Raw genomic sequence first — 40,546 nt, forward strand, 5'->3', positions numbered from 1 at the left:
GCGGAGAGCGCGCCGAGGGTCTTGCCGTGGAAGGAGTCCTCGGCGGAGACGACAAGGAGGCGCCCGGTCGCCGCGCGCACCACCTTGATCGCCGCCTCGACGGACTCGGCGCCGCTGTTGGTGAAGAACGCGTGCGGCAGCCCGGTCCGGGCCGCCAGCCGGTCGGCCAGCTCGCGCGCCGCGACCGGGAGCGACGGCTGGGTCAGGCTCGGTTCGCCCGCCCGCCGCATGCCGTCCAGGGCTGTCCACACGACCTCGGGGTCGTGCCCGAACGGGAGCGCCCCGTAGGCGCCGGCGAAGTCCAGGTAGGCGCGGCCGTCGGCGTCGTGGAGCCGGGTGCCCCGGCCCCGGACGTAGGCGACGTCCAGGCCGAGCCCGGTCAGCAGCCGTTCGACGTGCGGGTTCATGCCGCACCCGCCCGCAGCCGGCCGGCGATCTCCCGCAGGCTGGCCCCGTCGATCAGGTCCGTGATCGGTATGACCACGCCGCACTCCTCCTCGATCCGTGCTTTCAGGTCCACGAAGGCCACCGAGTCCAGGTCCAGCTCCCGGGCAGGCACATCCAGGTCCAGGTCCTGTGCCGTGACGCCGAGCAGCTCGGCCACCCGTTCGGCCAGCAGGCCGAGGGCCCGGGCGGGCTCGGCGGCCGCTGCTGCGGCCCGCGCCCGCTCTCCGGTGTGCCGGGGCGGCTGCTCGATCCAGTGGGTCCGCCGGTGCCACGGGTGGCCGGGGACGGCCGCGGTGGGCTTGGCACCCGGGTACACCGCGCGCCAGTCGACCTCGGCTCCGGCGCACCAGAGCCGGGCCAGCACCGCGGCCCGGGCGGCGGGCTCGGTGGCGTCGAGCCCGTTCGCGCCGGCCGGCCCGGGGCCGAGGTCGACGACCAGGCCCGGCGGGGCCGCCGGCACCACCGACGGGCCGTCCTGCTCCGCGACGGCTTCGGCCCTGCTGAGCCGACCGCCTGCCCAGGCCGCGGTACGGGCACCGGAGCCGCTGCCGGTGCAGGCGTCCGGGCGCACCCCGAGGGCCCGCCAGGCGGCGGTGGCGGCGGCCTGCCAGACCAGGAGTTCGGTGGCCGGTCCCTCCTCGGCCGGGTGCGCGGCCCAGCAGGCGGCCTCGGCCCGCGCCGCCTCGGCTGCCACCGGCCCCAGCCCGGCGGCCGGGTCCGGCAGCCGCGGCGGCAGCGTGGCGCCGTACCGGAAGACCACCGGCTGGGGCTCGTGGCCCGGCGGCGCAGCGGCCAGGGCGCGGCGCAGCGCGTCGGCGGTGGGGCCGGTCACGCAGTGCCGGTGGCGGTGCGCCGGGCGGCAGCGGGCCGCGGCGGCCACCAGCTCCGGCACGTCCTCGGGTCGTACCTGCGCGAGCAGGTCCGCGTACCGGGCGGCGAGGTCCGCCAGCGCCTGCGGGGAGCGGGCCGACAGCGGCAGGATCAGCGGGAGGCCGGTCTCCGGCCGGGGTGCCCGCGACACCGGGGCCGCCGCCTCGACCAGCACGTGGACGTTGGTGCCGCCGAACCCGAACGAGCTGACACCGGCGACCCGACGGCGGCCTGCCGGCCAAGGGATGCGCCGGTCGGTGACGGCGAACCGGGTGCCGTCCAGCGCCAGGTGCGGGTTCAACTCGCGCAGCTGCGGCTGGGGCGGTACCTCGCCCCGGCGCACGCACTCCACGGCCTTGATGAACGAGGCGATGCCCGCAGCGGCCTCCAGGTGGCCGATCGCGGCCTTCGCCGAGGAGAGCAGGCACGGGTCGGGCGCGTCACCGTAGGCCTCGGCGATCGCGGCGAACTCGATCGGGTCGCCGAGCGCGGTGCCGGTGGCGTGCATCTCGACCAGGGCCACGTCGGCCGGGGTCAGACCGGAGCGGGTGAGCGCGTCGGTCAGCAGTCGGCGCTGCGCCACCGGGTTGGGGGCGGTCAGCCCGTTGCTCGCGCCGTCGGAGTTGCAGGCCGTGGCGTGGACGACCGCGAGCACCTCGTCGCCGTCGGCCTGCGCGTCCCGGAGGCGTTTGAGCACCACGAGGCCGGCGCCCTCGCCGCGGACCATGCCGTCCGCGCCGGCCCCGAGTGCCTTGAGCACCCCGTCGGGTGCCAGCGGCAGGGTGGCGCCGGTGACCTCGGTGCTGATCCCGGCGAGGATCAGGCTCACCCCGCCGGCCAGCGCCACGTCGCACTCCCCGGTCCGCAGGCTCTGCGCCGCCAGGTGGAGCGCGGCCAGCGAGGACGAGCAGGCGGTGTCGACGGCGATGCTCGGTCCGGTCAGGCCGAGGGTGTGTGAGACCCGGTTGGCGATGATCGACCTGGCGTTGCCCAGCCCGAGGTAGGCACTGAGCGGGATGCCGGCGGCGAGGGCGGTGAACAGGTAGTCCTGGTGCGCGACGCCGAGGAAGACGCCGGTCCGGCCGGGCCGTTCCAGCCCGGCCCGCTCCAGCGCCTCCCACGCGCATTCGAGCACCAGCCGCTGCTGCGGGTCCATCAGCCGCGCCTCGGGTTCGGGGATGCCGAAGAAGGCCGCGTCGAACTCGGCGACCCCGTCGACCGTCCCCGCCCAAGCCGCTCCCCCGGCGGGCAGCTCGCCCTTCCACCGGTCCACCGGCAGCGGGCGGATCGCATCGCCGCCCGCCGCCAGGAACTCCCAGTACTTCTCCGGGGTGTCGCAGCCGCCGGGGAAGCGGCAGGCCATGCCGACCACCGCGAGCGGCTCCGGGCCGCCCGCGCCCGCCTCCAGCGCCTTCACCCTGGCCCGCAGCGCGCGGATCTCGGCGGCTGCCGAGCGCAGCGCCTGCGCGGTCTCGTCGTTCACTTCCCCGCCTCCGCTCGATCTCCCAGGACCGCGAGCAGTTCCGCCAGCGGATCGTCCGGTTCGGCGCACAGCTCCGCCGCCAGGGCCGCGGCCAGCCGCTCCGCCGTCGGGTGCGCCCAGAACAGGGCAACCGGCACCCGGGTGCCGAGCTCGTGCTCCAGCCGGTTGCGCACCGCGACGGCGCGCAGCGAGTCGAGCCCGAGGTCGGCGAAGACGGCGTCGGGGGCCGGCACCTCGGGGAGCACCTCGGCGAGCAGCCGGACGAGCTCGCCGACGAGCACCCCGGTGGCCTCCGCCCCGGTCCGCCCGGCGAGCAGCTCCCGCAGCCGCTCCGCGCCGGGTTCCGGCTCCGGTGCCGGCACGGTCTCCGGCTCCTGCGCCGGCCGGTCGGCCGCGATGCCCGGTGTGGGCACGGGCCGGCGGTCGAACGCGCTGACCGGCAGCCGCGCCGCCAGCCGCCGGGCGCCAGCCGGCAGCGGGAACGCGGGCACCACGCCCGCCTCGTAGAGGTCGGCGAGGATGTCCGGCACCTCGCGGTCCAGCCCCCGGCGCAGGGTGGCCACCGCCCTCGCGCCGCACTCGGCGAGCGCGTTCGACAGCACGGGGTGCGCCCCGATCTCCAGCACATGGGTGACCCCGTCGGCGAGCAGTGCCGCCACGGTGTCCGCGAAGCGCACGGGCGAGCGCAGGTTGGCCGCCCAGTACCGCGCGTCGAGTGGGGCCCGGGTCGCGTCCCCGGCGAGCACGGTCGAGAAGAACTCGCGGTGCGGGGCGCCCTGCGGGACGTCGCCCAGCGCGGCCGCGAGCCGGGCCGCGGGTCCGGCCATGGCCGGGCCGTGCGAGGGGTAGTCCACGTCGAGCGGCCGCACGTGGTGGCCGGCCCCGGTCAGGCGGCCGATCGCCTGCGCCAGGGCCTGGGTGTCCCCCGAGACCACCACCGACCGCGGGCTGTTGACCGCCGCGACGCCCACCCCTTCGGGCAGCAGCGCGGCGACCTCCTCCGCCACGCCGTCCACCGCGGCCATCGAGCCGCCGCCGAGCGCCCCGGCGACGGCGTCGTTGCGGGCGCGCAGCACCCGCAGGCCGGTGGCGAGGTCGAGCTTGCCCGCAGCGACCGCCGCGCTGACCTCCCCGACGCTGTGCCCGGCGACGACGTCCGGGACGATGCCCGCCGCGCCCAGCGCCGCGGTGAGCGCCAACTGGGTCGCCACGATCAGCCCCTGGGCGACCGCCAGGTCGCCGGTGTCCGGCGCGGCGTCGCCGGCCAGCGCCGCGTCCAGCGGGACGCCCAGGATGGACGCGCACCGGGCGGCCTCGGCCGCGAAGACCGGATCGGCCGCCATCAGTCGGCGGGCGGTGGTCTCGGCCTGCGTCCCGTGGCCCGAGTACACGAAGGCCAGCCGCACCGCCCGGCGGTCGGCGGCCGCCGGCCGCACCTGCCCGCGGGCGACCGCGTCGAGGCGCTCGGCCAGCTGCCCGGGGTCGTCCGCGACCACGGCGGTGCGCCGCCGGGCGTGCGTCCGGAGCGCCGCCGCCGCGGCGGCGGTCGCCCGCAGCTCCGCCCAGCCGCTGCTCCGGGCAAGCCGCGCGTAGTGCTCGGCGGCCCGGGCCACGCCCTCGTCGTGCCCGGCCGAGAGCGGCAGCACCAGCCGGCCGCCCTCCTCGGCACTCCCCGGAACGGCCGGCGGACCGAGCAGCACCACGTGGGCGCTGGTGCCGCCGAAGCCGAAGGAACTGACCCCGGCGGCCCGGCCCGACAAGTCGAGCGGCTCGGTCGGGGCCTGCAGGCCGAGGGCCGCCAGGTCGATCCGGGGGTTGGGCGTGCGGAAGTGGACCAGCGGCGTGATGCGCCGGTGAGTGAGCGTCAGGACGGCCTTGATCAGACCGACGATGCCGGCCGCCGCCTCAAGGTGCCCCAGGTTGGCCTTCACCGAGCCGATCGGCAGCGGCGCGGGGCGCCCGCCGAGCGCGGCGGCCAGCGCCCGGGCCTCGATCGGGTCGCCGAGCCTGGTGCCGGTGCCGTGGGTCTCGACGTAGCCGAGGTCGGCGCCGGTCAGCCCGGCGTCGGCCAGGGCCGCCGTGATCACCTCGCGCTGGCCGCGGCCGCTGGGTGCGGTGAGGCCGTTGGTCCGGCCGTCCTGGCCGACCGCGGTGCCCGCGACCACGGCGTGGATCGGGTCGCCGTCGGCCAGTGCCTCGCTCAGCCGCTTCAGGACGACCGCCCCGGCGCCCTCCGCGCGCACGTAGCCGGAGGCGGCCGCGTCGAACGGCCGGCAGCGCCCGTCGGGGGCCAGCGCGGTGAGGCCGAGGGCGCCCAGCTGCGGTCCGGGGGCCAGCAGGACGTTGACCCCGCCGGCCAGGGCGAGGTCGCAGTCACCCGCCCGCAGGGCCCGGACGGCCAGGTGGACCGCCACCAGGGAGGCCGAGCAGGCAGTGTCCACGGACATGCTCGGCCCCCGCAGGTCCCACAGGTAGGACAGGCGGTTGGCGGTGACGGCGTGACACATCCCGGTGTTGCGGAACGGATCGGCCTCACCGGTGCCCGAGAGGATCGCGAAGTCGTGCGCGGTCTGCCCCACGTAGACGCCGGTACGGCTGCCGGCCAGCTGCGGCGCCGGCCGCCCGGCGTGTTCCAGAGCCCGCCAGGCGACCTCCAGGAACAGCCGCTGCTGCGGGTCCATGGCCGCCGCCTCGCGCTGGGACAGGCCGAAGAACTCGGCGTCGAAGCCGGCCACATCGGCCAGGAAGCCACCCCAGGCAGGGGTCTGCCCCAGGCCGGCCCGGAGTGCGGTCCGCTCCGCGGGGATCTCGGTGACCGCGTCCCGGCCGGCCATGACCAGCTCCCAGAGCTCGTCCGGCGACTCCGCGCCCGGCACCCGGCAGGACAGGCCGATGACCGCGACCTTCTCCTCAGCCATGCCTGGCCAGCCACGCGGCGAGCCGACGCGGCGTCGGGTGGTCGAACAGCAGCTCCTGCGGCACCTCGATGCCGAGGCCCTCCTCCAACTGCCCGGCGACGACGACCAGTCCGGCGGAGTCGAGACCGAGGTCGGTGAAGACCTCGTCGGGGTCGAGCGGCCCGGCCACCTCAAGCTCGGTGGCCAGGGCGTCGAGGAGGATGCGGAGGATCTCCCGCTCGGAGACAGCGGGCACGGTCATCACTTGCTCCCTGAGGTCTTGGTCCAGCTGGCGATCGGCTTCAGCTCCCCGCTGAGCCAGCGGTCCGCGCACCGGCGGCGCTGGACCTTGCCGCTGGTGGTACGGGGGACGGCGCCGCGCCGCACGAGTGCCACGGCGCCGAGCGCGAGGCCGTGTTCCTCGGCGATCGCGGCCCGGATCCGGCCCAGCAGGGCCTGCGGGTCCGCGGGGGGCCGGGCGACCTCGTGGACGAGCACGACCAGGGGCGGCCCGTCCTCGCCGCCGGGGACGGCGAAGGCCGCGGCGGAGCCGTCGCCGAGCGAGGGCGTGCAGTCGAGCGCGGTCTGTTCGAGGTCGTGCAGATGGAGGGTCACCCCCTTGTGCTTGACGGTGTCCTTGAGACGGCCGACCACGCAGAGCGCGCCGTCGGCCAGCACCCCGAGGTCGCCGGTGCGCAGCCAGGTGCCGGGTTCGCCGTCCGGGCCCGGCCGGAAGGCCTGCGCGGTCTCCTCGGGTCGGCGCCAGTATCCGAGCGTGACGCTCGACCCGGTCACCCAGATCTCGCCGGTCTCGCCGGGCGGGCACCGACGCAGCGTCCCGGGGTCGACGATGGCCAGGGTGTTGCCGACCACGGGCTCGCTGCCGCAGGGGACGACCTGCCGCCCGGTCTCCGGGAGCGTCACCAGCAGCGGTTCGGCGCTCGGGTCCGCCCAGGAGACGCTCAGGGTGTTCTCGGCCAGGCCGTAGCCGGGGGTGACCGCCTCGGGGCGCAGGCCGGCCGGGGCGAACACGCTCCGGAAGGCCTCCACCGTCCGGGCGCGGATCGGCTCCGCCGCGGTGACCGCGTGGCGCAGGCCCGACAGGTCGAGCGCGGCCGCCTCCTCGGGCCGCACCCGGCGCGCGGCCAGCGCGTAGGCGAAGTCCGGCGCCATGGTCATCGCGGAGCGGGACCGGGAGATCGTCTCCAGCCAGCTCAGCGGTCGGCGCAGGAAGGCCGAGGGCGGCATGAGGTGGACGGCCATCCCGGCCCAGACCGGGTGCGCGAGCATCCCGATGAGGCCCATGTCGTGGAAGAGCGGCAGCCAGGACGTCGCCGCCTCCCCCGGCTCGGAGCCGAGCGTGGCGGCGATGCCGCTGACGTTGGCGGCCAGGTTGGCCTGACTGACCATCACCCCCTTGGGGGCGGCGGTCGATCCCGAGGTGTACTGCAGCAGCGCGAGCGCGTCGGGTGCCACGTCGGCGGGGCTCGTCCGGCCGGGCTCGGGCGGGACCGTCCCGTCGACCAGCAGTCGGCCGTCCGCCGTCGGCAGCCCGGCCAGGATGTCCGGGGTGCCGACGATCGCGGACGGGTCGCAGTCGGCGAGGATGTCGCGCAGCCGCCTCTCGTAGGCGGCCGCCGCGCGGGTCGTGACCAGCCCCGGCGGGAAGAACGGCACCGCCGTCACCCCGGCGAGCAGGCAGGCGTAGAAGGCGGTGGCGTACCCGGTGCCGGAGGGCAGGGCGATCAGCACGAACCGCCCGCCGTGCCGGCCCTCGCGTAGCGGGCGGAACCGTTCGGCGAGCCCGGCCGCGGCCGCGTACAGCTCGCCGGCCGTCAGCTCGGTCCAGGTGCCGGTGCCGGTCAGGGCACGCAGCGCGAGCCCGTCGGGCCGCTCCTGCGCCCGGGCCGCCAGCGCGTGGGAGAGCGCGGGCGGCTCAGCGTGCGGCCATGACATCGTGGTCCTCCTTGTCGAGCCAGTCGGCGACGGCACGGATCGACGTCACCAGGTCTCCGGTGGGCAGGGCGAGTTCGCGGCGGGCCTTGGCCGGGTCGTAGTAGATCCGCCGGACGGCCAGCGCGGCGTTCTCCGGGACGAGCAGCGGCGAGCAGAACGGGTCCCGGACAAGCCCCCCGTACAGCCCGCCGACTCGGGCCGCCGCGCGAAGCATCGCGCCGGGCACGGCCACCCGCGGCCGCCGGGCCCCGATCGTGTCGCAGACCAGGGAGAACAGCTCCCGGTAGCCGAGGTTGGCGGTGGACAGGATGTAGCGCTCGCCCGGGCGGCCGTGCCGCATGGCGCCGAGCTGCCCGGCTACCAGGTCGTCGGCCGTGCAGACGGCGGCCCCGCCGGGGAACCAGCCGAGGAGGCGGCCGCGCCGGGCACTGTCGACCAACGCCGCCCAGCCGAACTTCCGGTCGCTGTAGGGCGCGATGACGCCCGCGGGGTTGACCACCACGACCGGCAGCCCGGTCGTCCGGCCGACCGCGAGCACGGCGTCCTCACCTGCCCGCTTGGTGACCAGGTAGGCGTTCCGGGTGGCGGTGCGCGCGATGTCGAAGGTCTCGTCCGCGATCTCGCCGTTCGGGGGGTAGCCGATCGCCGACACCGAGGACGTGTGGACGAAGCGGCGCACGCCCGCCTCGGCGGCGGCGTGCGCCATCGCCTCGGCGCCCCGGGCGTTCAGCGCCCACATCCGGCGGTGCAGTCGGTTCAGCAGGGTGGGCTCCCCCGCCACGTGGTACACCTCGTCGATCCCGTGGACGGCCCGGGCCAGGCTCGCGGCGTCCCGCAGGTCGCCCTGGACGACGCGGAACGCGCCCCGGCGTTCGTTCAGCCCGCCCAGGCCGGTGCCCTGCTCGACGAGGACGGTGACGTCGGCACCGTCGTCGAGGAGCCGGCGGGCGAGCGCCGAACCCAGGCTGCCGGTGCCGCCGGTGACGAGGACTCGGCCGGTCACAGGGGGCCCCTCGGGCCTCGGGCCGGTCCCGGGACCGGCCCGAGCTCCTTCTCCAGCACCACGTACCGGCGGCGCGGGCGGGCGCCGGTGCGGCCGACGAGGGCGCGGCTCTGCCAGTTCTCCTCGTGGATCCAGGTCGTGTGCACCTGCCGGTAGCCGCCGACCCGGCCGAGCGCGACCTTGGCCAGCTCGGCGGCGAGGATTCGCCCGATCCCCTCGCCCTCCAGCTCCGGGCGGGCGCCGATCATCAGCACGACGGTGCCGGTGATCTGCCGGAGGAGTTTGCGGTAGCGCAGCAGGAAGCCCGGGCTCAGCCTGCCGTTGGCGGCGGCGAGCACCTCGTTCGGGTCGGCCAGCAACATGGTGAAGGCAACCGGGGTTCCGTCGCGCTCCACGATCCGGACCAGCCGCGGGTCGAGGAAGTCCTTGAGCTCGGAGGCGTTGTAGTCGAACACCGGCCTGCTCATCGGGATGACCTCGTGGTTGCCCGCGAACGACGCGCGGAACAGCTCGTAGAGCAGGTCGAGTTCGGCGTCCCACCGGCGGCTGTCGAGGTCGCGCACCCGGAAGCCACCGGAGCGCAGCACCCGCTCACCGCGGGCGACGACCCGCTCCATCATGGCCCGGTCGTCGTCCGGGCCCCAGCTGAAGGTGTCGGTGCGGTAGGCCTCGGTGTACCCGGCGCCCTCGACGAGTCCGGCGTAGTACGGCGGATTGTGCGGCTGGAACGCGGCCGGCACCGTGTCGAAGCCGTCCACCAGGAGCCCGAACTCCTGGGTGCTGCAGTAGGAGTAGGGTCCGGCGACCTTCGTCAGCCCGCGTTCGCGCGCCCAGTCCTCGGCGGTCTCCAGCAGCGCGGTGGCGACCTCCTGGTCGTCGGTGCTCTCGAACCAGCCGAAGAAGCCGACGTCGCCGTAGCGCTCGACGTACCCCGGGTCCCGGGTGGTGGAGATCCGGCCGAGTACCCGGCCGCGGTCCACCGCCAGGAAGTGCTCGGTCTCCGCTTCTCGGTGGTACGGGTTGTGCCGGGGGGACATGAAGCGGCGGGCCGCGAGGGTCAGGGGCGGCACCCAGCGCGGGTCGTCCCGGTAGAGGGGGCCGGCCATGGCGAGGAACTCGCGGACCATGCGGCGCCCGCGGACCGGCTGAACTGTGAGCACGTGTTTCCTCCCGTTACCGGCTGGCCAGGGCCAGATGCCGGGCCAGGCCGGGATTGCCGGCCGGCTTCCACAGGCGCCCGTCGAGGTAGAAGTGGTGCAGGACGATGGTGAACGGGATGACGCCGCCCAGGACGAACTCGCCCTGCGAGAGCGCGCCGCCGACGCCCGCGAGGGCCAGGCCCAGCGGCCACACGGACTTCGGGCAGGTCAGCCGGGCGAGCAGCAGCCGGCTGCCGGTGCCGGCGAACCGGCCACGATTCCTGGCCCACGAGATGACGTGGTACTGGAAGCCGTGGAAGGTGGTCGCGATCAGGATCAGCGCGTACGGGTCGCTGACCAGCACGTAGGAGAGGTTGTAGAAGGTGAGCGCGACACCGATGGTGGCCAGCGCGATCCCCGGCAGCCGCTCGGCGCTGCGGACCTCGTCGACGACGAAGCGGACCAGGGCCACCCCGAACAGCGCGTAGCCGAGCACGACCACCGCGACCGGAACCGGCGGCAACAGGACCTCCGCGTCGGAGAACGGCAACGGCCGGCCGGCGATGACGTAGTGGCCCAGGTGCAGCCCCTCCGACAGCCGGTAGAGCACCGGAGCCGAACAGCCCGCGATCAGCAGGTACTTGGCGGGGCGCCGGTCGCGCCGGGACTGCGCCCGGGCCGCGTAGACCGACACCATGCCGATGTGCTGCTTGACGACGTGCAGCACCTGCCAGCCGACGAACACCGTCAGCACCACATCGAACCGCCCGGCCACGGTCAGCCCGCCGACCGCCGCGAGGATGACGGCCAGGCTCACCAGGTAGTGCCGGCCGTTCCGTTCGCGCTCGTCCGGGTCGAGCAGCACCCGCAGCGACGTCCAGAGCACGTGCGGGAAATCGACGAGCACCGCGAACACCGCGGCCACCACCAGGAACCCGTCACCCGCGCGCCAGCAGAGGTAGAGCACCAGCGAGAAAAGGCCGCCGAGGCCGAATACGAACCAGGCGTCCGCGCGGGGACCGATAAGCCAGGGCCGGTCCGCCGTCCGACACTCCGCCACTACCCCTCCTCTGATCGACGCTATTCACCCTTCCGGCCGACCATAGATGCCGGGGGTTCGGTCGATCTGCTCAATGTTGAGCGGCCCGAATATTTGCCGGAACCTAGCGTCAATTCCTATTGCGCCAAGCCATTCTCGATTCAATTCGTCTGGCCCATTAAGGAGGACACCCCGTGCCCACTCTCCTGCACGACTTGCTGGACGGACAAAGCGCCCGCAGCCCGGACGCGGCTGCCATCCGCCGCCGGGAGACCGTCTGGACCTTCGCCGAGCTGCGACAGCGCAGCCTTCGGTACGCCGCCGCCCTGGCCGCGGCGGGCGTCGGGCGCGGCGACCGGGTCGTGATCGTCGCCCCGCACGCCCCGGAGACCGCCGCGGCCGTGTTCGCCGTCTCACGGCTGGGCGCCATCTACGTGGTCGCCAGCGACCGGACGCCCCGGGCGCAGCTGGTCCAGGTGCTCCTCGACTGCACGCCCAAGGTCCTGGTCAGCCCCGAGGTCACCCCGGAGCTCGCCTTCGAGGACGTCACCAACCTGGCCTTCGACACCCTCGAAGCCGGCCCGGCCGAGCCGCTGCCGCCGGCCGGCACCCTCTCGGTGGACCCGGTCGGTCTGCTCTACACCTCGGGCAGCACGGCCCTGCCCAAGGGCGTCATCTCCACCCACGCCCAGGTCCTGTTCGCCGCCGAAGCGATCCAGAGCAGGCTCGGCTACCGGAGCACCGACGTGGTCTTCTGCTGCCTGCCGCTGTCCTTCGACTACGGCCTCTACCAGGTCTACCTGAGCATGCTCGCCGGCTCCTGCCTGGTCCTGTCGGACGAGAGCGAGGCCGGCCCGGCGCTGGTCCGGATGCTCGACCACTACGAGGCGACCGTGCTGCCACTGGTCGCTCCGCTGGCGACCACCCTGGCGCTGCTGGTCGCCCGCCAGGGCCGGATGCCGCTCGCGCTGCGGATGGTCACCAACACGGGTGCCCGGCTGCACGACTCGCTCGCCGAGCAGCTCCGCCGGCTCATCCCGGGCCTCGACGTGGTGTCGATGTTCGGTCTCACCGAGTGCAAACGGGTGACCATCGCCGATCCCAACGACGACCTGCTGCACCCGGGGACCTGCGGCCGGGCGCTGCCGGACACCGAGATCTTCGTGGTCGACAGCAATGGCGACCGGCTCCCGCCCGGCGAGGTGGGCGAGCTCGTGGTGCGCGGCCCGCACGTGATGGCCGGGTACTGGGGCGAGGAGTCGCGGACGTCGATCCGGTTCCGTACCGACAACTACGGCCGGCGGGCGCTGTACACCGGCGACCAGTGCCGGATCGACGCCGAGGGCAACCTCTACTTCGTGGGCCGCCGCGACGAGGTCTACAAGCAGAGCGGGTTCCGGGTGAGCGCGGCCGAGGTGGAGGCCGCCGCGCAGAGCGTTCCGGGGGTGCGACTGGCCGCGGTGCTGCCGCCGACCAGCGACCGGGGGGCCGTCCTGGTGGTCACCGGCGACGTGGCACCGCACGAAGTGCTGGCCGAACTCACCGACCGGCTCGAACGGCACAAGGTGCCGAGCGAGTGCCATGTGATCGAGCAGTTCGAGCTCAACTCCAACGGCAAGATCAACAAGCGGCTGCTGCTGGCAGCGCTGTCACCCTCCGCCCCCAGCCGGACCGCGGTATGACCACCGAGCTCCTCGCCCCGTCCGGAGCCGCCGCGCTGGCGGAGCGGTTCGGCACGCCCGCGTACGTCTACGACCTGGCCGAGGTCCGGACGGCCGCCGCCGATCTGCGGACCGTGCTCCCGGAGGGGAGCGAGCTGTACTTCTCGGTCAAGTCGAACCCGCACCCGCTGGTCGGCGCCCAGCTCGCGGAGCTCGGACTACGGGCCGAGGTGAGCTCGACCGGCGAGATCGCCGCGGCGCTCGCCGCCGGGTTCGCGCCGTCGGCGATCCTGATGAACGGCCCGGGCAAGAGCCCCGAGGCCGTCGAGCAGGCGCTGCGGCAGGGCGTCCGGCGGTTCTCGGTGGACTCCCCGACCGACCTGGCCCGGGTCGCCGAGCACGCCACCGGGCTCGGTGTCGAGGTGGAGTACCTGCTACGGGTCAACGCCGACGAGCCGATCGCCGGGATGGGCCTCACCATGACCGGGACGGCCTCGGCCTTCGGCGCCGACGCGTCCTGGGTGTGCGAGCGGCCCGAGCTGTTCCGTAGCCGCCCGGGTGCCCGGTTCACCGGCCTGCACCTCTACATGGGCACGAACATCGAGGACGTCGCGGTGCTCGCCCGCCAGTTCGCCGCGAGCATCGAGGTCGCGGCCAGGGTGGTGGCGGCGCTCGGCGAACCCCTCGCGGAGCTGGACCTCGGCGGCGGCTTCGCCATGCCCTACGCCCGGGCGGGCGCCCGCCCGGACTTCCCCGGCCTGCGCGGGACCGTCACCGGCCTGCTGGACGCCGCCCTGCCGGGGTGGCGGGCCGGCTCGCCCCGGGTCTCCTTCGAGTCCGGCCGGTACCTCACCGGCGCAGCGGGCCGGCTCCTGTGCCGGGTGCTGGATGTCAAGGAGTCCAAGGGGCAGCGGTTCGTCGTCCTGGACACCGGCATCCACCACCTCGGCGGCATGTCCGGCCTGCTGCGCGTGCCCCGCATCGTGCCCGACCTGCTGCCGGTGGCGCCCCGCGAGAGCGTCGTGGACGGCTGCACCGTGGCGGGCCCGCTCTGCACCCCGCTGGACACCTGGTCGCGCGGGGTCTCGCTGCCCGAACTGCAGCCGGGCGACCTGCTCCAGGTTCCCAACGTCGGCGCCTACGGGCTCAGTGCGAGCCTGCTCGCCTTCCTCGGCCACCCGGCCCCGGCCGAGGTCGTGGTCGACGGGGGCCGGTTCGTTTCCGCCTCCCGGCTGACCCTGCACCGGGAACCTCTCCACCAACCGTTCAAGGAGTGACCATGACCCCGTCCTTCATCGACCTGCTCCGTCCGCATCTGTGCCTGCTCGGACCCGGCCAGGAGCTCGCCCCGGACGCCTCCCTGGGGGAGCTCGGCCTGGACTCCATGGCCTCGGTGGCGCTGGTCCTCGAACTGGAGCAGCACTTCGGGCGGCGGCTGCCCGACGCGCTGCTGGCCGCCGGGACCTTCGCCACGGCGGCCAGCCTCTGGGCGGCCTTCCAGCCCGAGCAGGAGCTCAGCCCGTCCAGCTGAGACCGTCCGCGCGGTCCGCGCACGCCGCCGGATCGCGCACGAAGTCACCGACGACCGCGGCGACCAGCTCGGCGCGGTCGTACATCAGGTAGTGGCTGCCGCCGCGGACCTCGGCCCGCAGCGCGTCGGGGAAGAGGCCCGCGGCGGCCCGTACCGCCTCGGGCAGCACGACCGTGTCGCGGTCGCCCTGCAGGAACAGCACCGGGCACCGGACGTCCTCGGACCACCGCAGCTCGTCGTGTGCCCAGAAGTCCACCATCTGAGCGGCGTACGCGGCGAACGCGGAGCCGGAGGAGAACGGCCGCCGGATCTCCTGGGCGAGGCCGGCCGGACCGTCCGAACCCACGGTGTCGAACAGCCCCGCCATCCGCTCCGCCAGCTGCGGGCGGTCGGCCAGAGTCCGGCAGACCCGTTCGAGGTTGCGGTCGTAGGGCGTCTCCAGACCGGGATCCCGGCCGTCGTGCTTGAAGTCCGCGCCCAGCATCGTGATCGACGCCACCGCGTCCGGGGCGCGACGGGCGTGGCCGGTGGCGATCTTCACCCCGGTGCACCAGGCGATCAGGTGCGCGCGCTGCGCCCCCTCGGCCGCGAGGATGTCCGCCAGGTCCGCGAGCTGAGACTCCAGCGGCCCATCCGTGCGCTGGTCCCAGAGCAGGACGCGGGACGTGCGGGCGAGCTCCGCGGCGAGCCGCCACCAGTAGCCGGTGCCCTGACCGAGGGCGTTGACGACCACGAACGGCACGTCTCCCGCCCCGATCGCACGGTAGGGCGTGCCGCCCGCCGTGGTCCGGCGCTCGGCCAGCCGCTCGGCGGCCGCGGCGCGCGCCCGGCGTCCGGCCGCGATACGGGCGGCCGATTCAGCCGCCGCACAAGCCTGTGCGCTCACGGCGTCCGGCACTACTATCCCGGGTGTGTCGTCGCTCTCACCGGCCAGCATCCGCCCGAAACCGCTCATATCCTCCTGTGCGAGCTCGCCGGGGAGGGCGGGTTCGGCGTCGAGGCGCAGCGCGTCGGCGAGGATCCGGCAGAGCCCGGCCACGGTGAACACCGAGGCCCGCACCTCGGCCCCGGCCAGCAGGTCGGCGGCCGCGGCCTCCGCCGTGGTGAGCGCCAGCGCCTCGCCGCGCGGGGCCGGCAGCCGCACCCGGTCGCTCCGCGCGGCGGCCTCGGCCACCGCGCCGAGGAAGCAGTCCCACTCGCCACCCGCCGCGTCCACCACGGTCGGCAGCCGGACCACCCGCTCGCCGAGGTCCCGCGCCACGGGGACGTGCGGGGGCAGTGCCTGGACGACCGGTCCGGGGCGGGCGTCGGCAAGCAGCGCCCGGTCCGCCGCCTCGGCGTGCAGGGCCCGGCGGCGCACCGGGCCGGCGACACCGGCCGGCAGCCACCAGACGCGGTCCGCGCCGCCCCGCACGGCGTCGGCGAGCGGCAGGTAGGAGATCCGCGGGAACGCTCCCGGGAGCTCGGCCGCGATGAGCTCGGTGCAGGCCTCGCGGGCAGCGCCGGGCGGGGTCAGGGCGACGATCACCTCGGCCCCCTGACGCAGCTCGCCGAGCGCGAGCCGGGCGCCCAGGGCGAGGTGGGAACCGGCGATCAGAACCGATAGGGCCATCTTTGCGTCCTTGTCAGAGAACCTTGGGGGGGTGATATAGCCGCAGAAAGTCGTTTCACTTGTCGCGACTTCGACAAGTTGTCGCGGTCCGAACACTTCGCATTCGATCGAGCGCCGACAGGCCGGGGTCTCCACACGTTTCCGCACCTCACCGGGGGTACCGGAGCCTGCTCACACCACACTGGCAAGACCGACCCGCGCATAGTGCTCAATTTTGAGCCGACCATCAAGATTCGGTAAAGTACGCTCGCATCCCAATCGCGCGGCGGCCCCGGGATTACCGGGTACCCGACCAGACGGCAGCACGAGAAAGCGCCGGCGCGGTCGAGACATCACAGCCCACGGGGGGCTTTGTGACGGAAATAACTTCTGAGCCTTTCCAGTTGCGGAGAGGCCGTCACCAGGTGGGGGTTGAAATGTTTTCCATCGACTTCTTCGGCAGCATGCTCGACGAGCGACTGCATGCTTCCGGGCGGCACTCGACCAGGGTCGAGCTGCGCAGGAAAGAGAACCTCTACGTCTGCGGAGACAGCGACGAGTCCGTCTACCTGATCACCAGCGGCCACATCAAGGCCGTCACGGTGACGCCCGGAGGGAAGGGCTGTCTGCTCGCCTTCTATTCCAGATACGACCTCCTCGGGGAGTCCTGTCTGCTCTCACCCGTACGTCAGGAAACCGCGACCGCCATGACGCCCGTGGTCGCCCGGAAGATCCCGCGCAGCTGGTTCCTTGAGGCGCTCTCCACGCACGGGCTCTTCGAGGAGTACCTCCAGTACCTCACGACCCGTCTGTTCGAGCAGCAGGAGCACATCACCCACCTGGTGACCTGCGACAGCGAGCAGCGGCTCGCCGCGACGCTGCTGCGGATGGCCAGACGTCAGGTCGCCACCGAGTCCGACTGGGTGATGTTCGATCAGAAGATCACCCACGAGGAACTGGCGGCCATGGTCGGCACCACCCGGTCAAGGATCGGGTTCTTCCTCAAGCGCTTCCGCGAGCTCTCCGCGGTGGAGACCACGCCGAAGAACCGGCTGATGGTCCACCCGGAGCGGCTCGAGCACTACATGGACGAGTGCTCGCTGGCCTGACCCGGCCTCACCGAACCCGGCATCACCGGGCGAACGGGCTTCACCGAGAATCGGGCGGAACACCCTCAAGGGTTCCGCCCGATCGCTATTCCTGCACCCTGGCGGCTTCCCGCACCGTGATGGCGACGACCGGGCACACCTCCACCGCCTCGCGCACCGCCGGCCACAGCTCGACGGGCGGCTGCGGATCGAGCACCACCACCTGGCCGTCCGCCTCGGACTGGTCGAACACCGCGGGCGCGAGCAGGACGCAGTTGCCGGAGGCGCAACACAGGTCCCGGTCCGCGCTGACGGTCAGCCTCACCACGCGATCGGCAAGGCCGCCACGCCGGACAGGCCGAGCGTGTGGGGGCGGAACGCCAGCTCCTCCTCCGGCACCGCGAGCCGCAGGTCCGGGAAGCGGGCCAGCAGCCGCTCGAACGCCACCGCCAGTTCGAGCCGGGCCAGCGACTGCCCGACGCAGTTGTGCGGGCCGTGGCTGAACGCGACGTGCCGGCGCGCGTAACGCCCGATGTCGAAGCGCTCCGGTTCCGGGAATGCGGCCGGGTCCCAGTTGGCCGAGGCCAGGTCGAGGATGACACCGTCGCCCGCGGGGATGCGCACTCCACCCACCTCCAAGTCCTCCGTCGCCACTCGGAAGGTGCCGACCTGGGCCACCGTCAGATACCGCATCAGCTCCTCGACGGCACTGGGCATCAGCTCGGGCTCCGCCCGCAGCCGGGCCAGCTGCTCCGGGTGCCGGAGCAGGACGAGCGTGCCCAGCGAGATCATCGACGCGGTGGTCTCGTGCGCCCCCGCGAGCAGCAGCATGGAGATGGAGACCAGCTCCGCGGCCTCCAGGTGGCCCGGTTCGACCTGCTCCGCCAGGAAGCGGCTGACCAGGTCGTCCGCCGGCTGCTCGGCGCGCTGGGCGACCAGCTTGCCCAGGTAGCCGTACAGCTCCATGGCCGCGGTGCGGACGGCGTCCGGGGTGCTGGTGGTGTTGATCATCGTCCGGGTGCGCACCTGGAAGAACTCGTGGTCCTCGTAGGGCACGCCGAGCACCTGGCACGCCACCGTCGAGGGCACCGGGAAGGCGTACTCCTCGACCAGGTCGACCCCGTGGCCCGCGGCCTCCATGGCGTCCAGGCGGGCGTCCACGATCTGCTCGATCATCGGGCGCATCGACTCGGCCCGCCGGACGGTGAACTCGCGGTTGAGCATCCGCCTGATCCGCATGTGGGCCTCGCCGTCGGAGCGCATGAACGTGCCCTTGAGCGGCGACTCGACGGCCTGTGCCCGCAGCACGGGGAAGTTCTCGTGCTTCAGGTCGGCGCTCAGCCGCGAGTCCTCCAACAGCTTGCGCACGGCCTCGTGCCCGGCCACCAGCCAGGCGTGCTTGCCGCTGGGCAGCGCCACCGGGAACACCCCGTGCTTGGCGCGGAGTTCGCGGTGCACCTCCGGCGGCTGGAACGGGCAGGTGCGGGGGGCGGGGAACTCGGCCAGGGTGGCCGGCGGTTCGACGGTCATCGCTTGCTTCCCTTCGGGTGGGTACCCGACGGATGCTAGGCAATTCCGGATTCCGTGCTAGCTCATGATTGAGCATCTCCGCAGATCTGGCCGTGTTTTGCTGACCGCTCACCACCGAAGGAACTGCGGAGGCCCTGCATGAGCAAGGACCAGGAACCGGTCTGCCCTTATCCGTTCGCCGAACCCCAGGGACTGGAGATCGACCCCGCGTACCGCGAGCTGATGGAGCTTGAGGGCATGCGGTGCGTCCAGCCCCCCTACGGGGGCACCACCTACCTGGCGGTCCGTCACGCCGATGTCCGCGCCGTCCTGAACGACCCCCGGTTCAGCCGGGCCGAGTCGGTCGGCGAGGACGAGCCGCGGCTGCACCCGTTCGTGCCCCGGCCCGACTCGCTGACCGCGATGGACCCGCCCGGCCACACCCGCCTGCGCAAGGCACTCACCGCGGCGTTCACCGCGCGCCGGATGGAGGCCTTCGCCCCCACCGTCCGGGAGATCGTGGAGGCCCGGCTCGACGCCCTGGAGGCCGCCGGCTCGCCGGCCGACCTGGTCGACCTGTTCGCGCTGCCCGTCCCGATCCTGGTCATCTGCCAGTTGCTGGGCGTGCCCTACGAGGACCGCGACAAGTTCGTCGGCTGGGCGGGGGCGACGCTGGCCACCGCCGACTCCGGGCTCTCCCCGGAGGAGATCAACGCCGCCCGGATGCAGATGTTCGGCTACCTGTCCGAGCTGGTCGCCCTGCGCCGCAACCAGGAGGAGCCCGGCACGGACCTGCTGAGCGTCCTGGTCGAGGCGCACGACGAGGGCGGCTCGCTGACCGAGGGCGAGATGCTCGGCCTGGCCTCGTCGGTCCTGGTCGCCGGCCACGAGACGACCGCCAACCAGATCGCCGGCTTCGTCTACACGCTGCTGAGCAACCGGGAGCGCTGGGAGGAGCTGGTCGCCGACCCCACCCTGGTCCCGCGCGCGGTCGAGGAGTTGCTGCGGGTCGTCCCGGTCACCGCCACGGCCGGCTTCTCCCGGATGGCCACCGAGGACGTCCGGATCGGCGAGCAGCTGGTCAGGCAGGGCGAGCGGGTCATGCCGACCCTGTTCACCGCCAACACCGACCCCGAGGTGTTCGAGAACCCGCAGGACATCGACTTCCACCGGCCCAACGGCAGCAGCCACGTGGCCTTCAGCTACGGCGCGCACCACTGCCCCGGCAACCAGCTCGCCCGGCTGGAGCTGCAGGTGGCCCTGGAGGCGCTGCTGCGCCGTTTCCCCGAGCTGGCCCTCGCCGGGGACGACGCGGTCACCTGGAAGAAGAGCCTGATGTCGCGTGGTCCGCTCAAGCTCACCGTGACCTGGTGAGGCGGTCCCGATGACGACGATGTACGAGAGGATCGGCGGTGAGCCGGTCGTGCGCGAGCTGTGTGAGCTGTTCCACGCCCTGGTCGTCGCCGACGACCTGATCGGCCCGATGTTCGCGGGCTCGGGCGAGTCCCACGTCCGGAACCTCGCCAAGTTCATGGGCGAGATGTTCGGCGGCCCGGCGCGGTACACCGAGGACCGCGGCGGCGTCGGCGGGCTCTACGACGCGCACCTGCGGCTGGGCATCACCGAGGCGCAGCGGGAGCGGTTCGTCGAACTGCTGCTGGTGGCCGCGCGGGAGGCCGGCCTGCCGGACGACGCGGGCTTCCGCGAGCGGTTCGCCCGGCACATCGAGGCCGGCTCGCGGTTCTCGGCGAAGTTCTCCCAGCCGGAGGTGGCCGAGGCACCCCGGCCGGCGTTCCCGCCGATGGCCCCCTGGACCTGGGGCGAGGACGACTCCTGACGGCACCGTCCGACGGCAGCCGACATGGTGGAGGGGACCCGGAAGACCGGGTCCCCTCCACCATTGTCGGCCGTCCGTCAGGGGTAGATCTTCTTACCCTCGGCCAGCATCGCGACGAACTTCTCGATCCGCGCCCGGCGCGTCTCGGGCTTCTTGGCGTCACCCACCCGGTACAGCACCGCGTAGCGGTTCTTGCTGTCGAGGGTGGCGAAGAACTCGGCCGCCGCCGGCACCGCGTCCAGCGCGGCCTGGAGGTCCTCCGGGACGGCGGCGGTCTTCTGCGGCGCGTACGCGGCGTCCCAGCGGCCGTCGGCCTTGGCCGCCTCGATCTGGGCCAGACCCGCCGGACGCATGACGCCTGCCGTGATGAGCTCCTCGGCCCGGCCGCAGTTCACCTTCGACCACTTGCTCCTGGCCTTGCGCGGGGTGAACCGCTGCAGCCAGAACTCGTCGTCGAACTTGTCCTTCTGCCCGTCGATCCAGCCGAAACACAGCGCCGCGTCGAGGGCTTCGGCGTAGGAGACCGTGGGGATGCCGGACTCCTTCTTGGCGATCTTCAGCCAGAGCCCCACCGACCCCTCGGGCTCGGCCTCCAGCCACTTCTCGAACGCGGCCTGGTCGGGGAAGGCGATGACGGGCAGGTCCTGCTTTGCGGTCACGGCGTCAGTGCTCCTCTTCGGGTGGGTCAGCGTCGCGGGGTCAGCGCGAGGTCCCGCACGCTGCCCTGCACCAGCATTTTGTCCCAGGAGCCGCCGCCCTTGTCCATGGAGATCCAGTCCTGCAGGTACGAGGCCCGGGGCGCGTTCTCGTCGGTCCGGGCGTCCAGGCCCATCAGCGCGTAGTAGACGTCCATCGACTTCATGTGGATGTACCAGTGCACGCGGTCCATCGGCCCGAAGTCCTCCTCGTAGAGGAACACCGAGGCGTGCCCGGCCATGCAGAGGTTCACGTTCTCCGCGATGGTGCGGGCGAAGACTCGGGCCTCGTCGCGGTAGGAGTAGTTGAACTCCGCGGTGCGGCGCATCAGAATGCCGCAGTTGCCCGAGTGCACGATGTCTCCGGGCTCCTGCGCGGTCTGCGCCTCGGCGGGGGTGACCACGAACGTCGGGCCGTGCGGGCCGTCGACGTTGGGGTTGACCGACGGGTCGGCGGCCATCGCCTCGGTCAGGGTGCCGTGGATTCCCCACCGGTGCGGATGGGCGACGGTGTCCTGGACGGTGCCCTCGACGAACAGGCGGTCCCAGTCGGTCAGCTTCGGATTGCCGAAGACGCCGCCGCAGATGTCACCCTCTGCCTGGGTGAGCGTCTCGTAGTCGCTGAGCGAGCGCAGGTACATGAACAGGTGGAGCTTGTCCCGGACGCCGAAGGTCTCCTCGAACATCTGGACGGTGGCGATTCCGGCGTGCTTCGCGTTGAGGTACTCCACCGCGTCACGCGCGGCCTGCCGGGCCGGTCCGGCCAGCCCGCCACGGAGCTGGCCGGTCCGGTGCACGATCACTCCGGCATTCGCCGAATGCAGTTCCTCGGACATGTGCTGAATTCCCTTCGGAAATCTCGGTGTCCTGGAACCCAATCAGCTGCCGACCGGGCGGTCTGCCTACTTCTGAGCATCTCCGAGATACCGGGCGGCACCGTTCATCAGCAGCTCGGCGACCTTCTCGACGTTCCGCTCCCGCCAGTCGGCGAGCGGCGTTCCGGCGACGACCCGGTTGAACGCTCCCATCGCCGGACCGCACTGGATCTGGAAGTTGGCGCGCTCGGACGCCCGACCCTGCGCGGCGAGCGCGATCGACCGGGCGAAGTACCAGCGGAACACCATCGCCATCCGGTGCCGGGGGTCGCGGGCCGCGCGTTCGAGCTCCGCCTCGCCCCCGGTCCGGCGGTGGTACGCCTGGGTCTCCTGCCAGACCTCTGCGATCGGACGGCGGAAGAAGTACTCCTCCAGCGTCGTCCGGACTCCCGGCGGGATCGCCTCCAGGCTCTCGTACGTGCGGTAGAGCTCGTAGAGTTTGTTGGCCCGGGCGGCGAACAAGGTGCCCTTGCGGACCACTTGGACCCGGGCGCCCAGTTCGAACATGTCGCCGGCCGGCGCGTAGGCGGTGTCCTGCACGTCGACTCCCGCGAGCAGTTCCTTGACCGCCTCGGACGTCCCCGCCTCCGGGGTGCACTGGTTCACCGAACCGGTCACCACGAAGTCGGCGCCCAGCAGGAACATGGCCGCGACGGCCTCCGGCGCACCGAGCCCACCGGCCGCGCCCAACCTGATCCGCCGGGGGTAGCGGTGCGCGGCGGCCACCTCGTCGCGCAGCCTGGCCAGTGCGGGGAAGAGCGTGAGCGCCACCCCGCCGTCGGTGTGGCCGCCGGAGTCCGCCTCGACGCAGACGTCCTCGCTCATCGGCAGCAGGGCGGCGATCTCGGCCTCCGCGGCGGTCAGTTCGCCGCGCCGTACCAGATCGGCGACCAGCGCCGGCGGCGCGGGTGCGAAGAAGGCCGCGGCCACCTCGGGCCGCGACACCTTGGCGACGATCCGGCAGCCCGCGACCGGCCCCTCGGCGCTGCGGTGCGCCCCGCTGAACCGCAGCCGCACCAGCGGCCCGGTGATCCGCGTGTAGGCGGACGCCTCGACGAAGCGCACCCGGTGCCGCAGGTAGAGCTCCACGGTGGCCGCTTCGAGCTCCGGTTCGTCCATCGGGCACAGCAGGTTCATGCCCCACGGCCCCGGGCCCTCCTTCAGGTCGAGGATCGCCTTCTCGATCTCCGCCGGTGACAGCCCGCCGGAGCCGAAGAAGCCGAGCAGCCCGTGGTCCCCGAGCCGGCGGACCAGCTCGACGGAGGCCACACCGCGGAACATCGCGCCGGCCAGGTAGGCCAGCCGCACCCCGAAATCCCGCCGGAAGTCCGCGCTGCCCAGGCGCTCGCCCGGAAGCTCGGCGGGCACGGAGCGCTGCTCGCGGGCGGACACCGGCGCGGGCACCTGCTCCCGCCCGGGCGTCGGCACAGCGGCCGGAGCCGTACCGGAGCCGACCGGGACCGGCGCTGTGCCGGAGCCGGCCCCGGCCGCCGCCTCGCGCCAGAGGCCGCTGAGCACCCGGCCGGGCCCCAGCTCCGTCAACTCGGTGACGCCCTGCGCCATGAGGAACTCCATGCAGGACTGCCAGCGCACCGCGCTGTCGACCTGCCGGGCGAGCGTCCCGGCCACCGTGTCCGCCAGGTGGGGGAAGCCGGTGACGTTCGCCAGGACCGGAATCCTCGGCGGCCCGATCGGAAGTCCGGCGAGGAAGGCCGCGAACTCGGCGGCGGCCGGAGCCATGGCCCGCGAGTGGAAGGCCGCACTCACGTTGAGCCCCACGCACCGCACTCCGGGCATCGCCCGGAGCACGGCGCTGATCTCGGCGAGCGGTCCCGGGGGTCCGGCCAGGACGGTCTGCGTGGGCGAGTTGTGGTTGGCCAGGTCGACCTCGACGGCGCCGTGCGCGGCGATGACCTCGGCAACCCGGGCGGCTGGAAGGCCGATCACCGCGACCATCTGGCCGCCCGAGGCGGCCGCCATGAGCTCGCCACGGCGCTTGACGATGCGCAGCCCCGTCTCGAAGTCGAAGCAGCCGGCCGCGTACAACGCGTTGAGCTCGCCCAGACTGTGACCGGCCAGGTAGTCGGGCTCCGGATCGGTCTCGCGGTGTGCCAGGTAGGTGAGGGCGTTGACGACGAACAGGGCCGGCTGGGCGTGGTCGGTGCGGCGCAGCAGGCCTGCGGAGTCGTTCAGGCACAGGTCGGCGATCGAGTAGCCGAGCACCCGGTCCGCCACGGCGGTCTCCCGGGGGAAGCGGGCGAACAGCTCCCGGCCCATGCCCTTGCGCTGGCTCCCCTGACCGGGGAAGGCCCAGACTCGCATGCGTGAAGCTCCTAACGCTGTCGGTTCCAGGGGAACTCGGCGTGTGCCGCGAACCCGGCGATGGCCTGCCGTACGTGCTCGGTGCCGAGCAGGCGCCCGAGCTCGCCGACCGCGAGGGCCTCGTGCTCCGTGGAGATGCCGTGGAGGGCGCCGAAGTAGCGCTTCGCGTCCCGGACGGTGGTCTCGGTCAGTCGCGACGCCCGGAAGGCCAGCCGTCGGATCACCTGCGCGGGGTCGGCCGTCAGCTCGTCGACCAGATGGAACTCGCGCGCCTGGGCGGCGGTGACCGTCTGGGTGGACAGCGTCATGGCGTAGGCCTTCTGGAAGCCCACCCGGCGGATCAGGAACGGCAGGACGCAGCAGGGCAGCAGCCCCCAGAGGGCCTCGGGCAGGCTGAAGACCGACCGCTCGGTGGCCACCACGAAGTCGGAGGCGGCGGCGAAGCCGACACCGCCTCCGGAGACCCGGCCATCGACCTCGGCGATCACGATCCTCGGCGTCGTGGTGAGGCGTTTCATCAGGCCGAAGAACCGGCGGGCCGAGTCGCTGTCCGCGCTCTCCCCGCCTGCGGTGTCCGGGCCTGCGGTGTCCGGGCCTGCGGTGTCCGGGCCCGCGCTCCCCTGGCCCGCGGTCTCCACCAGGTCCATTCCGGTACAGAAGACGCCGGACTCGCCCCGGAGCACGACGATCCGGCAGTCCGGCGCCGACTCGGCAGCGTCCAGCGCCCGGTGCAGGTCGTCCAGCATCGCGTCCGAGATGGCGTTGCCCGCCTCGGGCCGGTCGAGGCGCACGGTGACCATCGGGCCCCGGAACTCGACGTTCAGCGTGCGGTACGTCGGGGTGTGCATCAGGACCACCGGTACTTCCGGTGGTAGGCGTCGATCCGGTCGAGGACGAGGAGGCCCCGGCCGTCGAGCGCCCGCGCGTAGACGTCCGCGTACTCGGCCGTCGAGTCCGCCCAGTCCTTCACCCCGCCCATCCGGCGCACGCTGAGGTCGCTGACCAGCTCGTACTCGGGGATGGTGAGCGGAACCCGCGCGGCGATCGCGTCGCGCACGCCGAACGTCCGGTCGCCGGCGCCGGCGGGGACGACCCCGCTGTAGAACTCCGAGGCGCAGCCCGATCCGTACGAGAACAGGCCGATCCGCTGCGCGGAGCGGAAGTCGCCGTGCTCCAGCAGGGAGCACAACCCGAGGTAGAGGGCGGCCGAGTAGGTGTTGCCGACCGTGCTGCAGAAGCGGAGGGAGTCCGCCAGCCGGCGCTCGAAGTCGGCGGTGATCTCGTCCTCCGGCAACCGTGCGAGCCGGCGCAGCAGCGTGCGGTGCGCGCCCTTGACCATCCCGGCGAACGGGCTGTGGAAGACGAGGTGGGCGAAGGTCGTCCGGATGTCCGCGCCCTCGACCCGGTCCGCGTACATCGCCCAGCTCTTCTGCAGTGCCTCCAGGTAGGACATCAGCGACAGGTCCGAGTCGCCCGCCTCGAAGGACGCCTCGGGACGGTAGGTGTCCATCACCTCGGCGGTGTGCAGACCGTAGGCGCCCTGGTCGGGAACGAAGACGCCCGGCCCCGCTCCGACGAGCATCGCGACCGCGCCGGCTCCTTGGGAGGGCTCCCAGTAGGTGTTGCGGTCGACCACGCCCGCGGCATCCGCGGCGATGACCAGGGCACGCCGGCCCGGGTGGCCGGCAGTGCCGATGATGCCGAGCGCGGTCCGCAGGGCGGCGGTTCCGCCGTAGCAGGCGTGCTTGACCTCGAAGGACCGGCACCGGGGGCTCAGGCCGAGGTACTCGTGGACGTAGGTGCTGATCGGCTTGGCGTAGTCGACACCCGACTCGGTGCCGACCACCAGAAGCTCGATCTGCTCCCGCTCCTCCGGCCCCAGTGCGTCGACCAGCGGCTTGGCGGCGTTCACCGCGTTGCTGATCGCGTCCTCGCAGGGAAGGTTCACCGATTTCTCGGCCATCAGGAGGTTTCCGAAACGCCCCATGTCCAGATCTCTGGTCCGGAACAGCAGGCCGACGTCCAAAGACGTGCGGCCGACGTAGGCGTTGATGGCCTGGATGCCCGTGGTCATATGCCCTCGCAGTCGAACGGTTACGGAGCGAGGGGCCGGAAGAGACGAGGGTGCGTCAGACCAGAGCGGTGATGCAGAACGGGTGGCCGTCGAGGTCGAGCAGGACGCGCCAGCGGTCACCACCCGGCTGCTCGGCCGCGAGGGTCGCGCCCAGCTCGATGAACCTGGCCTCGGCAGTCGGGACGTCGGAGACGCTCAGGTCCAGGTGGAACTGCTGCGGCACGTCCTGGGTCGGCCACTCCGGGCGCTTGTACTCGGCGACCTTCTGGAAGCCGAGGCGTACGCCGCCACCCGACAGGTAGACGACGTTGTCGTCGGCCCAGATCTCCTCCCAGCCCAGCGCCTGCTGGTAGAAGGCGGCGAGGGTCTTGGGGTCGGGGGTGTCCAGCGAGATCGCGGCCAGCGTGGCCAGCGGGGTGGTGGTGACGTCAGACATACGTGTCTTCCTCTCTCACTCTCAACGGATCGGATGGGTGCTCAGCGTACAGTCGCGGCTTCCGGCGCCTCGTACAAAGCGTCAGATATCCGTCCACGCGATACAGCTCAGAGTTGAGCATCCGGGCACCCGATCGGAGCCCGCCGACCGTGCGGGCCTGCGGAATGCGCAAAGGTGAGCGGTGGGCGATCAAGATTCGCCCTGTACTGACTCGAAGGAGAACCGTTTCACCATAGCCGGAAGGGACTCACCGCCATGACCACGGGCAGCCGACGAACCGTCACGCACGCCGTCATGCACGCTTCGGACGGGACGGAGATCCCGTACCACCTCGACGGCGACGGGCCCGAGACGGTCGTCCTGCTGCACGGCGGCTACGGCTCGCCCGAGGACTGGTCGGACCACGCCTCCCGCCTGGCCGCGGAGGGCTTCCGGGTCGTCCGGCCGTACCTGCGCGGGCACCACGGCAGCCGGCTCGCCCCGGGCACCGAGGTGACGGTGGAGCGAACCTCTCAGGACATGGTCGAACTCCTGAACCTGTTGGCCGTCGAGCGCGCCCACTTCGCCGGCTGGTCCTACGGCGGCGCCGTCGTACTGGACACGGCCCGGGTGGCCGGGGACAGAATCCGCTCCCTCGCCCTGCTCAACACCTTCGCCGCGTTCCGCTCACAGTCGCCGGTCCGCGACCTGGGCCTGCGCCTCGCCTCGACCATGGCGGGCCAGATCTTCCGGCTGCCCCGGAAGCTCCAGGCCCGCGTCGTCCAGCGCAACATGCGGACGATGGTCGTCAACCCGGCCCGCAAGACCCGGCCCCAACTCGCCGAGGCCTTCGCCGAGTCGGTCCGGCACAACTCCCTCTCCCCCGACATCTCGGCCCTGATGAAGGCCGCCTACCACTTCGACGCCCGCCCCTGGCTGGCCACCATCCGCGTCCCCGCCCTCGTCGTCACCGGCACCAAGGACTACATCCCGGCGGTGCTCCACCGCGAACTGGCCGCCGCCCTCCCCGAGGGCCACCTTGACGTTCTCCCCGGCGGCCGCCACACCCTGTTGTGGGACCACGCCGACTGGCTCGCCGACCACTACCTCGGCTTTCTGCGCACCGGCGCCGACCCCACCCCGGCATGACCGAACCGGCGCGGCGTACTTCCCCGGATCGCTGCGCCGACCCTGGTGATCGGCTGTGAGGGGTGTGGCGCGGACGAATCCCGGTTCGTCCGCGCCGCATTCCTTTTCCGGAATCGCGTGCACCGGAGGTCAAGAATGCGTGCGCGGGACGGCTCACCGATATCCGGGCCGCCGGTAATTTCAGGGGAGCTGAAAGGAACCATCATGCAGCTCCCCCTTGAGAAGACGATCAGCGCGAAACTGATGACAGCGGAGTACGAATGGCATGAGCTGACCGTGCGCATGAGGCATTCGCCGGACGATGCGCTGGCGGTTCGGATGGACCTCTTCGCAGCCGAGGCGGATCCGCCGGCCGCGACGTGGGTGTTCGGCCGGGATCTGCTCGCCACCGGACTCATCCTTCCGACCGGCGAGGGCGATGTACGCGTTCGGCCCCACGGTGAGGACGAGACGGACGTCGAACTCATCTCGGGGCCGTCCTGGTGTGTCGTCAGGATGGCTTCGACCCATGTGCGCGACATGGTGGCCAGGACGCGGTCCGCCCAGGAGTGCTGGAACGACAAGGCGCAAGCCGAGCTCGACAGGGTTCTGACGGAGATCCTCTCAAGCGGCATCAGGAATGCGGATTCCTAGTCTTCAAGGACCGCCCGGGCCCGCGCCGAAACGCCGACCAGTCGGCCGGCACCCGACACCGGCACTGCCCGGACGGACCAGAGCCGGTGCGTGCAGAGGAAAGCCGCCACCTCGCGGGTCCCTAGATTCGTCCGTACCGAGTCCCCATCATGCCGGCGGCCAACACCGGTAGGACCACACCTGCACGGAGTGCACCCATGCCTTTCATCCCCGTCGACGAGGAGAACTCCAGCGTCATCAACCTGTACTACGAGGACCACGGCACCGGCCGGCCGGTCGTGCTCATCCACGGCTGGCCGCTCAACGGTGCGTCCTGGGAGAAGCAGGAGGCCGCGCTGCTGGCCGCCGGCCACCGCGTGATCACGTACGACCGCCGCGGCTTCGGCGCCTCCGGCAAGCCGTCCTTCGGCTACGACTTCGACACCTTCGCGGCCGACCTCGATGCCGTGCTCACCCACCTCGACCTGCGCGACGTGGTGCTCGTCGGCTTCTCCATGGGCAGCGGTGAGGTCACCCGCTACCTCGGCACCTACGGCTCGGCGCGCGTCTCCAAGGCCGTGCTGCTCGGCGTGGTGCCGCCGTTCCTGCTGAAGACCGAGGACAACCCGGTCGGCGTCGACGGCATCGTCTTCAAGGAGATCCAGGGCGCCATCCGCGCCGACCGTCCCGCCTTCATCGCCGGCTTCCTCGCCGACTTCTACAACGTGGACGTGCTCGGCGGCGATCGGGTGAGCGACCAGGTCGTCCAGTACAGCTGGAACGTCGGCGTTTCGGCCTCCGCCAGGGCGACCGTGGACTGCGTCCCGACCTGGCTCACCGACTTCCGCGCCGACCTGCCGAGGATCGACGTCCCCGTCCTGATCATCCACGGCGACGCCGACCGCACCCTGCCCCTGCGCTCGACCGCCGTCCCGCTCTCGAAGGCCATCGTGGGCGCCCGCCTGGTCGTGCTCGAAGGCGCCCCGCACGGTCTCATCTGGACGCACGCCGCCGAGGTCAACAGGGAACTGCTCGCCTTCATCGGCGAGTGATCGACCGCTCCCCCGGTCCCCCCACTCTCCACTCCCTGCTTCCGTACCCGCCGCGCGATCCCGCCTAGTTGAATGATAAACTAAATTCCGTCACAGGCCACCCCTGCGACCCGACCCACGGAGGCTCCGATGACGACCACTGTGACCGACAACCCCGACAAGTCCCGGTTCGAGATCACCGAGGACGGCGTCCCCGCCGGATTCGCCGAGTACCACCGCCACCAGAACGAGATCGCGTTCATCCACACCGAGATCGACCCCGCCTTCGGCGGCCGAGGCCTCGGCGGCACCCTGGCCCGCGCCGCCCTCGACAACGCCCGGGAGCAGGGCCTCGCCGTCCTCCCGTACTGCCCGTTCATCCGGGGCTGGCTCGGCAAGCACCCCGACTACGTCGACCTCGTGCCGCAGTCCCAGCGCGCCCGGTTCGGCCTGTGAGCGCGGGCCCGCTGCTGCCCGTCACCCCGCTCAAGGCGCGCGGCCGGGTGCACCGAACCCGCTGAACGCACGAAGGGCGGGGAGGGACGAACACCGTCACTCCCCGCCCTTCTCGCGCCCGGCAGGCGAATCAGCAGACCGCCTGGACCACCTGGACCGCCTGGAGCCCGTACGCGCAGTCACCGTGCGGGGATCCACATGACCGGGGGGTCCGCCCGTCATTTGGCAGGAGCGACAGCGTCACCCGATCGGCGAGGCTGGGCCGGAGCAGCACCAGCACAGCCGACAGCGAAGGGAGCCCTGTGCCCACGACGATTTCCACCGAGCCGCTCTCACCTGCCGAGCGTGCGGAGTTCTGGCACGACGCCGTCGCGCGGACGTTCATCCCGTTGGAGACCAGGCTCCTCGAACCGGAACCCCGCGCCGGCCGCCTCAGCAGCGACCGGTTGGGCGCCGTCCAGATCACCCGGGCGACCGCCGGACCGCAGGTGAACAGCCGCACCCGGCGGACGATCGCGGCCGGCGGCGAGGGCTGGATCACCGTCGCCCTCCACCATCAGGGCCGCGGCAAGCTCACCCAGGACGGCAAGGAGGTCGTGGTCGGCCCCGGCGAGTTCACCTTGTCCGACTCCAGCCGCCCCTTCACCAAGGAACTGCCGGAGCCCTTCGACTTGACGACGTACCACCTGCCGCGCGACGCCCTGCACGTGCAGGACGACGATCTCCGGGCCGCTGTCGCCACTCCGTTCACCGTCGAGTCCGGCTCTGTCGCTCTGGTCGCCTCGTACCTGCGGAAGCTGGCCCGCGGCGCCGCCGGACTCGACCCGTACACGGGCAGCCGACTCGCCGACACCGCCGTCGACCTGCTCGCCCTCCTCATCCAGGAGCGCAGCGGCAGCCTGCGCCCGGCCGCACCGGAGGCCGCCCGCGCGATAGTCGCGCGGATCAAGGACTACGCCATCCGGCACCTCGGCGACCCGGCGCTCTCCCCCGAGCAGATCGCGGCTGCCAGCCATGTGTCGGTGCGCTACCTGCACAAGCTCTTCCAGAACGAGGAGACCACCGTCGCCAAATGGATCCAGCGACGGCGGCTGGAAATGTGCGCACGGGAGCTCGCCCGCCGGCCGGCCGCCGCCGCGACCGTGTCCTCGGTGGCACAGCGGTGGGGATTCGTCAGCCCCGCGCATTTCAGCCGGGTCTTCCGCGCCGCCTACGGGGTCAGTCCGCGCGACTGGCGGGTTGCCCGACAGGGTGCCGCCGGGCTCGCGGAGGCCGCCTGACCAGCGCAAATCCTTCTCCATCGGCCACCGCTTCTGACCGTCAGTCAGAAGTCACTGGCCCTCCCCTACGCTTCCCGAGCAAGCGAGAAAGCGGGAGGTGGCCGTGCGAACAATCGCGGACGAGAACCAGGTGTGGAAGACCATCGACGGGCTCCTGGAGTCGGCCCGGACGGCAGGCGGGGCCCTGACCGTCACCGGCGACCCGGGTTCCGGGATCAGCACCGTACTGCGCGAGGCGGCGGCCTCGGCCCGGCGGCGCGGGTTCCTGGTGATCGAGACCACCGCACTCGCGACCGACGCGGACAGCTCCGGCGCGATGGTGCGGGCGCTGCGCGACCGGCTGCTCCGAACCGTCCATCCGGCCTTCACACCCGCTTTCGCCTTTCCCGCCGCCTCCGCCGTGTCCGCCGCCGAGCTGTCCCGGCTGATCGGCGGCAGCCCTCAGCCGGTCCTGGTGACCGTCGACGACGCGCGGTATCTCGACGGGCCGTCCCGGTGTGCGCTGTCCGCCCTCGCCCGCGAGCTGCCGGCCGTACCCGCGGTGCTGCTGGTCGGCGGGCAGGCCCTGGACGGAGCCGCCGAGCTGGTTCTGCCGCCCGTGGACGAGGCCCAGGCCGAACGGCTGCTCCGGCAGGCGGGCGTCCACGACGCCGACCTGCGTCGACGGATCGTCCAGGACGCCGGCGGCAGCGCGCTGGCCCTTCGGGAACTGCCGCTGTCCTGGCGGGACACCGGGGCCCCCGGCGAGGAGTTGCTCCGTCGCTTCCCTCCGCTGACCGAACGGCTGAGCCGCTCGGTCGCCCCGGGCCTGGGCGAGCTCCCGCCGGACACCGGAGCCGTCGTCCTGCTCGCCGCCGTCCAGCTCGGCGATCGGGTCGCCGACGTCCTGGCGGCTGCACAGGCGCTGACCGGACGGCCGATCGGCCTCGAAACCTTCGATCCGGCCGTCGCCCACGGGCTACTGCGCCTCGTCCACGGGCGGATCCGATTCCGGTCCGTCCTGGCGCGCGCCGCCGTCGAGCAGCACGCGAGCGCGCCCGCGCTGCTCGCCGCGCACGCCGCCCTCGCCCGGGCCACTGCCGATCCGTACCGGGCGAGCTGGCACGCCGCCCAGGGCGCGATCCATCAGCACGAGCCGGTGGCCGGGCCCCTCGAAGCCTCCGCCGCCGAGGCGGAGCGCCGCCGCGAGCCCGTCCAGATGCTGCGTCGGCTGGAGCTCGCCGCCCGACTCTCGCCCCGCCCGGCGGACCGGGCCCGTCGACTGGTCCGCGCCGCCCGGACCGCCTTCGAGCTCGGTCGACCCGGTCTCGCCGAGCAGCTGCTCGCCCGCGCCGACCGGCTCGGCCTCGACGAGGAACAACAAGCCCTCGCCGACACCGCGCGCACCCGGTTCACCGCCCGGCCCGAACGCGGCGGCCCGGTCATGAGCGAGCGCTGCCGACTGGCGTCCCGACTGGCCCGCTCCGGCCACCGCGAGGCCGCCCTGGAGGTACTGGCCTGCGCCGTCGAGGCGGCCGCCTGGGCAGACCCCGACCCGCGGGCCCACCGGGCGGTGACCGCCTGCCTCGCCGAACTCGCCGACGCCGAGGACGATCCGCGCTGGCTCCTCGCCCAGGCGGCAGCCGCGCCGAACGCGGCGAGCGAGCGGATCACCGACCTGAGCAGCGCCGGCCCGCCGGCCCACCTCGACGCCGAACGGCTCAGGCTCCTCGGCACCGCCGCCCTGACCGCCGGCGAACCCGGCCGGGCCGGCGACCTGCTCGCCCACGCCGCCCGGCTGCTGCGGACCGACGGCCGAACCGGCCTGCTCGCTCAGGTCCAGGCGAAGCACGCGCAGGCCGCCCTCGTCGTCGGGGACTGGGACCTCGCCCACACCGTGAACGAGGAGGCCTTCGCCATCGCCGAAGCCGGCGGCCATCAGCTCTGGTCGATCCGGGCCCGCGCCACCCGCGCCGTGCTGCTCGCCTTCCGCGGCGACCTCGTCGGCTCGGCCGCCGACATCGCCGCCGTCGAGCGCATCGCCGCCGGCCGCCAGGTCGGTGCGCTGCACGCCACGCTGCGCCTCGCCCGCAGTGTCGCCCTGTTCGACTCGGACGACCCCGGCGGCGCCTACCAGACTCTGCGTCCCCTCTTCGAACCCGGCTCGCCCTCCCACCACGTCACCGCCCAGCGCCGCACCCTCTGCTACCTCGCCGAGGCCGCCGTCCGGGCCGGCCAGGCCGAGGACGCGCGACAGCTGCTCGCCGGATTCGGCGATGGCCGGGGGCTCCCGCTCTCCACCGCCGTCAACCTCGCCCAGGCCAGGGCGCTGCTCGCCGAGGGCCCTGACGCCGAACGGCACTTCGAGCACGCCCTGCGGATCACTCCCCGGCAGTGGCCGTGGCCGCGTGCCCGGACCGAGCTCGCGTACGGCATGTGGCTGCGCCGCGCCCGCCGCCCGAGCCAGGCCCGGCCCCTGCTGCGCGAGGCCTGCCACGCCTTCGAGGTGCTGGGAGCGACGGCCTGGCGGGAGATCACCAGCCGCGAACTGCGCGCCACCGGGGTCGACCGGGGGCGGCCGGACAGCCGGCTCGCCGAGCAGCTCTCCGCGCAGGAACTGACCATCGCCCAGCTGGCCGCCGCCGGCATGACCAACCGGGAGATCGGCGAACGCCTGCTGCTCTCCCCGCGCACCGTCGGCTGGCACCTGCACCGGGTGTTCCCCAAGCTGAACGTCACCTCCCGCACCCAGCTCGCCGCCCTCCTCGCCACCGCGGCCTGACCACTCCTCCGCCCCGCCCCCGCCTGTCCACCGTCATTCCTGACGACTTTTGATACCGGCTTGACCTGCGGGTTACCTTGATCGGCGGGTGCCCAGGTCGGCGGGTTGCCCAGGTCGGCGGGTGACCGCGATCCAATGAACGGGCAGAGGCGGACGGCAATGCGGTTCCAGGTCTTCGGGGGGCTCCGGGTCCGGCGCGACGACACGGTGCTGGAGGTGGGGCCGCCGCACCGCCACACCGTGCTCGCGGCCCTGCTGGTGGCCCAGGGCCGCGTGCTCTCCACGCCCGAGCTGGTGGACCTCGTCTGGGGCGACGACCCGCCGTCCACCGCCGTGAACCAGCTGCACCGGCACGTCGGCAACCTGCGCCGGCTCCTGGAACCCGAGCTGCCCCCGCGGTCGGCCGGATCGTGGCTGCACTCCGCGCCGTCCGGCTACCGCCTCGACACCTCGACCGCCACCGAGAACGAACTCACGCGCTTCGACGACCTGCTGGCGCGCAGCCGTGCCGGTGGCCCGGACGCGCCCGCCCACTGCCGCGAACTGGCGGAGCTGGTCCGGCGCCCCCTGCTGACCGGACTGGATCCGGCCACACTCGACCGGCCGCACTTCGCCGCCCTGGAGCGCGCCCGGATAGCCGCCGCGACGGAGGCGATGACGGTCGCCACCGCCGCCGGCGACGCCGAACCCCTGCTGGCCGCCGTGTACGAGGTCACCCGGAGCGCGCCCTTCGACGAGCCGCTGCACGCCGCGATGGTCCGCGCACTCGCGTCGGTCGGCCGACGGGCCGAGGCCCTGTCCCTCTTCGAGACGGTCCGACAGCGGCTCGCCGCGGAGCTGGGCGTCGGCCCGTCCACCGTCCTCCGGGCCGCCCACCAGGAGGCGCTGCGCGAACTTCACGTCACCGCACCCCCCGCACCGGTACCGACGACGCCACCGCTCCCCACCGGGCCCGACAACCTGCCGCTGCCCGTCGCCGGCTTCACCGAACGCCCGCACCTCACCGACGCGTTGGCGAACGCGCTGGGCCGGGTCGCCGGCCCGGCCGCGACGGTGGTGATCACGGCCATGTCCGGCATGGGCGGCGTCGGCAAGACCGCGCTGGCCGTGCACTGGGCGCACCAGGTGGCCGAGCGGTTCCCCGACGGGCGCCTCTACCTGAACCTGCGCGGCTTCGAGCCGGGCAGCCCACCCGTGGACCCGGCCGAGGCACTGACCATGCTGCTGGTCGCGCTGGGCGAACCCACCGAGAACACCGACGAGGACCTGCCGCTGCGGGCCGCCCGCTTCCGCGCGTCGGTCGCCGGACGCCGCCTCCTGCTCGTGCTCGACAACGCCCGGGACGCCGACCAGGTGCGCTGGCTGCTCCCGGGCACCCCCGGCTGCCTGGTCCTCGTCACCAGCCGCAACCGGCTGAGCTCACTCGTGGTGCGCGACGGCGCCCTTGCCGTACCGGTCGACCGGCTGACCCCGGCACAGGCCCGTGAACTACTGGCCACCCGACTCGGCCCGGAGCGGCTCGCGGCCGAGCCCGCGGCGGTCGACACCGTCCTGGCGGCGTGCGGCGGGCTGCCCCTCGCCCTGTCGATAGCCGCCGCCCGGGTGGTCCTCAGCCCCGGGCTCACGCTGGCCGCCATCGCCGCCGAACTCGCCCCCGGCGGCGACCAACTGGCCGCCCTCGGACTCGACGACGCCCCGGACACCGACCTGCGCTCCGTCTTCGCCTGGTCCTACCAGGCGCTGAGCCCGGACGCCGCCCGGCTCTTCCGCCTCCTCGCCCTCCACCCCGGCCCGGAGATCTCGCTCGCCTCGGCCGCCAGCACCGCCGGCCTGTCCGTCGAGCGGACCCGAGCGCTGGCCCGGGACCTGTGCGAGGCCAACATGCTCACCGAGCACGCCCGGGACCGCTACGCCCTGCACGACCTGCTGCACGCCTACGCCGTCGACCTGCCCGCCGACGCCGTCGACGACCGCCCGGCCGCCCTCGGCCGACTGCTGGACCACTACGCGCACTCGGCGGCCGCGGCGAACGACGAGATCTCCACCCGCCGCGAACACGTCGCCCTGGAGCCGGCCCTGCCGGGCGTCGTGGTGCTCGCCTTCGACGACCGGGCCGCCGGCATGGCCTGGTACGCGGCCGAGTACCGCACCATCCTCACCCTGCTCCGCTCGGTCGCCGACGAGGACCAGCTGCGCCGGATCTGGCGCGTCGCCGACACCAGCCGCCTCTACACCTCCCAGCAGGGCTGGGCCCAGGACGAGATCGAGATCCTGCGCATCGCCCTCGGCGCACCAGCCCGCGTCAGCCCGCCCCACGAAGTCCTCCGGGCCCGCCTCGCTCTGGCCCGGGTGTACGCCCAGAGTGGCCACCACGCTCACGCTGACGCCCAACTCCTGCCACTCCTCGACGAGTTGCCCGCCCTCCCGACCAAGCTGCGAGCGGATGCCCAGCGCAGCATCGGCTGGGTCCGCGGCCGCCAGGGCCGCCACCGCGAGGCCCTCCAGCACTCCAGACAGGCCCTGGCCGCCTACCGCGCCCTCGGCAGCGACGAGAACAACATCGCCCGGGAACTCAACGCGGTCGGCTGGTACCACGCCCTGCTCGGCGAGCACGAGGAGGCGATCCGGCACTGCGAACAGGCCCTGCCCATCCTCCGGGCCAACGGCAACCGCCGCGGCGAAGCCGCCACTTGGGACAGCATCGGCTACGCCCATCACCACCTGGGCCGGTACCGGCAGGCCCTGGAATGCTACGAGCACGCCCTCGACGGCTACCGTGACGCCGCCGACGAGTACAACCAGACCGAGGTCCTCGACCACCTCGCCGACACCCACCTTGCCCTCGGCCACCACACTGAGGCCCGCGCCACCTGGCACCGCGCCGCCGACCTGCTCACGACCCTCGGCCACCCCGACGCCGACGCCCTCCGCACCAAGGCGGCAACCGTCCCCGACTGAGGCCCCCGCAGCCGGATCAGCCACTCATCCGCTTACCCCCTGCACCTTCTCCGACATCCCGATCCGAAACGCCTCCACCGTCCCGAACTCCTACACGACCTGCCCCACCACGCCACCCGTGCGACGCCACCCACTGGGACGACGTCACCCACGACCTCGGCCACGAACACCTGCGCGGCCACGACCTGCACCACACCGGCCTGACGTGGATGGCCGGCGCCGGAATCCCACTCCACATCCTCAACAGGTCGCCGGCCACAAGGAGATCACCACCACCCAGCCCTGCTTCCACCCGGACATCCGCGAACTCGCCAAAGCCGGCGAAGCCCTCACCCGCCACCTCGTCGAGCAACTCCGACTCAACGGGCAGATCCCCCGCCGCTGGTAGCCACAGGCCATCGCAAGAACCACGAAACTTCATCAGTTCCTCACCACGACCCACCCGCACTCGAGCGCGAAAGCACCGAGCACCCGCTCTCAAACACCTTATGGGACGCCACTCCGCGGGCCTCATAGCGGCGGCGACGCTTGGTAATCGCACTTGCCGTCACCGGTCGCCCCGCAGCCGTCAGTTCCGTTGCCTTGGCCTGCTCCCGGCGGGTCAGTGACACCACCGCCGGGTCGTACTCCGGCCTCGGCTTCGTGCCGGCAGGTGCCTGCGGCGGAACCCCGCGCAAAACCTCCACGATGTGCTGTTCCCACCACAACGCCTCCGCCGCCACTGCCTCCGGCAGCCCCTCCAACGGCGTCACCGGCGGAACCGGTGCCCGCGACGACGCGCGTACCACCTCGAAGTCCTCGGCCGCCGACAAATCGATCAAGCCGACGTCGGTGACCACACCGTCCGTGTCAGCCAGACGCACGGCCGTGCCGGACACAGCGATCACCGTGTGCAGGACACCGGCCACTCGAACTCGGTCACCGATCGACACCCCGACAGGCCGCCGCGGCCGACGTCCTTCGTTCACCACGCCCCCCGCTGGTCCAGCGGCCCGCACCAGCATGGCGGGACCCAGCCGCTCATTCGCGAGATCGGCCACCAGTTCCTGCCTCCACATCAGATGAAACAGTGCGGGCAACACCGCCAGCCGATCCCCAACCCCGTCGGCACCCATCAGCAACGGTGTCGGCGCTGCGAATGCCTTCTGCAGCCGGGCTGCGGTCTCGGGCCTGCCGGCGCCGCGCGGATGCCGGTAACGGGCCAGCCACCAGATTCGTCATCAACGCAGGGTCCGGGATACCGACGTGCCTGAACTCCCAGCCGACCGCCGAACAGGCCCGCACAGTGGCTTCGAACGCTTCGGCGCTCCGTTCGTCGACCTGGTCCTTGGCACGGACATCGACCACGCGAGCACGGCCGTCGGCAAGCCGTACGAAATAGTCCGGGGCATGGCGCCGCTTCTCTCTCCCGTCATGCCAGTGCAGCCAGAACGGCTGCGAAGCGATCCCCACAACATCCGGATCGAAGTCCAAGAGGATCAGCCGGTCCTGCTCCAACCACGACTCGAACCCGACATGACGTCCAGTCGATGCGGCCCACCACCAGCCTGGGTAATGCCCGAGTCCGCGCGACCAGCGGAACGTCCGTACCGGAGTTGCCTCCTCCCACGCCAGCCCGTGACACTGACCCAACGGAACAACCCGCTCGTGGCCTCCAGCACCGCCGAAACGGAGCGTGAACCCACCTCCGGCGGTGTCATGCTCCAACGCACGTGCAGTGCTCATCTGGTCACCTCGCCCATTACGCCTGTGCCTGCCCCAAGCACGGCCAAGGCGTGTCCCAGGCACACCCGGGACACGCCCATTGCTTCACGCCGATCGGCCGCCTCAGCCCGCCAGCAGCGCCTTCGCGGCCGCGATCACCGGCACGCCCACCTCGCCGACCAGCGCCGCGATTCCGGAGATGCGCTGCACCAGGCCACGCCGGCGCTCCGCAGACGTCTCCTCGGCGATCGAGTCGGCCGCCGCGTCCACCTCTGCCTGGTCGTTCTCGTCCAGGTGCGGGCGAAGCTTCTCGATCTCCCGCAGGAGGGCCTCCACCGCAGGCCCTCCTGCGGTCGCGCCGACGGTCTTGCCGCCAGCCACGATGTCACCGGAACCGGTGTGCTCGGCCTTGCCGATGCTGCCCGAGCCGTACTGCTGAATGTGGTCGCCGCTCATGATCCCCCGATGTTCCCGCTGCCGCTGTGCTGGGCCTTGCCGATGCTGCCCTCGCCGTACTGGTGGATGACGTCACCCTGCACCGCGTGGGCCACGTTGATGACCGTCTGTGCGATGTCGGGGTTGCCGATCGCCTTGGTGATCTCGTAGATCAACTGCTGGATCTCCTCCTGCTGCGTGGACCAGATGGCCTCACGCTGGGTGCCGGAGGTATTGAGGACCAGGCCGTACACCGGGGGCTTCTGCAGGGCCGAGACCAACCTCCAGACCAGAAGTGCCTCGACGGCGAGGAGGACGATCGTGCCCACGGTGTCGGCGAAAGTGGCGAATATGCCGCCCAGGATGAACCAGCCGATGCTCTGGAGGATGAACTTCTTCCACGCGGCACCCTTGTCGACGGTCAGTCGTCTCTGGCCGACATGGGAGATGTTGCGCAGCGGATAGGCATCGCCACCTACCCACAACACACCTTCGTTGATTGTTACTTGGGCCGCCAAGGGACCCTCCTGCCCACTCCCAAACGATGAGATGTGGAGCATAGCGAAGCCGATGCGGACACGAGACGGAAGTTACACTTTCTGCCCATCACCTTCGAGTAACGACCTGGTGCGTGATTGCGATGGCGATGTGACCAGTGGTGTTGTGGGCGGCATGATTTGACGGTGTGACGATCAAGGTGAAGCGCGCGGTCCTTGGCCATCGGGTGCTGACCGGCGTCTCGCGGCGGCACCTGGTGGATCTGGTCGTCGAACTGGCTACTCCGTGGCAGGCCGTGGTCGAGGGCCGACGCGGCGCTTCCCGTGGTGGAGCGCGTCAACGGGCGGCCGGCGCGGGTGCCAGGCATCGGCTGGTGTTCGTCGACCGGGTGACCGCCACACTCATCCACCTGCGCCACGACCTGCCCCATGCCGTCCTGGCCCTGCTCTTCGGAGTCGACCGCTCCACCGTACCCGGGCAATCGGCGAGGTCAGGGGCCTGCTCGCCGCCCGTGGCTTCGCGGTGCCCGACCGTCCCGAGGTCCGGCTGCGGACCCTGGCAGACGTCCTCGCTTACGCCCAGGCCGAGGGCGTCGTGCTGCGACTGGACGCCACCGAGGTCCAGGTCCGCCGCCCGGCCTCGCACCAAGGCGGACGGCGGGCCTTCGTCTCCGGCAAGAAGAAGCAGAACACGATTAAGGCCACCGTCATCGCCGACGCGAAGGGCCGCACCCTTTGGGCCGGCAACCTCCGCCCCGGCCGCATGCACGACACCACCGCGATACGCGGAGAGGGTATCGACGACCTCTTCCGACAGTTCCCCAAAGTCCAAGTTCTTCTCGATGACGGCTACTTGGGTCTGCGGAGGGACCATCCCGGCCAGGCGGTCACACCACCGAGGAAGCCGAACAAGATCGCCGCACCGGAGGTTCACGAGGCCCGGGAGCAGGCCCGCCACGAGCACTCGTCTCAGCGCATCCCCGTGGAGCACGCCCTCGCCGACCACAAACGCTGGAAGGGTCTGGCGCGCTGGACCCACCGCCGCGACACCCTCCCGGCCACCTACCTCGCCGTCGCAGGCCTTGTCTCCGACCGCACCGCCGCCGCCTGACTGAGGGCGGGCGATCGGGCAGTGAAGTTCCCCCCTGACCTTGGACAGCTGTTGCTTACGCTGCGGGGGTGAAGTCGCGCTGCAGCCTGGCCCGGGTTTCGAGTGGGGTGAGGTATCCGA

Annotated in this window: 35 protein-coding genes and 1 pseudogene (1 of these 36 running past the window's edge); 15 read left to right on the forward strand and 21 right to left on the reverse strand. The window is 72.6% G+C overall.

Annotated elements, in window-relative coordinates; translation table 11 throughout:
* The 8 genes in view from OP86_RS07225 to OP86_RS07255 are tightly spaced (at most 13 nt apart) and all read right to left on the reverse strand, a layout consistent with a single transcriptional unit that may run on beyond the window.
* Positions 1 to 407: the start of an aminotransferase class III-fold pyridoxal phosphate-dependent enzyme gene (locus OP86_RS07225; protein WP_051829791.1), read on the reverse strand. It extends 2,005 nt beyond the left edge of the window; only the first 407 of its 2,412 coding nucleotides appear in the window; its start codon is at positions 405 to 407; its stop codon lies beyond the left edge, outside the window.
* Positions 404 to 2,800, reverse strand: coding sequence for a type I polyketide synthase (locus tag OP86_RS07230; protein WP_051829792.1), 2,397 nt, complete (start codon positions 2,798 to 2,800; stop codon positions 404 to 406). The genes OP86_RS07225 and OP86_RS07230 overlap by 4 nt, the downstream gene beginning before the upstream one ends.
* Entirely contained in the window at positions 2,797 to 5,718 is a 2,922-nt protein-coding gene (locus OP86_RS32800; protein WP_051829793.1) for a type I polyketide synthase, read from the reverse strand. The genes OP86_RS07230 and OP86_RS32800 overlap by 4 nt, the downstream gene beginning before the upstream one ends.
* The gene (locus OP86_RS33385; protein ID WP_051829794.1) at positions 5,711 to 5,959 is read right to left on the reverse strand and encodes an acyl carrier protein; all 249 of its coding nucleotides are present in this window, start codon (positions 5,957 to 5,959) and stop codon (positions 5,711 to 5,713) included. The genes OP86_RS32800 and OP86_RS33385 overlap by 8 nt, the downstream gene beginning before the upstream one ends.
* On the reverse strand, positions 5,959 to 7,653 hold the full coding sequence (locus OP86_RS07240; RefSeq protein WP_051829795.1) for a fatty acyl-AMP ligase: 1,695 nt from the start codon (positions 7,651 to 7,653) through the stop codon (positions 5,959 to 5,961). Before OP86_RS07240 ends, OP86_RS33385 begins: the two co-directional genes overlap by 1 nt.
* On the reverse strand, positions 7,634 to 8,656 hold the full coding sequence (locus OP86_RS07245) for an NAD-dependent epimerase/dehydratase family protein (protein WP_051829796.1): 1,023 nt from the start codon (positions 8,654 to 8,656) through the stop codon (positions 7,634 to 7,636). Before OP86_RS07245 ends, OP86_RS07240 begins: the two co-directional genes overlap by 20 nt.
* A complete protein-coding gene (locus OP86_RS36465; protein WP_157849682.1) occupies positions 8,653 to 9,816 on the reverse strand; it encodes a GNAT family N-acetyltransferase in 1,164 nt (387 codons plus the stop codon). The genes OP86_RS07245 and OP86_RS36465 overlap by 4 nt, the downstream gene beginning before the upstream one ends.
* Before the next feature lie 13 nt (positions 9,817 to 9,829).
* Complete coding sequence (locus OP86_RS07255; RefSeq protein WP_030056087.1) at positions 9,830 to 10,855, reverse strand: hypothetical protein; 1,026 nt, start codon at positions 10,853 to 10,855, stop codon at positions 9,830 to 9,832.
* Between the two features lie 173 nt (positions 10,856 to 11,028).
* On the opposite strand from OP86_RS07255, the gene OP86_RS07260 reads away from it, so the two are divergent.
* From OP86_RS07260 to OP86_RS37830, 3 genes are read left to right on the forward strand one after another with little or no spacing between them, the layout of a single operon-like run.
* Complete coding sequence (locus OP86_RS07260; RefSeq protein WP_030056088.1) at positions 11,029 to 12,516, forward strand: class I adenylate-forming enzyme family protein; 1,488 nt, start codon at positions 11,029 to 11,031, stop codon at positions 12,514 to 12,516.
* Positions 12,513 to 13,772: a type III PLP-dependent enzyme domain-containing protein gene (locus tag OP86_RS07265; RefSeq protein ID WP_063832315.1), complete on the forward strand. Its 1,260-nt coding sequence runs from the start codon at positions 12,513 to 12,515 to the stop codon at positions 13,770 to 13,772. Before OP86_RS07260 ends, OP86_RS07265 begins: the two co-directional genes overlap by 4 nt.
* A 2-nt stretch (positions 13,773 to 13,774) precedes the next feature.
* Positions 13,775 to 14,026, forward strand: a complete 252-nt coding sequence (locus OP86_RS37830; RefSeq protein WP_030257054.1) for a phosphopantetheine-binding protein — start codon at positions 13,775 to 13,777, stop codon at positions 14,024 to 14,026.
* Here the strand turns inward: OP86_RS37830 and OP86_RS07275 are convergent.
* The gene (locus OP86_RS07275) at positions 14,010 to 15,638 is read right to left on the reverse strand and encodes an alpha/beta fold hydrolase (RefSeq protein WP_030257056.1); all 1,629 of its coding nucleotides are present in this window, start codon (positions 15,636 to 15,638) and stop codon (positions 14,010 to 14,012) included. The two genes, OP86_RS37830 and OP86_RS07275, sit on opposite strands and share 17 nt — an antisense overlap.
* Before the next feature lie 416 nt (positions 15,639 to 16,054).
* Here OP86_RS07275 and OP86_RS07280 point away from each other — a divergent pair, with 416 nt between their 5' ends.
* Complete coding sequence (locus OP86_RS07280; protein ID WP_051829798.1) at positions 16,055 to 16,726, forward strand: Crp/Fnr family transcriptional regulator; 672 nt, start codon at positions 16,055 to 16,057, stop codon at positions 16,724 to 16,726.
* A gap of 85 nt (positions 16,727 to 16,811) precedes the next feature.
* On the opposite strand, the gene OP86_RS07285 is transcribed toward OP86_RS07280, so the two are convergent.
* Entirely contained in the window at positions 16,812 to 17,030 is a 219-nt protein-coding gene (locus OP86_RS07285) for a ferredoxin (protein ID WP_418952598.1), read from the reverse strand.
* Positions 17,027 to 18,235: a cytochrome P450 gene (locus OP86_RS07290; protein WP_030056094.1), complete on the reverse strand. Its 1,209-nt coding sequence runs from the start codon at positions 18,233 to 18,235 to the stop codon at positions 17,027 to 17,029. Before OP86_RS07290 ends, OP86_RS07285 begins: the two co-directional genes overlap by 4 nt.
* Positions 18,236 to 18,373: 138 nt before the next feature.
* Between OP86_RS07290 and OP86_RS07295 the strand changes: the two genes are divergently transcribed.
* Together OP86_RS07295 and OP86_RS07300 are read left to right on the forward strand one after the other, a co-directional pair.
* Positions 18,374 to 19,588: a cytochrome P450 gene (locus OP86_RS07295; RefSeq protein WP_030056095.1), complete on the forward strand. Its 1,215-nt coding sequence runs from the start codon at positions 18,374 to 18,376 to the stop codon at positions 19,586 to 19,588.
* A 10-nt stretch (positions 19,589 to 19,598) separates the two neighbouring features.
* A complete protein-coding gene (locus tag OP86_RS07300; protein WP_051829799.1) occupies positions 19,599 to 20,051 on the forward strand; it encodes a globin domain-containing protein in 453 nt (150 codons plus the stop codon).
* 77 nt (positions 20,052 to 20,128) lie between these two features.
* Here the strand turns inward: OP86_RS07300 and OP86_RS07305 are convergent, their stop codons facing one another.
* The 6 genes from OP86_RS07305 to OP86_RS07330 form a co-directional block, all read right to left on the reverse strand.
* Positions 20,129 to 20,710: a YdeI/OmpD-associated family protein gene (locus OP86_RS07305; protein ID WP_030056097.1), complete on the reverse strand. Its 582-nt coding sequence runs from the start codon at positions 20,708 to 20,710 to the stop codon at positions 20,129 to 20,131.
* A 26-nt stretch (positions 20,711 to 20,736) separates the two neighbouring features.
* The gene (locus tag OP86_RS07310; protein WP_051829800.1) at positions 20,737 to 21,582 is read right to left on the reverse strand and encodes a DUF6039 family protein; all 846 of its coding nucleotides are present in this window, start codon (positions 21,580 to 21,582) and stop codon (positions 20,737 to 20,739) included.
* A 66-nt stretch (positions 21,583 to 21,648) separates the two neighbouring features.
* A complete protein-coding gene (fabD, locus tag OP86_RS07315; protein WP_030056099.1) occupies positions 21,649 to 23,943 on the reverse strand; it encodes an ACP S-malonyltransferase in 2,295 nt (764 codons plus the stop codon).
* Positions 23,944 to 23,954: 11 nt separating this feature from the next.
* On the reverse strand, positions 23,955 to 24,791 hold the full coding sequence (locus tag OP86_RS07320) for an enoyl-CoA hydratase-related protein (protein WP_030056100.1): 837 nt from the start codon (positions 24,789 to 24,791) through the stop codon (positions 23,955 to 23,957).
* Positions 24,791 to 26,017, reverse strand: a complete 1,227-nt coding sequence (locus OP86_RS07325) for a hydroxymethylglutaryl-CoA synthase family protein (protein ID WP_030056101.1) — start codon at positions 26,015 to 26,017, stop codon at positions 24,791 to 24,793. The genes OP86_RS07320 and OP86_RS07325 overlap by 1 nt, the downstream gene beginning before the upstream one ends.
* A gap of 55 nt (positions 26,018 to 26,072) precedes the next feature.
* On the reverse strand, positions 26,073 to 26,453 hold the full coding sequence (locus OP86_RS07330) for a VOC family protein (protein ID WP_030056102.1): 381 nt from the start codon (positions 26,451 to 26,453) through the stop codon (positions 26,073 to 26,075).
* Positions 26,454 to 26,708: 255 nt separating this feature from the next.
* On the opposite strand from OP86_RS07330, the gene OP86_RS07335 reads away from it, so the two are divergent.
* The 8 genes from OP86_RS07335 to OP86_RS36470 all read left to right on the forward strand — a co-directional run bounded on the left by OP86_RS07335 (position 26,709) and on the right by OP86_RS36470 (position 37,067).
* Positions 26,709 to 27,581, forward strand: coding sequence for an alpha/beta fold hydrolase (locus OP86_RS07335; protein ID WP_030056103.1), 873 nt, complete (start codon positions 26,709 to 26,711; stop codon positions 27,579 to 27,581).
* 204 nt (positions 27,582 to 27,785) lie between these two features.
* Complete coding sequence (locus OP86_RS07340; protein WP_030056104.1) at positions 27,786 to 28,214, forward strand: SsgA family sporulation/cell division regulator; 429 nt, start codon at positions 27,786 to 27,788, stop codon at positions 28,212 to 28,214.
* A 197-nt stretch (positions 28,215 to 28,411) separates the two neighbouring features.
* Positions 28,412 to 29,245, forward strand: coding sequence for an alpha/beta fold hydrolase (locus OP86_RS07345; protein WP_030056105.1), 834 nt, complete (start codon positions 28,412 to 28,414; stop codon positions 29,243 to 29,245).
* Between the two features lie 129 nt (positions 29,246 to 29,374).
* On the forward strand, positions 29,375 to 29,680 hold the full coding sequence (locus tag OP86_RS07350) for a GNAT family N-acetyltransferase (protein ID WP_030056106.1): 306 nt from the start codon (positions 29,375 to 29,377) through the stop codon (positions 29,678 to 29,680).
* A 302-nt stretch (positions 29,681 to 29,982) separates the two neighbouring features.
* Positions 29,983 to 30,960, forward strand: coding sequence for an AraC-like ligand-binding domain-containing protein (locus OP86_RS38685; protein WP_051829801.1), 978 nt, complete (start codon positions 29,983 to 29,985; stop codon positions 30,958 to 30,960).
* A gap of 97 nt (positions 30,961 to 31,057) precedes the next feature.
* The gene (locus OP86_RS07365) at positions 31,058 to 33,721 is read left to right on the forward strand and encodes a helix-turn-helix transcriptional regulator (RefSeq protein WP_106973352.1); all 2,664 of its coding nucleotides are present in this window, start codon (positions 31,058 to 31,060) and stop codon (positions 33,719 to 33,721) included.
* A 159-nt stretch (positions 33,722 to 33,880) separates the two neighbouring features.
* Positions 33,881 to 36,679, forward strand: coding sequence for an AfsR/SARP family transcriptional regulator (locus tag OP86_RS07370; RefSeq protein ID WP_030056111.1), 2,799 nt, complete (start codon positions 33,881 to 33,883; stop codon positions 36,677 to 36,679).
* A 205-nt stretch (positions 36,680 to 36,884) separates the two neighbouring features.
* Positions 36,885 to 37,067 carry a hypothetical protein gene (locus OP86_RS36470; RefSeq protein ID WP_157849683.1) on the forward strand — a complete coding sequence of 61 codons (183 nt, stop codon included), beginning with the start codon at positions 36,885 to 36,887 and terminating at the stop codon, positions 37,065 to 37,067.
* Positions 37,068 to 37,107: 40 nt separating this feature from the next.
* Here OP86_RS36470 and OP86_RS39005 read toward each other — a convergent pair whose 3' ends face one another.
* From OP86_RS39005 to OP86_RS07385, 4 genes are all read right to left on the reverse strand, one after another.
* On the reverse strand, positions 37,108 to 37,794 hold the full coding sequence (locus OP86_RS39005; protein ID WP_324604093.1) for a hypothetical protein: 687 nt from the start codon (positions 37,792 to 37,794) through the stop codon (positions 37,108 to 37,110).
* Positions 37,700 to 38,404, reverse strand: coding sequence for a TnsA-like heteromeric transposase endonuclease subunit (locus tag OP86_RS37395; protein WP_324604092.1), 705 nt, complete (start codon positions 38,402 to 38,404; stop codon positions 37,700 to 37,702). The genes OP86_RS39005 and OP86_RS37395 overlap by 95 nt, the downstream gene beginning before the upstream one ends.
* A gap of 102 nt (positions 38,405 to 38,506) precedes the next feature.
* Positions 38,507 to 38,839 (reverse strand): hypothetical protein, encoded by a 333-nt coding sequence (locus OP86_RS07380; protein WP_030056113.1) that lies wholly within the window; start codon positions 38,837 to 38,839, stop codon positions 38,507 to 38,509.
* A complete protein-coding gene (locus tag OP86_RS07385) occupies positions 38,836 to 39,336 on the reverse strand; it encodes a DUF6232 family protein (RefSeq protein ID WP_030056114.1) in 501 nt (166 codons plus the stop codon). The genes OP86_RS07380 and OP86_RS07385 overlap by 4 nt, the downstream gene beginning before the upstream one ends.
* Positions 39,337 to 39,503: 167 nt before the next feature.
* Here OP86_RS07385 and OP86_RS32805 point away from each other — a divergent pair.
* Positions 39,504 to 40,426, forward strand: a pseudogene (locus OP86_RS32805) (transposase).
* Positions 40,427 to 40,546: the final 120 nt, after the last annotated feature.

Origin of the sequence: Streptomyces novaecaesareae (assembly GCF_000716875.1) — a bacterium.
In the GTDB taxonomy this organism is placed as follows: domain Bacteria; phylum Actinomycetota; class Actinomycetes; order Streptomycetales; family Streptomycetaceae; genus Kitasatospora; species Kitasatospora novaecaesareae.

Excerpts from the sequence above, each read along its gene's own strand:
- OP86_RS07280 (WP_051829798.1), top strand. The coding sequence starts at position 16,055 with ATGTTTTCCATCGACTTCTTCGGCAGCATGCTCGACGAGCGACTGCAT.
- OP86_RS07320 (WP_030056100.1), bottom strand. The coding sequence starts at position 24,791 with ATGCACACCCCGACGTACCGCACGCTGAACGTCGAGTTCCGGGGCCCG.
- OP86_RS07330 (WP_030056102.1), bottom strand. The coding sequence starts at position 26,453 with ATGTCTGACGTCACCACCACCCCGCTGGCCACGCTGGCCGCGATCTCG.
- OP86_RS07240 (WP_051829795.1), bottom strand. The coding sequence starts at position 7,653 with ATGTCATGGCCGCACGCTGAGCCGCCCGCGCTCTCCCACGCGCTGGCG.
- OP86_RS07310 (WP_051829800.1), bottom strand. The coding sequence starts at position 21,582 with ATGTCCGAGGAACTGCATTCGGCGAATGCCGGAGTGATCGTGCACCGG.
- OP86_RS07295 (WP_030056095.1), top strand. The coding sequence starts at position 18,374 with ATGAGCAAGGACCAGGAACCGGTCTGCCCTTATCCGTTCGCCGAACCC.
- OP86_RS07345 (WP_030056105.1), top strand. The coding sequence starts at position 28,412 with ATGCCTTTCATCCCCGTCGACGAGGAGAACTCCAGCGTCATCAACCTG.
- OP86_RS07370 (WP_030056111.1), top strand. The coding sequence starts at position 33,881 with ATGCGGTTCCAGGTCTTCGGGGGGCTCCGGGTCCGGCGCGACGACACG.
- OP86_RS37395 (WP_324604092.1), bottom strand. The coding sequence starts at position 38,404 with ATGAGCACTGCACGTGCGTTGGAGCATGACACCGCCGGAGGTGGGTTC.
- OP86_RS07350 (WP_030056106.1), top strand. The coding sequence starts at position 29,375 with ATGACGACCACTGTGACCGACAACCCCGACAAGTCCCGGTTCGAGATC.
- OP86_RS07380 (WP_030056113.1), bottom strand. The coding sequence starts at position 38,839 with ATGAGCGGCGACCACATTCAGCAGTACGGCTCGGGCAGCATCGGCAAG.
- OP86_RS07265 (WP_063832315.1), top strand. The coding sequence starts at position 12,513 with ATGACCACCGAGCTCCTCGCCCCGTCCGGAGCCGCCGCGCTGGCGGAG.
- OP86_RS39005 (WP_324604093.1), bottom strand. The coding sequence starts at position 37,794 with ATGGGTGCCGACGGGGTTGGGGATCGGCTGGCGGTGTTGCCCGCACTG.
- OP86_RS33385 (WP_051829794.1), bottom strand. The coding sequence starts at position 5,959 with ATGACCGTGCCCGCTGTCTCCGAGCGGGAGATCCTCCGCATCCTCCTC.
- OP86_RS07300 (WP_051829799.1), top strand. The coding sequence starts at position 19,599 with ATGACGACGATGTACGAGAGGATCGGCGGTGAGCCGGTCGTGCGCGAG.
- OP86_RS07340 (WP_030056104.1), top strand. The coding sequence starts at position 27,786 with ATGCAGCTCCCCCTTGAGAAGACGATCAGCGCGAAACTGATGACAGCG.
- fabD (WP_030056099.1), bottom strand. The coding sequence starts at position 23,943 with ATGCGAGTCTGGGCCTTCCCCGGTCAGGGGAGCCAGCGCAAGGGCATG.
- OP86_RS07290 (WP_030056094.1), bottom strand. The coding sequence starts at position 18,235 with ATGACCGTCGAACCGCCGGCCACCCTGGCCGAGTTCCCCGCCCCCCGC.
- OP86_RS07335 (WP_030056103.1), top strand. The coding sequence starts at position 26,709 with ATGACCACGGGCAGCCGACGAACCGTCACGCACGCCGTCATGCACGCT.
- OP86_RS07275 (WP_030257056.1), bottom strand. The coding sequence starts at position 15,638 with ATGGCCCTATCGGTTCTGATCGCCGGTTCCCACCTCGCCCTGGGCGCC.
- OP86_RS32800 (WP_051829793.1), bottom strand. The coding sequence starts at position 5,718 with ATGGCTGAGGAGAAGGTCGCGGTCATCGGCCTGTCCTGCCGGGTGCCG.
- OP86_RS07325 (WP_030056101.1), bottom strand. The coding sequence starts at position 26,017 with ATGACCACGGGCATCCAGGCCATCAACGCCTACGTCGGCCGCACGTCT.
- OP86_RS37830 (WP_030257054.1), top strand. The coding sequence starts at position 13,775 with ATGACCCCGTCCTTCATCGACCTGCTCCGTCCGCATCTGTGCCTGCTC.